Annotated in this window: 58 protein-coding genes and 1 tRNA gene (2 of these 59 cut by a window edge); 33 read left to right on the top strand and 26 right to left on the bottom strand. The window is 71.7% G+C overall.

Going from position 1 to position 55,597, the window contains the following annotated elements:
• From ACGF0J_RS12140 to ACGF0J_RS12125, 4 genes are all read right to left on the bottom strand, one after another.
• Positions 1-189 carry the start of a type II secretion system F family protein gene (locus tag ACGF0J_RS12140; protein ID WP_393144769.1) on the bottom strand. It extends 522 nt beyond the left edge of the window, so only the first 189 of its 711 coding nucleotides appear in the window; the start codon lies at positions 187-189; its stop codon lies off the left edge, out of view.
• Positions 190-355: 166 nt separating this feature from the next.
• Complete coding sequence (locus ACGF0J_RS12135) at positions 356-1,516, bottom strand: TadA family conjugal transfer-associated ATPase (RefSeq protein ID WP_393144767.1); 1,161 nt, start codon at positions 1,514-1,516, stop codon at positions 356-358.
• A gap of 392 nt (positions 1,517-1,908) precedes the next feature.
• Positions 1,909-2,952: a septum site-determining protein Ssd gene (ssd, locus tag ACGF0J_RS12130; RefSeq protein WP_393144765.1), complete on the bottom strand. Its 1,044-nt coding sequence runs from the start codon at positions 2,950-2,952 to the stop codon at positions 1,909-1,911.
• An 873-nt stretch (positions 2,953-3,825) separates the two neighbouring features.
• Entirely contained in the window at positions 3,826-4,605 is a 780-nt protein-coding gene (locus tag ACGF0J_RS12125) for an oxidoreductase (RefSeq protein WP_393144763.1), read from the bottom strand.
• 289 nt (positions 4,606-4,894) lie between these two features.
• Between ACGF0J_RS12125 and acs the strand changes: the two genes are divergently transcribed.
• From acs to ACGF0J_RS12090, 7 genes are all read left to right on the top strand, one after another.
• The gene (acs, locus tag ACGF0J_RS12120; protein ID WP_393144762.1) at positions 4,895-6,868 is read left to right on the top strand and encodes an acetate--CoA ligase; all 1,974 of its coding nucleotides are present in this window, start codon (positions 4,895-4,897) and stop codon (positions 6,866-6,868) included.
• A 296-nt stretch (positions 6,869-7,164) separates the two neighbouring features.
• The gene (locus ACGF0J_RS12115) at positions 7,165-7,605 is read left to right on the top strand and encodes a phage holin family protein (protein ID WP_393144761.1); all 441 of its coding nucleotides are present in this window, start codon (positions 7,165-7,167) and stop codon (positions 7,603-7,605) included.
• Entirely contained in the window at positions 7,595-8,515 is a 921-nt protein-coding gene (locus ACGF0J_RS12110; protein ID WP_393144760.1) for an alpha/beta fold hydrolase, read from the top strand. The genes ACGF0J_RS12115 and ACGF0J_RS12110 overlap by 11 nt, the downstream gene beginning before the upstream one ends.
• 67 nt (positions 8,516-8,582) lie before the next feature.
• Positions 8,583-9,044: a DUF309 domain-containing protein gene (locus tag ACGF0J_RS12105; protein WP_393144759.1), complete on the top strand. Its 462-nt coding sequence runs from the start codon at positions 8,583-8,585 to the stop codon at positions 9,042-9,044.
• A gap of 65 nt (positions 9,045-9,109) precedes the next feature.
• Positions 9,110-9,442 carry a YbaB/EbfC family nucleoid-associated protein gene (locus ACGF0J_RS12100; protein WP_393144758.1) on the top strand — a complete coding sequence of 111 codons (333 nt, stop codon included), beginning with the start codon at positions 9,110-9,112 and terminating at the stop codon, positions 9,440-9,442.
• Positions 9,439-9,753, top strand: coding sequence for a hypothetical protein (locus ACGF0J_RS12095; RefSeq protein WP_393144757.1), 315 nt, complete (start codon positions 9,439-9,441; stop codon positions 9,751-9,753). Before ACGF0J_RS12100 ends, ACGF0J_RS12095 begins: the two co-directional genes overlap by 4 nt.
• Positions 9,750-10,649 (top strand): hypothetical protein, encoded by a 900-nt coding sequence (locus ACGF0J_RS12090; RefSeq protein ID WP_393144755.1) that lies wholly within the window; start codon positions 9,750-9,752, stop codon positions 10,647-10,649. Before ACGF0J_RS12095 ends, ACGF0J_RS12090 begins: the two co-directional genes overlap by 4 nt.
• 93 nt (positions 10,650-10,742) lie before the next feature.
• On the opposite strand, the gene ACGF0J_RS12085 is transcribed toward ACGF0J_RS12090, so the two are convergent.
• Positions 10,743-11,933 (bottom strand): MarP family serine protease, encoded by a 1,191-nt coding sequence (locus ACGF0J_RS12085; protein WP_393144753.1) that lies wholly within the window; start codon positions 11,931-11,933, stop codon positions 10,743-10,745.
• A gap of 82 nt (positions 11,934-12,015) precedes the next feature.
• On the opposite strand from ACGF0J_RS12085, the gene ACGF0J_RS12080 reads away from it, so the two are divergent.
• On the top strand, positions 12,016-12,543 hold the full coding sequence (locus tag ACGF0J_RS12080) for a HEAT repeat domain-containing protein (protein WP_393144751.1): 528 nt from the start codon (positions 12,016-12,018) through the stop codon (positions 12,541-12,543).
• On the opposite strand, the gene ACGF0J_RS12075 is transcribed toward ACGF0J_RS12080, so the two are convergent.
• Together ACGF0J_RS12075 and nth are read right to left on the bottom strand one after the other, a co-directional pair.
• The gene (locus ACGF0J_RS12075) at positions 12,540-13,187 is read right to left on the bottom strand and encodes an NUDIX hydrolase (protein ID WP_393144749.1); all 648 of its coding nucleotides are present in this window, start codon (positions 13,185-13,187) and stop codon (positions 12,540-12,542) included. The two genes, ACGF0J_RS12080 and ACGF0J_RS12075, sit on opposite strands and share 4 nt — an antisense overlap.
• A gap of 38 nt (positions 13,188-13,225) precedes the next feature.
• Positions 13,226-13,927, bottom strand: coding sequence for an endonuclease III (gene nth / locus ACGF0J_RS12070; protein WP_393144747.1), 702 nt, complete (start codon positions 13,925-13,927; stop codon positions 13,226-13,228).
• A 62-nt stretch (positions 13,928-13,989) separates the two neighbouring features.
• On the opposite strand from nth, the gene ACGF0J_RS12065 reads away from it, so the two are divergent.
• A complete protein-coding gene (locus tag ACGF0J_RS12065; protein WP_393144745.1) occupies positions 13,990-14,670 on the top strand; it encodes a Crp/Fnr family transcriptional regulator in 681 nt (226 codons plus the stop codon).
• Here the strand turns inward: ACGF0J_RS12065 and ACGF0J_RS12060 are convergent.
• The 4 genes from ACGF0J_RS12060 to ACGF0J_RS12045 all read right to left on the bottom strand — a co-directional run bounded on the left by ACGF0J_RS12060 (position 14,652) and on the right by ACGF0J_RS12045 (position 16,929).
• Positions 14,652-15,443 (bottom strand): MBL fold metallo-hydrolase, encoded by a 792-nt coding sequence (locus tag ACGF0J_RS12060; RefSeq protein ID WP_393144743.1) that lies wholly within the window; start codon positions 15,441-15,443, stop codon positions 14,652-14,654. The genes ACGF0J_RS12065 and ACGF0J_RS12060 overlap by 19 nt on opposite strands.
• Entirely contained in the window at positions 15,440-16,255 is an 816-nt protein-coding gene (locus ACGF0J_RS12055) for an NUDIX hydrolase (RefSeq protein WP_393144741.1), read from the bottom strand. Before ACGF0J_RS12055 ends, ACGF0J_RS12060 begins: the two co-directional genes overlap by 4 nt.
• A gap of 63 nt (positions 16,256-16,318) precedes the next feature.
• A complete protein-coding gene (locus tag ACGF0J_RS12050; protein ID WP_393144739.1) occupies positions 16,319-16,777 on the bottom strand; it encodes a RidA family protein in 459 nt (152 codons plus the stop codon).
• Positions 16,774-16,929, bottom strand: coding sequence for a hypothetical protein (locus tag ACGF0J_RS12045; RefSeq protein WP_165959776.1), 156 nt, complete (start codon positions 16,927-16,929; stop codon positions 16,774-16,776). The genes ACGF0J_RS12050 and ACGF0J_RS12045 overlap by 4 nt, the downstream gene beginning before the upstream one ends.
• Before the next feature lie 78 nt (positions 16,930-17,007).
• On the opposite strand from ACGF0J_RS12045, the gene ACGF0J_RS12040 reads away from it, so the two are divergent.
• Positions 17,008-18,009, top strand: coding sequence for an ArsA-related P-loop ATPase (locus ACGF0J_RS12040; RefSeq protein ID WP_393144737.1), 1,002 nt, complete (start codon positions 17,008-17,010; stop codon positions 18,007-18,009).
• Positions 18,006-19,133 (top strand): ArsA family ATPase, encoded by a 1,128-nt coding sequence (locus ACGF0J_RS12035; protein ID WP_393144735.1) that lies wholly within the window; start codon positions 18,006-18,008, stop codon positions 19,131-19,133. Before ACGF0J_RS12040 ends, ACGF0J_RS12035 begins: the two co-directional genes overlap by 4 nt.
• 40 nt (positions 19,134-19,173) lie before the next feature.
• Here ACGF0J_RS12035 and ACGF0J_RS12030 read toward each other — a convergent pair whose 3' ends face one another.
• Positions 19,174-19,470 (bottom strand): WhiB family transcriptional regulator, encoded by a 297-nt coding sequence (locus tag ACGF0J_RS12030; RefSeq protein WP_036326687.1) that lies wholly within the window; start codon positions 19,468-19,470, stop codon positions 19,174-19,176.
• A gap of 278 nt (positions 19,471-19,748) precedes the next feature.
• On the opposite strand from ACGF0J_RS12030, the gene ACGF0J_RS12025 reads away from it, so the two are divergent.
• Entirely contained in the window at positions 19,749-22,034 is a 2,286-nt protein-coding gene (locus tag ACGF0J_RS12025) for a transglycosylase domain-containing protein (RefSeq protein ID WP_393144733.1), read from the top strand.
• Between the two features lie 215 nt (positions 22,035-22,249).
• On the opposite strand, the gene ACGF0J_RS12020 is transcribed toward ACGF0J_RS12025, so the two are convergent.
• The gene (locus tag ACGF0J_RS12020; protein WP_393144731.1) at positions 22,250-22,705 is read right to left on the bottom strand and encodes a GatB/YqeY domain-containing protein; all 456 of its coding nucleotides are present in this window, start codon (positions 22,703-22,705) and stop codon (positions 22,250-22,252) included.
• A gap of 89 nt (positions 22,706-22,794) precedes the next feature.
• Between ACGF0J_RS12020 and ACGF0J_RS12015 the strand changes: the two genes are divergently transcribed.
• Together ACGF0J_RS12015 and ACGF0J_RS12010 are read left to right on the top strand one after the other, a co-directional pair.
• Positions 22,795-23,658 (top strand): metallophosphoesterase, encoded by an 864-nt coding sequence (locus ACGF0J_RS12015; RefSeq protein ID WP_393144981.1) that lies wholly within the window; start codon positions 22,795-22,797, stop codon positions 23,656-23,658.
• A gap of 61 nt (positions 23,659-23,719) precedes the next feature.
• Positions 23,720-23,793: transfer RNA gene (locus ACGF0J_RS12010), tRNA-Pro, on the top strand.
• A 102-nt stretch (positions 23,794-23,895) separates the two neighbouring features.
• On the opposite strand, the gene ACGF0J_RS12005 is transcribed toward ACGF0J_RS12010, so the two are convergent.
• From ACGF0J_RS12005 to ACGF0J_RS11995, 3 genes are all read right to left on the bottom strand, one after another.
• Positions 23,896-24,078 carry a hypothetical protein gene (locus ACGF0J_RS12005; RefSeq protein ID WP_393144979.1) on the bottom strand — a complete coding sequence of 61 codons (183 nt, stop codon included), beginning with the start codon at positions 24,076-24,078 and terminating at the stop codon, positions 23,896-23,898.
• Positions 24,051-24,275: a hypothetical protein gene (locus ACGF0J_RS12000; protein WP_393144729.1), complete on the bottom strand. Its 225-nt coding sequence runs from the start codon at positions 24,273-24,275 to the stop codon at positions 24,051-24,053. Before ACGF0J_RS12000 ends, ACGF0J_RS12005 begins: the two co-directional genes overlap by 28 nt.
• A 96-nt stretch (positions 24,276-24,371) precedes the next feature.
• Positions 24,372-24,527 (bottom strand): hypothetical protein, encoded by a 156-nt coding sequence (locus tag ACGF0J_RS11995; RefSeq protein ID WP_393144727.1) that lies wholly within the window; start codon positions 24,525-24,527, stop codon positions 24,372-24,374.
• Between the two features lie 184 nt (positions 24,528-24,711).
• Between ACGF0J_RS11995 and ACGF0J_RS11990 the strand changes: the two genes are divergently transcribed.
• Positions 24,712-25,203: a hypothetical protein gene (locus ACGF0J_RS11990; protein WP_393144725.1), complete on the top strand. Its 492-nt coding sequence runs from the start codon at positions 24,712-24,714 to the stop codon at positions 25,201-25,203.
• A gap of 194 nt (positions 25,204-25,397) precedes the next feature.
• Entirely contained in the window at positions 25,398-25,736 is a 339-nt protein-coding gene (locus tag ACGF0J_RS11985; RefSeq protein ID WP_393144723.1) for a GNAT family N-acetyltransferase, read from the top strand.
• Here the strand turns inward: ACGF0J_RS11985 and ACGF0J_RS11980 are convergent.
• The 3 genes from ACGF0J_RS11980 to ACGF0J_RS11970 form a co-directional block, all read right to left on the bottom strand.
• On the bottom strand, positions 25,699-26,370 hold the full coding sequence (locus ACGF0J_RS11980; RefSeq protein ID WP_393144721.1) for a DUF6461 domain-containing protein: 672 nt from the start codon (positions 26,368-26,370) through the stop codon (positions 25,699-25,701). The genes ACGF0J_RS11985 and ACGF0J_RS11980 overlap by 38 nt on opposite strands.
• Positions 26,371-26,523: 153 nt before the next feature.
• The gene (locus ACGF0J_RS11975; protein ID WP_393144719.1) at positions 26,524-27,702 is read right to left on the bottom strand and encodes an acyltransferase family protein; all 1,179 of its coding nucleotides are present in this window, start codon (positions 27,700-27,702) and stop codon (positions 26,524-26,526) included.
• Between the two features lie 139 nt (positions 27,703-27,841).
• Positions 27,842-28,393, bottom strand: a complete 552-nt coding sequence (locus ACGF0J_RS11970; RefSeq protein WP_393144717.1) for a MarR family winged helix-turn-helix transcriptional regulator — start codon at positions 28,391-28,393, stop codon at positions 27,842-27,844.
• 47 nt (positions 28,394-28,440) lie between these two features.
• Between ACGF0J_RS11970 and ACGF0J_RS11965 the strand changes: the two genes are divergently transcribed.
• Positions 28,441-29,166: an SDR family NAD(P)-dependent oxidoreductase gene (locus ACGF0J_RS11965; RefSeq protein WP_393144715.1), complete on the top strand. Its 726-nt coding sequence runs from the start codon at positions 28,441-28,443 to the stop codon at positions 29,164-29,166.
• Between the two features lie 7 nt (positions 29,167-29,173).
• Here ACGF0J_RS11965 and ACGF0J_RS11960 read toward each other — a convergent pair whose 3' ends face one another.
• Complete coding sequence (locus tag ACGF0J_RS11960; protein ID WP_393144713.1) at positions 29,174-29,800, bottom strand: class I SAM-dependent methyltransferase; 627 nt, start codon at positions 29,798-29,800, stop codon at positions 29,174-29,176.
• An 87-nt stretch (positions 29,801-29,887) separates the two neighbouring features.
• Here ACGF0J_RS11960 and ACGF0J_RS11955 point away from each other — a divergent pair, with 87 nt between their 5' ends.
• On the top strand, positions 29,888-30,484 hold the full coding sequence (locus ACGF0J_RS11955) for a helix-turn-helix domain-containing protein (protein ID WP_393144711.1): 597 nt from the start codon (positions 29,888-29,890) through the stop codon (positions 30,482-30,484).
• 43 nt (positions 30,485-30,527) lie between these two features.
• Here ACGF0J_RS11955 and ACGF0J_RS11950 read toward each other — a convergent pair whose 3' ends face one another.
• Entirely contained in the window at positions 30,528-30,971 is a 444-nt protein-coding gene (locus ACGF0J_RS11950) for a winged helix-turn-helix transcriptional regulator (RefSeq protein ID WP_393144709.1), read from the bottom strand.
• A gap of 123 nt (positions 30,972-31,094) precedes the next feature.
• Here ACGF0J_RS11950 and ACGF0J_RS11945 point away from each other — a divergent pair, with 123 nt between their 5' ends.
• The 9 genes from ACGF0J_RS11945 to ACGF0J_RS11905 all read left to right on the top strand — a co-directional run bounded on the left by ACGF0J_RS11945 (position 31,095) and on the right by ACGF0J_RS11905 (position 41,033).
• Entirely contained in the window at positions 31,095-32,027 is a 933-nt protein-coding gene (locus tag ACGF0J_RS11945) for an NADP-dependent oxidoreductase (RefSeq protein ID WP_393144707.1), read from the top strand.
• Between the two features lie 208 nt (positions 32,028-32,235).
• The gene (locus ACGF0J_RS11940) at positions 32,236-33,027 is read left to right on the top strand and encodes an alpha/beta fold hydrolase (protein ID WP_393144705.1); all 792 of its coding nucleotides are present in this window, start codon (positions 32,236-32,238) and stop codon (positions 33,025-33,027) included.
• 4 nt (positions 33,028-33,031) lie between these two features.
• Positions 33,032-34,207 (top strand): PP2C family protein-serine/threonine phosphatase, encoded by a 1,176-nt coding sequence (locus tag ACGF0J_RS11935; protein WP_393144703.1) that lies wholly within the window; start codon positions 33,032-33,034, stop codon positions 34,205-34,207.
• A complete protein-coding gene (gene lysS / locus ACGF0J_RS11930) occupies positions 34,204-35,832 on the top strand; it encodes a lysine--tRNA ligase (protein ID WP_393144701.1) in 1,629 nt (542 codons plus the stop codon). The genes ACGF0J_RS11935 and lysS overlap by 4 nt, the downstream gene beginning before the upstream one ends.
• Before the next feature lie 3 nt (positions 35,833-35,835).
• Complete coding sequence (locus tag ACGF0J_RS11925) at positions 35,836-36,369, top strand: AAA family ATPase (protein ID WP_393144699.1); 534 nt, start codon at positions 35,836-35,838, stop codon at positions 36,367-36,369.
• A gap of 234 nt (positions 36,370-36,603) precedes the next feature.
• The gene (locus tag ACGF0J_RS11920) at positions 36,604-37,329 is read left to right on the top strand and encodes a glycosyltransferase family 2 protein (RefSeq protein WP_393144697.1); all 726 of its coding nucleotides are present in this window, start codon (positions 36,604-36,606) and stop codon (positions 37,327-37,329) included.
• 50 nt (positions 37,330-37,379) lie between these two features.
• A complete protein-coding gene (locus ACGF0J_RS11915) occupies positions 37,380-38,351 on the top strand; it encodes a ketopantoate reductase family protein (protein ID WP_393144695.1) in 972 nt (323 codons plus the stop codon).
• 159 nt (positions 38,352-38,510) lie between these two features.
• Entirely contained in the window at positions 38,511-38,987 is a 477-nt protein-coding gene (locus ACGF0J_RS11910) for a hypothetical protein (protein WP_393144693.1), read from the top strand.
• 144 nt (positions 38,988-39,131) lie between these two features.
• Positions 39,132-41,033 (top strand): nitrate- and nitrite sensing domain-containing protein, encoded by a 1,902-nt coding sequence (locus tag ACGF0J_RS11905; protein ID WP_393144691.1) that lies wholly within the window; start codon positions 39,132-39,134, stop codon positions 41,031-41,033.
• A gap of 15 nt (positions 41,034-41,048) precedes the next feature.
• Here ACGF0J_RS11905 and ACGF0J_RS11900 read toward each other — a convergent pair whose 3' ends face one another.
• Both ACGF0J_RS11900 and ACGF0J_RS11895 read right to left on the bottom strand, forming a co-directional pair.
• Positions 41,049-41,789 (bottom strand): MBL fold metallo-hydrolase, encoded by a 741-nt coding sequence (locus ACGF0J_RS11900; RefSeq protein WP_393144689.1) that lies wholly within the window; start codon positions 41,787-41,789, stop codon positions 41,049-41,051.
• A gap of 13 nt (positions 41,790-41,802) precedes the next feature.
• The gene (locus ACGF0J_RS11895; protein WP_393144687.1) at positions 41,803-41,946 is read right to left on the bottom strand and encodes a hypothetical protein; all 144 of its coding nucleotides are present in this window, start codon (positions 41,944-41,946) and stop codon (positions 41,803-41,805) included.
• A gap of 298 nt (positions 41,947-42,244) precedes the next feature.
• On the opposite strand from ACGF0J_RS11895, the gene ACGF0J_RS11890 reads away from it, so the two are divergent.
• Both ACGF0J_RS11890 and ACGF0J_RS11885 read left to right on the top strand, forming a co-directional pair.
• Positions 42,245-43,225 (top strand): putative RNA methyltransferase, encoded by a 981-nt coding sequence (locus ACGF0J_RS11890; RefSeq protein ID WP_393144685.1) that lies wholly within the window; start codon positions 42,245-42,247, stop codon positions 43,223-43,225.
• 159 nt (positions 43,226-43,384) lie between these two features.
• Positions 43,385-45,145: a prolyl oligopeptidase family serine peptidase gene (locus ACGF0J_RS11885; protein WP_393144683.1), complete on the top strand. Its 1,761-nt coding sequence runs from the start codon at positions 43,385-43,387 to the stop codon at positions 45,143-45,145.
• Between the two features lie 87 nt (positions 45,146-45,232).
• Here ACGF0J_RS11885 and ACGF0J_RS11880 read toward each other — a convergent pair whose 3' ends face one another.
• Complete coding sequence (locus ACGF0J_RS11880) at positions 45,233-46,777, bottom strand: PP2C family protein-serine/threonine phosphatase (protein ID WP_393144681.1); 1,545 nt, start codon at positions 46,775-46,777, stop codon at positions 45,233-45,235.
• 120 nt (positions 46,778-46,897) lie between these two features.
• On the opposite strand from ACGF0J_RS11880, the gene ACGF0J_RS11875 reads away from it, so the two are divergent.
• From ACGF0J_RS11875 to ACGF0J_RS11865, 3 genes are all read left to right on the top strand, one after another.
• A complete protein-coding gene (locus tag ACGF0J_RS11875; protein WP_393144679.1) occupies positions 46,898-51,073 on the top strand; it encodes a HAMP domain-containing protein in 4,176 nt (1,391 codons plus the stop codon).
• A 2-nt stretch (positions 51,074-51,075) separates the two neighbouring features.
• Complete coding sequence (locus ACGF0J_RS11870; protein ID WP_393144677.1) at positions 51,076-51,705, top strand: two-component system response regulator; 630 nt, start codon at positions 51,076-51,078, stop codon at positions 51,703-51,705.
• 93 nt (positions 51,706-51,798) lie between these two features.
• Positions 51,799-52,887, top strand: coding sequence for a hypothetical protein (locus tag ACGF0J_RS11865; protein WP_393144675.1), 1,089 nt, complete (start codon positions 51,799-51,801; stop codon positions 52,885-52,887).
• Positions 52,888-52,907: 20 nt separating this feature from the next.
• Here ACGF0J_RS11865 and ACGF0J_RS11860 read toward each other — a convergent pair whose 3' ends face one another.
• Both ACGF0J_RS11860 and ACGF0J_RS11855 read right to left on the bottom strand, forming a co-directional pair.
• Positions 52,908-54,371: an NYN domain-containing protein gene (locus ACGF0J_RS11860; protein WP_393144673.1), complete on the bottom strand. Its 1,464-nt coding sequence runs from the start codon at positions 54,369-54,371 to the stop codon at positions 52,908-52,910.
• 281 nt (positions 54,372-54,652) lie between these two features.
• Positions 54,653-55,159: a MarR family winged helix-turn-helix transcriptional regulator gene (locus ACGF0J_RS11855; RefSeq protein WP_393144671.1), complete on the bottom strand. Its 507-nt coding sequence runs from the start codon at positions 55,157-55,159 to the stop codon at positions 54,653-54,655.
• Positions 55,160-55,291: 132 nt separating this feature from the next.
• Between ACGF0J_RS11855 and ACGF0J_RS11850 the strand changes: the two genes are divergently transcribed.
• Positions 55,292-55,597 carry the beginning of an MFS transporter gene (locus ACGF0J_RS11850; RefSeq protein WP_393144669.1) on the top strand. Its footprint extends 1,161 nt past the window's final position, so only the first 306 of its 1,467 coding nucleotides appear in the window; it begins with the start codon at positions 55,292-55,294; its stop codon lies off the right edge, out of view.

Here is a 55,597-nt window from a genome sequence, read left to right as displayed (position 1 = left end):
CGTCGCGCGGCTCCAGGCGTCTGCTCTGCGGTGCGGGCGGGGGCGGGTCATCCGGTGCCGCAGGGCGCGCCGGCGGACGGGGTGCTCGGTGGAGGTCAGTCTGATCAGGCGTGCCGTCGCGGTGTTGGGGGTTGTCCACAGCCAGACGGCAACGGCTGTGGATATCGCTGCCGCGATCGCAGCCGTCATGGGGAGCTCCAGGCAGTCCGAGGAGGGCGTACCGAGGTGACCGGACCGGGCGTTCGTCGGGGACCCGGCTGCGGCTGGCGGGTCTGGCGCGGGGCCCGACGGGGGCACGCGGGCCCTGGACGACGGGTGGGCCGCCGGGCGGGACCGGAGATGGGGGAATGGGGGGTCATGTCGGGGTCCGCTCGGTGAGGGCTTCGTAGCCGGGGCCGTGGTGCGGGTGGTCGTCGGCGTCGAAGGTGAGGGCGGGGACGGCCCGGACGAGACCTGAGGAAGTGCGGGACAGCAGGCAGATCTCGGCGATCCGTCGTCGGCCGTCGAGGCGGCTCCGGGTCAGGTGCACCACCACGTTGAGAGCCGCCGCGAGCTGGCTGTGGACGGCCTCCCGGCTCAGGCCGGCCGCACAGCCGAGAGCCTCCAGCCGGGGCGGTACGTCAGCGGCCGTGTTCGCGTGCAGGGTGCCGCAGCCGCCTTCGTGGCCGGTGTTGAGCGCGGCTAGGAGGTCGACCACTTCCGCGCCTCTCACCTCCCCGACGACCACACGGTCCGGACGCATCCGCAGTGCCTGGCGCACGAGGTCTCGCAGTCCCACGCCACCCGCGCCTTCGAGGTTGGCGGGACGGGATTCGAGGCGTACGACGTGGGGGTGGAGGGGACGCAGTTCGGCGGAGTCCTCGACGAGGAGGAGGCGTTCGCCGGGGTCGGCCAGCGACAGCAGGGCGGACAGGAGCGTCGTCTTGCCCGTGCCGGTGCCGCCGGTGACGAGGAAGGCGAGCCTGCGGGCCACCATCGACGTCAGGACCGGGACCGCCGGCGGCGGGACGGTGCCCGCGGCGACCAGGTCGGGCAGGGAGAACGTGCGCCTGGGTGGAAGCCGCAGGGACACGCAGGTGCCGCCCGGGGCGATCGGCGGGAGGACGGCGTGCAGGCGGACGCCTCCAGTGAGCCTGGCGTCCACGTAGGGCGAGGCGTCGTCCAGTCGCCTGCCGGCCGCCGCGGCCAGGCGTTGGGCGAGCCTGCGTACCGCGCCGTCGTCGGTGAAGGCGGTCGACGTGCGGCGCAGACCCCGGCCGTCGTCCACCCACACCTCCCTCGGGCCGTTGACCAGGACGTCGGTGACGTCCGGCTCGGCCAGGAGCGGCTCCAGCGGACCCGCTCCGATCAGGTCAGCGCACAATGCCCTGGCGACGGCGAGGATCTCCGCGTCGCCGTACACGGACTTCTCCGCGCGGAGCGCGACGGCGACTTGGGCGGCGCTGGGCTCCACACCGGCGCGTGCCAGCCTGACGCGAACGGCTTCGACCAGTTCGGGGGACACGGTGGTGTTCACATGGACTCCTTGCCTGTCGTGGGTGGTGGGTCGCGACGTTTTCGCCGATCAGTCGGTCCGCCAGTCGGCCGGTCCGCCAGTCGGCCGTTCGGCCGTTCGGCCGGTCCGCCAGTCGGCCGGTCCGCCGGTCGGTCGAGTCCGCGGCCTGCGGTTCGCGGCCTGCAGGTCAGCGGTCTCGCGGGTCTGCGCTCTCCTGCGCTCTTGCGGGTCAGCGGTTTCTGCGGGTCAGCGGGCGGGTTCGCGGGTCCCTTGGTTCGCGGGTCTCTCGGGTCGCGGGTCCCTGGGTTCGCGGGTCTCTCGGTTCGGCGGGCGTCGCCTTGCGCCGGCGTGTTGTCGGCGCCGTTCCGGCTCTTCGGGGTGGGCTCCGGCTGTTCGTTCGTTGTCCGTGCTGGTCAACCGGGGGTCAGGGTGTCGCGGAGAAGGGCGGTGCACAGGGCGCCGAGGACGGTGCGGGGGCCGAGCCGGGGCAGCTCGCCGCGGTTGAGAGTGGCCGTGAGGCGGGGCTGGTCGGGGAGCTGGCCGGCCGCGGGGATGCCGAGTGACCTGGCGACGACGTCGTCGTCCAGGACTCCCGGCCGGATGACGGCGCGGACGTCGGAGGTGTGGCGGCCCGCCTCGGCGAGCACCTGGGCGGCGGCCAGCACGCCGCGGACGTCGGCGGCGGTCACGAGGAAGGTGCTGCTCGCCCGGCCGAGGGCTTCGGAGGCGGCCGGGTCGAGGTAGCGGGGCAGGTCGACGACGACCAGGTCGAAACCGCGGTGACCGGCTTCGAGGACCGAGCGCATGGCCTGGGCGGGGATGGGGTGCACCTCTCCGCGGTGGAACGACAGCACGCTGAGGTCTCCGAAGGCCGGGAGAGCGGCCTGCAGGGCCGCCGAGCCGACCCGCCCCTCGCGGGCCACGAGGTCTCCCCAGCGGGCGCCTCCGGTCTCCTCGTGGCCGAGCAGGGCGTCGATGCCGCCGCTCAGCGGGTCGGCGTCGACCAGCAGGGTGCGCAGGCGGTCGTGGGAGGCGCGCAGGGCCAGGCAGGCGGCCAGGACGCTGGCTCCGACGCCCCCTCTCCCCCCGATCACGCACAGCACGGCCCCCGCGCGGGGCTCGGGCTCCATCGCGTCGGCGAACTCGTCCACCAGGCGGCGCTCCGCCGCCGGGAGGGTCACGACGGCCTGCGCGCCCACGGCGACGCACCTGCGCCAGGACTCCGGATCGTCGGGCTCTCGGGTGACGAGGAGGACCCGGTCACGGGGCGGTGGCGCGGTGGCGGCCAGGGCGTCCGCCAGGTCGCCGCCGACCACCACCAGCGGCGCGAGGTTCCAGAACGGGCGGGCATGGGCCGGTGCGTGGGCCACGTCGAGCTGAGCCCCGGCCGCGGCGGCCACGCGGACCAGGTCGTCGAGCAGGTCACGATCCTCGGTGATGACCAGCGGGCGGTGCATCGGTCCTCCCTGGGAAGCTTGGGAGGTCCCACCTTGCTGCGCGGGGCGTAGGGGCGCTGAGGCGAACGGCGTTCTGGGGATTGTGGCGGCCTCGGACGGCGGCCTTGTGGATAACTGCGGGCCTGCCATGCGAGGACGAGCGTAAGCGCAGGGATCGGTCTGACGGCGGCGGCGTGCGCCGGTCCGACTGGCTGGGTGGCGGTCACGGACCGGCCGGTGCCTCGTGCCGCGGCGCTAACGAAAGACCCGCTGGAGGGCGGGCGAAAGGCCTGGGGGCTCGCCCGCAGCCGGGCCGCCGAGCGCGTACGGCCGGCGGAGGAAAAGGGGCGACCCCCGCCGGGGGGGAGAGCGGGGGTCGCCTAACCGGTCCGGCTCCGGGGGGGTAGAGCCGGTCCCGTTTCAGAAGAAAGCTTTCATCACTCGACCGGAGCATGGCAAGGGACTGGCAAAGCAATCCCGCGCGACATCACGCTTCTTTCACGAGATACCCCCGTATGCTGCCCGATGCACTCGAGTTCCGTCGAGGCGAAAACTCGTATTTTCGCCAAGTTTTTTCGCCACCCGATAACAATCGCATAAAGCCAGTAACAGTGCGTGATCATTACGCCGTCCCCCGCCCGGCCGGGCCGGATCTGGCAAAGGTCTTGCTCGCAGGGGTTCCCATCAGGGCGGATCGGACGTACAAAGGTGACACGGACCTCTTGTCCGGGTGCGCCAGCCGGGCACCCACGTGCGACCAGCCGCGGGAGGCGCGCCGAGGCGGGCTTGACCCGTCCGGCGAACACAGGTGCACGCCTGGTAACCCGGTGTGACGCATCGGCAGACGGCGTCTCATCCCCGAGACGCCGTCCGCTATGTCAGGACATGGGTGGTTCAGCCCCGCTGCAGCGCCTCACAGATGGCCGTCGCCTCGCGTACCCCCAGCGTCACCGCCGACGCGCACTGCCGGACCCACCGCGCGACCCCGTCGCCGGTTCCCGTCAGGTACGCCCGCAGCCCCTCCGCGTACGGCAGTTCCAGGTGTCCCACCTCGACGGCGGCCAGAGACTTGGGGTCCAGCCCGTACTCCACCAGCGTCAGCCGCTCCGCCGCCCGGGCCACCACTCCGTCGGCCGTGCCGAACGGACGCACCACGGCCAGCTCGGCATGGACCACGGCGGCCAGCACGAGGGCGGGCGCCTTCGTCGGCGCGGCCAGCAGCTCCACCAGAGCGTCCGTGCGCGCGGCCGCCTCCCTGGCGCCCGGCGCGGGCCCCAGCCCGAACGGGTCAGGAGCCGGGTCGCCGGCGCGCGGGCGGCCCAGCCCGGCCTGGTCGGCCAGGCCCGTGGCGGCGACGGTGTGCAGCCGGGCCAGCACCTGCCGCGGCGCCCGTCGCCAGGTGGCTCCGAGCCGGCCGGTCTCGGCGGACGCCCGCAGCGCGCCCTGGACGACCGGATCGTGCGCCTCGTCCCGCCGTAGCGCGTCGAGAGGCACGTCGGCGCCTTCGAGGGCGGCCGACGCCCGCGCCCCGCGCAGGGACGACTCGGCGGAGACCGCGGGGCTGTAGCGCCGTAGCACGCGGTGCCGGTACAGCCTGTCGACGGCCTGCCGGGCCTCCTCCACCGCCTCGGGTACGCCGGGGAGCCGCGCGATGACGGCCAAGGGGTCGCTCACGGAACCCGACCTTACCCGCCGGTACGGCCACAACTCGGCGCGGGTGGGAGAACAACTGGTACGGCTCGGTGCGCCATGAGCTCGCATAAAGACGACGCAATTGGCCCGTTCCATCTTTGTCGCATTTCAAAAAGACAACGGTTTCATAGCCGTGTCACGCCAATGCGATAAGAGGCCTGTCCCGTCCGGGGTTCATCGGTACAGACCTGTCTAGACCTCTTGTGTACGGAGCCTGTGAGCTGGTGAAGTGGGACACGACCCATCCAATCCGGCCAAGAAGGAGCACGAGGTGGCCCCGGAGACACCTGGCACCGAGCCTCAGGCGTTGTCGAACCTGCTGCAGGAGAACCGCCGGTTCGCGCCGCCGGCTGAGCTGGCCGCGGCCGCGAACGTGACCGAGGCGGCCTACGGCGAGGCGGCGGCCGACCGTCTCGCGTTCTGGGAGGGCGCCGCCGACCGGCTGACCTGGGCCGAACGGTGGCACACCCCGCTGGAGTGGAACCCTCCTTTCGCCAAGTGGTTCGTGGGTGGCCGGCTCAACGTGGCCTACAACTGCGTCGACCGCCATGTGGAGGCCGGCCGCGGCGACAAGGTCGCCTACCACTGGGAAGGCGAGCCCGAGGGCGACAGCCGCACGTTGACGTACGCCGACCTGCAGCGGGAGGTGTCGAAGGCCGCCAACGCGCTGCAGGAGCTGGGCGTGGGCAAGGGCGACCGGGTCGCGATCTACATGCCGATGATCCCCGAGCTGCCGATCGCGATGCTGGCGTGCGCCCGCGTCGGCGCGATCCACTCGGTGGTGTTCGGCGGCTTCTCGGCCACCGCGCTGAAGAGCCGCATCGACGACGCCGACGCCAAACTGGTCATCACGGCCGACGGCGGCTACCGCCGGGGAGCGCCGAGCGCGCTCAAGCCGACGGTGGACGAGGCCGTCGCCCAGTGCCCGCAGGTGGAGAAGGTCCTGGTCGTCCGGCGTACGGGCCAGGACGTCGCCGTCAACGGACGCGACATCTGGTGGCACGACCTGGTGGACGGCCAGAGCGACCAGCACACCGCCGAGCCGCACGACGCCGAGGACCCCCTCTACATCCTCTACACCAGCGGCACCACCGGCAAGCCGAAGGGCATCCTGCACACCACGGGCGGCTACCTGACGCAGACGGCGTGGACGCACCACGCGGTCTTCGACCTCAAGCCCGACACCGACATCTACTGGTGCACGGCCGACATCGGCTGGGTGACCGGGCACTCCTACATCGTGTACGGGCCGCTGGCCAACGGCGCGACCAGCGTCATCTACGAGGGCACGCCCGACACGCCGCACCGGGGCAGGTTCTGGGAGGTCGTCCAGAAGTACAAGGTGACGATCCTCTACACGGCCCCCACGGCGATCCGGACGTTCATGAAGTGGGGCGACGACATCCCCGCGAAGTTCGACATGTCGAGCCTGCGCGTCCTCGGGTCCGTCGGTGAGCCGATCAACCCCGAGGCGTACGTCTGGTACCGCGAGCACATCGGCGGCGACCGCTGCCCGGTCGTGGACACCTGGTGGCAGACCGAGACCGGGGCCATCATGATCAGTCCGCTCCCCGGCATCACGCACGCCAAGCCGGGCGCCGCCATGCGGCCCCTGCCGGGCGTCGTCGCCGACGTGGTGGACGACCAGGGCAACAGCGTCCCCAACGGGGGCGGCGGCTTCCTCGTCGTGCGCGAGCCGTGGCCGGCGATGCTGCGCACGATCTGGGGTGACGACCAGCGCTACATCGACACCTACTGGAGCCGGTTCGAGGCGATGTACTTCCCCGGCGACGGCGCCAAGAAGGACGAGGACGGCGACCTGTGGCTGCTCGGCCGCGTGGACGACGTCATGCTCGTCTCCGGGCACAACATCTCCACCACCGAGGTGGAGAGCGCGCTGGTCAGCCACCCCAAGGTGGCCGAGGCCGCCGTCGTGGGCGCGACCGACCCGGTGACCGGCCAGGCCATCGTGTCGTTCGTGATCCTGCGCGGCGGCGCCGACGAGGGCGAGGACATCGCGGCCGAGCTGCGCAACCACGTGGCCAGGACGCTCGGCCCGATCGCCAAGCCGCGCCAGATCCTGGTGGTGCCCGAGTTGCCGAAGACCCGGTCCGGCAAGATCATGCGCCGCCTGCTGCGCGACGTGGCGGAGAACCGGAGCATCGGCGACGTCACCACCCTGGCCGACAGCACGGTGATGAACCTCATCTCCGAGAAGCTCCCCAGCGCCAAGTCCGAAGACTGACCACGGGCGAACCCAGGGGCCGCGTCAACCCGAGGATCTCGGGGTTGAGCGGCCCTTGTGGTGGGGGCCTGACCTTGGTCGTTTGGCGGCGCTCCCGCTCGGGCAGTTCCCGGCATACCCTCTCCTGGGCGTCCTGGGTCCCCAGGTCATGGCGTTCCGGGTAGGCGCTCGCTCCTGGGGGCGGCACTCCAGGGGGCGGCACTCCAGGGCACACATACGGGCGCACGGGTACGCATTCGGCGCGAATGCGCAGGATGATGTTTGACAGGGCCACCGGGGCTCGATAGGAGACGTTCATGCCGCAGACTCCCGAGGAAGAATCTCTGGGCTCGCTGGTCGCCCAGGCGACCGATCAGATCTCGACCCTGGTCCGCTCGGAGATCGAGCTGGCCAAGGCCGAGTTCAGGTTCGACGCCAAGCGGGTGGGCACGGCCGGCGGGCTGTTCGCCGCCGCCGCGTTCATGGCGCACCTGTGCCTGATCCTCGCCTCGTTCGCCATCGCCTTCGTGCTGGCCCAGTGGCTGCCCACCTGGGCCGCCTTCCTCATCGTGACCGTCTTCTACCTCGTGGTGGCGGGCGTGCTCGTCCTCGTCGGGGTCCGCAAGCTCAAGGGGCTGGCCGGCATGCGGCGCACCACCCGGTCGATCAAAGGGCTGAAGGAGATCGCCACACCGGAGCCGCCCGGAGCGGGCCTGGTCGGGCGACACCGCGAACCGGTGGGCCGTGATGGCGCCTGACGAGTCGGTCGTCCAGATCGAGGGCCCGTGGCGGCACCGCCAGGTGCACGCGGGCGGCACCCGCTTCCACGTCGTGGAGGCCGGTGACGGCCCGCTGGTGCTGCTCCTGCACGGGTTCCCGCAGTTCTGGTGGACCTGGCGGCACCAGTTGGAGTCGCTGCCCACGGCCGGCTACCGGGCGGTGGCGGTCGACCTGCGCGGCTACGGCGGCAGCGACAAGCCGCCGCGCGGCTACGACCTGCCCACGCTGGCCGCCGACGCCACCGGGCTGATCCGCGCGCTCGGCGAGACCGGGGCCGTCGTGGTCGGCCACGACTGGGGCGGCCTGCTGGCCTGGACGATGGCGGTGCTCGACCCGAAGTGCGTGCGCCGCCTGGTCACGGTCTCCGCCCCCCATCCCGTACGGCTGCGCAGCGCGCTGCGCACCGACCCGTTCGGCCAGACCAGGGCCAGCATCCACCGGCTGGGGTTCCAGCTTCCGTGGCTGCCCGAGCATCGGCTGACCCGTAAGGGCGGCGCGATGGTCGGCAGGCTGCTCGACCAGTGGTCCGGTCCGGGCTGGCCCGACGCCGAGACGGCGCGCGTCTACCAGGAGGCGTTCCGCATCCCCACGGTGGCCCACTGCGCGCTGGAGTATCACCGCTGGCTCGGCCGCTCCCAGCTCCGGCCCGACGGGGCGCGTTACGCCAGGGTGATGCGCACCGAGATCGAGGCGCCGACCCTGCAGCTCCACGGCGCGCTCGACACCTGCATCCTGCCGCGCACCGCCCAGGGGTCGAGCCGTTACGTGGCCGCCCCCTACCGCTGGAAGCTGCTCGAAGGGGCCGGCCACTTCCCGCACGAGGAGCAGCCCGCCACGTTCGACGCCGAGCTGCTCGGCTGGCTGACCGACCCCGAACCCGACCGATGAGCGCCCCGGGCCAACGAGCCCGACCGACGGGCGTTCCCGAGCCGACGAGAGACCACGAGCCCGACCGATGAGCGCCTCCGACGCGATGAGAGACCGCGATCCCGAGGGCAGGCCGCGCAACGCCAGGCCCCGCGACGCCTACGGCAGGCCGCTGCCGTACGGTTCGCCGGGCATGCCCCGGGTCCCCGACGACTACGCCCCCACGACCGAGCAGGCGCTGGCCGACGCCCGCCGCTTCCTCGGCGAGGGCCTGCCGTTCAACGCCCACGAGGTGTTCGAGGGCCGCTGGAAGTGCGCGCCCGAGGACGAGCGGGAGCTGTGGCAGGGCCTCGCGCAGATCTGCGTCGGCCTGACCCACCTGCAGCGCGGCAACGGCCGTGGCGCGCTGACCCTCTTCAGCCGGGGTGCCGCCCGCGTGCAGGCGTACGGCGGCGTGTACGACGGTGTGGGCCGGGTGGCCTCGGCCCTGGGCCCCGACACCGACCCGGGCCAGGCCATCGAGCTGATCCTGACGGGGCTTCCGGGCTGACCTGCCGTACCGATCTTGCTTCGCGTATCCTGCGGAGCGACCCGTGATCGGAGTGGAGGTGTCGCATGGTTCTGGAGCGATCCTCCGCCGACTCGGCCGACGGGCTGGTGACCGCGACGCTCGGTGACGACGGCCTGCTGGAGACCCTGCGCCTCGACCCCCGCATGCTGCGGCATGGCGCGCAGGACCTCGCCGAGCACGTCGTCGCCGCCGTCCGGGCGGCCCAGCGGCACCATCTGAGCCGCACCGCCGACGCGCCGGACACGGCGTCGGGGCCCGACCCCGAGCCCCTGGTCCGGCGGCTGGACGAGATGGAGGTCCAGGCCGTGCGCGACTTCGACCGCCTGGTGTCGGCGCTGGACGAGACGCTGCGCCGGATCGAGGGGAGGGGCCGGTGAATCCGGACGAGGTGACGATCGACGCCGGCGGCCGGCGCGCCTCCGGGTGCCGCTTCGGGACGCTGGCGGACGAGTACGCCGCCTTCGGCGCCGGTCTGCGGACCGCGTGGACCGAGGTGAGCCCGCTGCCCTACGAGGAGTTCGCGGTGCCCTATCAGGATTTCCGGCGCGCCCTGCTGGAGGACTGCGACCGGCTCGGCGAGCACCTGCGTCACTCCGGCGACGGCCAGGTGGTCATGGCCGAGGTCAACACGCTGGCCGAGCAGGCCGCCGAGGCGGTCGTCGAGGGCGCGCGGGAGGGCCGGGCATGAGCCTGATGAGCGACCCGGTGGTCGTCACGGGGCTCGGCATCCTCGGCATCCCTCCGCTGCCCGACACCGCCCTGATCGGTGAGCACGCCGCCGTGCTCGCCGGGGCCGCGCGCCACCACCAGATGCTGTTGCAGGACGCCGGCCCCGCCATCCGGCTGGCAGGCGCCAACGAGGGCCCGGCCGCGGAGGCGGCGCACGTCTACCTCACAGGCGGCGGCGGGCCACAGCATCAGACAACCGATCTGGCCGACCGTTTCGCGGTGGCGGCCGCCGGGCTGGTCGTCTCCCAGCACCTCGTCGAGTGGATCGGCACGCTGCTCGCGGGCGCCGCGGTGGCCGCGGTGGTCGCCGTCGCCTTCGCGCCCCACCTGCTGCCCCGCGTGACCGCCCTGGCCCGGCGGTTCCTGACGTTCCTCCGCGACGCCCTGAGCCGGATCGGACGCGTCTTCGCGGCCCTGCTCAGGTCGCCGCAGGCCCGCCGGATCGACACCGTGGCCGGGCGCCTGCACGACACCTGGCGAGCCGCGCGCCGACTGCCCGACGGTGGCTACGAGCCGCGCATCAAGACGACCGTGGACCAGGCGTGGATCCGCCGTAACGGCACCGACCAGGTGGACATCGCCAACACCCGCTACCGTGACCTGCCCGTCGAGTGGCAGAAGGAGAACAAGGAGTCGGCGACCGTGGCCGTCCGGCTGGTGGCGGACGCGCGCAAGCGCGGCGACGACCTGACGAGCGACGAGTTCATGGAGCAGGCCAGCGAGCAGGTGCACATCGCCTGGCTGCGCCGCAACGGCGAGTGGGCCCCACCGGAGCAGAGGCTGCCCTACCGGGAGCTGTCGCACGTGGAGAAGGAGAAGGACCGCGTGGTCGTGCGCGAGGCCCTCGACGCCTGAGGGCCCCGACGGCGGTCGGCGGCCGGGGGTGCCGACGGCGGTCGCGGCTCGCGGCCGGGGTGGCCGCCGCCGGCGACGTCAGGCCGGCAGAGGCTAGTCGCAGCCCTGGGTGCTGGCCGGCGAGGTGTCGGTGCGGCCGTGGTCGGCGTCGGTCCTGACCTCGGCCGCGGTGAGCACGTAGCCGGTCTCCTCCTTGCTGATCGCCGCCGCGAAGATCACCCCGTAGACGCGCCCGTCGACGGTGAGCAGCGGTCCGCCGGAGTTGCCGGGCAGCACCTTGCCGCGGATGGCGTAGACCTGGCGGGTGACGTTGGTGCTGCGGTAGATGTCGGGACCCTCGGCGTCGAGCCGGCTGCTGATGCGGGCGGGCTCGGCGGTGAAGCCCTGGCCCTTGGGGAACCCGGCGACGATGGCGTTGTCGCCCTTCTCGCCGTCGTGCTGGAAGGTGAGCTGCGGCAGGTCGAGACCCGGCACGTAGAGGACGGCGATGTCTCGCTGCGGGTTGTAGCGGACGACCGTGGCCTTGTGGCGCCGGTTGCGCGAGTCGATGACCTGCAGGTCACGCGTCACGCCCGCGACCACGTGGGCATTGGTCATGATCCGCTCGCGGGCGTAGACGAAGCCGGTGCCCTCGATGTGCTTGTTGCAGCTTTCGGCGTTGCCCTGCACCTTGACGATGGCCCGCTGCGCGCGGCCCAGCTTGGCGCCCTGCAGGATGCTGCGCGGCGCCGGTTGCACGTCGACGAGCGTGCCCGCGCCGATGGCGTCGAAGACGGGCGGGAACTCCGAGCGGTCGATGAACTTCTTGAACGGCGTCTGCCAGTTGCGCGCCGCCTGCGGGACGGCCTCGTCGACCGTGGTGAGCAGCATGGAGTTCTTCACCTGCTCCACCAGCGGCGTGAACGACGTGGACACCACCAGCGAGCCGATCAGCCAGGCGATCACCAGCACCGACAGCGCGCTGGCGAACGTGCCGCCCACGGCGTCGGCGACCTTGGCCGGCTCCCAGGTGATGTGGCTGCGCACGACGGCGCCGATCGTCGAGGAGGCGAACTGGCCGATCGTCGCCGCCAGGAAGACGATCACGATGGCGAGCAGCGACTGCGGGGTGTCTCCGTCGACGACGGCCTTGGAGATGGGCGGCGCGATGAACACGCCGAGCACGGCCCCGCCCACGAACCCCACGAAGCTCATGACCCCGATGATGAACCCCTGCCGGTAACCCGAGATGCCGAAGGCGATCACGAGGCCGATCAGGATGAGGTCGAGCAGATCACCGCGCACGTCTCAAAGGTAACCAGGGATAGGGTCAAGTGTGCACGTCTTCGGCCAGGACGGCGTCACCCTGCTGGCTACCTTGGGCCGTATGCCGCCAGCCGAGGGATCAGCGCGCCGCCTCATCGAGGCGGCCCTGGCCGACACCGATCCCGACGGGCCGGTGCGGTGGCAGATGATCTCGCTGCTGCGCGAGCGTGGCGACCTGGAGACCTTCATCGAGGCGAGGCGGCTGTGCGCAGCCGACTCCGTCGAGGAACGCCTGCTGGGCGCCGACATCATGGGCATGCTGCGCGCCTTCGTGGACCGCTCGCTGCCCGTCCTGCGCTACCTCGCGGCCGGCGAGCACGACGCGATGGTGCTCTACTCGGTGCTCATCGCCTTCGGCCATCTCGGCGACCCGCGGGCGCTGCCGTCGGTGATCGACCTGGCCGCCCACGAGGACAGCCGGGTGAGGTACGGGGCGGCGTACGCGCTGCAGCACGTGCTCGGCGACCCGCCTGACCGGGCGGGGCTGGAGGCGCTGCGGCGGCTGGCCGCCGACAGCGACACCGACGTGGCCGACTGGGCCGCGCTGGGTCTGGCCCTGTCCACGGGCGGCCGCCTGGAGCCCAGCTAGCCGCGCGCCGCCAGGTCGAGAACGTCGGGCGGCATCTCCTGCACCCGGTCCTGGTCCCACGGCCGGTCGAGGCCGCCCTCGCTCAGCACCCGGTCGAGCAGCATCGCCGTGAACCCCCACACGAGCATCCCCCGCACCTGGAACGCGGGCCCGACGAAGCCGCCGGGATGGCGCAGCGTGAACCGGTTGGCCGGGTCGACCAGCTCGGAGACGGGCGCCCGTTCGACGGAGTCGACCTCGTCGGGCGAGGCGGCGTGGACGGCGCAGGGGGCGTGCCACCAGCCGATGACGGGGGTGACGCGGTTGTCGCTGTGGGAGACGTACAGCTCGGGCAGCGCGCTCAGCACGGTCACGCCGGCGGGGTCGAGGCCGGTCTCCTCGGCCGCCTCGCGCAGCGCCGCGCCGACCGGTCCGTCGTCGCCGGGGTCGACGCCGCCGCCGGGGAACGCGGGCTGGCCGGCGTGCCTGCGCCCGCGCGCGCTGCGCTGGATGAGCAGCACGTCGGGCCCGAGCGGCCCCTCTCCGAACAGCATCAGCACCGCCGCCTCCCGGCCGCGGCCGGTCGGCGGGCGCAGCACCGGGGGGACTGAGATGCGTGCGGCCTGCGCCGCGAGCCTGTCGAGCCAGTCGGGGACCACGATCATGCCATCTGCAACGCGCGGGCCCCGCCCCGGCTTCCCGGTCACGAGAACGGACCCGATCGCACCAGCTTGGCCGCCTCGGCCGGATCGGTGGGGCCGGTGCCGTAGGAGGGGCACAGGGCGGCGAGCGGGCAGGCGCCGCAGGCGGGCTTGCGCGCGATGCAGATGCGGCGGCCGTGCCAGATGACCCGGTGGGAGAAGACGGTCCACTCGCGCTTGGGGATCAGCTCGCCCACGAGGTGTTCGATCTTGACCGGGTCGGTCTCGTCGGTCCAGCCGAACCGTCGCACCAGGCGCTGGAAGTGGGTGTCGACGGTGAGCCCCGGCACGCCGAAGGCGTTGCCGAGCACGACGTTGGCGGTCTTGCGGCCCACGCCGGGCAGGGCGACCAGGTCCTTGAGCCTGCCGGGCACCTCTCCGCCGTGCCGCTCGGACACCGCCCGCGCCATGCCGATGATGCTGTTGGTCTTGGCCCGGAAGAAGCCGGTCGAGCGGATGATCTCCTCCATCTCGCGCGGGTCGGCGGCGGCGTAGTCGTCCACGGTGGGATACTTCGCAAACAGGACAGGAGTCACCATGTTGACCCGCTTGTCCGTGCACTGGGCCGAGAGGATGGTCGCGACGAGAAGTTCGAGAGGGGTACCGAAGTCGAGCTCGCAATGGGCGTCGGGATAGGTTTCGGCCAGGATGCGATTCATCCGGCGCGCGCGACGCACGAGGGCGAGCCTTGACTCTTGGGGCATTCCCCTAGCCTAAGTGCGCCGCCCGAAGTGCGGTGCGTCACAATGGCAGCAGAGGAGGCAGAGTGAACACCGACGATGTCCTGGGCAAGGCCCCCCTGTTCGCCGCGCTCGACCGCGAGAGCGCCGCGGCGCTGCGCACGAGCATCACGGAGGTGCAGCTGGCCAAGGGACAGACGCTCTTCCACGAGAACGAGACGGGCGACCGGCTCTACGTCGTGCTGGAAGGCAAGATCAAGCTTTCGCGCCAGTCCCCCGACGGCCGCGAGAACCTGCTCAGCGTCCTCGGCCCGAGTGAGATGTTCGGGGAGCTGTCGCTCTTCGACCCCCGGCCGCGCACGGCCAGCGCGACCGCGCTGACCGACGTCCGGCTGGCCGGGCTGGGGCACGACGACCTGCGTCCCTGGCTGACCGGCCGCCCCGAGGTGGCGCTGCACCTGCTGCGCGCGCTCGCCCAGCGGCTGCGCCGGACCAACGACGTGCTGGCCGACCTGGTCTTCACCGACGTCCCGGGCCGGGTCGCCAAGCAGCTGCTCGACCTGGCCGAGCGGTTCGGCACCAAGACCGAGGACGGCACGCGCGTCCACCACGACCTCACCCAGGAGGAGCTGGCGCAGCTCGTCGGCGCCTCCCGCGAGACGGTCAACAAGGCGCTGGCCGACTTCGCGCAGCGTGGCTGGCTGCGCATCGAGGCCAAGGCCGTGGTGATCCTCGACATGGACCGGCTCTACAACCGCTCCAGGTAGTCGAGCTGGGCCCGCACCGACATCTCGGCCGCGGGCCGGAGCGTCTCGTCCACGTCCGCGTACACGATCCGCACGATCTCCATGGGGGTGCGCGCGCCCTCCCGCAGGGCCGCCCTGATCTGGTCGAGCCGCTCGCGCCGGTGGGCGAGGTAGCCGTCGAGCGTGCCGATCGGGTCGGGCAGCACCGGCCCGTGGCCCGGCAACAGCGCCACGGCCGCCAGGCTCTCGGCCATGCTCCGCAGCCGGTCGAGACTGCGCAGGTAGTCGGCCAGGTGACCGTCGGGCGCGATCACCGTGGTGCCCCGGCCGAGCACGGTGTCTCCCGTCAGCATGGCGCGGTCGGCGGGCAGCCAGAAGCACAGCGAGTCGAACGAGTGCCCCGGCGTGGCGTGGACGTGGATCTCGATGCCGTCGACGGTCACCACGTCGCCGTCGCCCAGCCCCTCCGCGCCCAGCCGGTGACGCGGGTCGAGCGCCCGGACGGGCGCGCCGACCAGCTCGGCGAAGCGCCGGGCGCCGCCGCTGTGGTCGTGGTGGCCGTGGGTGAGCAGGATCTGGGTGACCCGCCGCCCGTCGAGGCGGCCGGCGAGCCTGCGCAGGTGGCGTTCGTCGTCGGGGCCGGGATCGACGACGACGGCGTCGTGGGTGCCGATGATCCAGGTGTTGGTGCCGTCGAGGGTCATCGGCGACGGGTTGGGGGCCAGGACGTTCTCGGCGTGCGCGGTGCGCGCGCCGTCGGGCCCGCCGCCGGCCGGGATCCGCAGGCCGCTCACGGGATCACCAGCCGCAGCTCGCCGGCGACCTCCACGACCGCGGGCATCGTCGCGACGATCTCCCGCCGGGCCGCGAGCACCGCGCCGACGTCGTCGTAGCCGGCCAGCTCGGCCAGCGTCCGGTAGGTGGGCGGCATGAGGAAGATCGAGCCCTCCCGGGCCAGCTCCAGCGCCTCGGCGGGCCGGCGCCAGACGACGTGGTCAGCCTCTCCGCCGACGTCACGGGTGCGCTGCCCCTCCGGCAGCACGGCGACGAAGAACCTCGTGTCGAAACGCCTCGTCTCGATCTCCGGGGTGATCCAGTGGGCCCACGGTTTGAGCAGGTCGGACCGGAGCACCAGCCCGCGCCGGGCCAGGAAGTCGGCGAAGGCCAGGCTGCGGTCGATGAGCGCGACCCGGTCGGCCTCCCAGTCGGCTCCGGTGGTGTCGGCGACGACCGAACCGGTGTCCGGCCCGGCGAGCAGCACCCCGCTCTCCTCGAACGTCTCCCGCACGGCCGCGCACACCAGCCCGCGGGCGACCGCCTCGCCGGCGCCGAGGACCTCGGCCCACTCCGCCGGCGACGGGCCGGCCCAGGCCACGGCCTGGTCGGCGTCGCGGGGGTCCACCGAGCCGCCGGGGAAGACGTACGCGCCCGCGGCGAAGGCCATGGTGGCGCTGCGCCGCAGCAGGTAGGCCTGCGTCCCGCCGGCCGGTCCCGCGCGCAGGATCACCACCGTGGCGGCGTCGCGCGCGGGCACCGGCTGAGCCCTGCCGTCGAGGACCCGCCTCGCGTGCTCCCCGAGCTCGCCCGGGAGCGGAAGACCAGTCACATGACCTCCGTCTGCGGATGGGAGCCGGTCAGGACCCGGCTGCGGTCGGGACCCGGCCGCCGGTCAGGACACCTCGACGATGAGCTCCACCTCGACCGGGGAGTCCAGCGGCAGGGCGGCCACGCCGACCGCGCTGCGCGCGTGCCTGCCCGCCTCGCCGAACACCTCGCCCAGCAGCTCGCTGGCGCCGTTGGCGACCTGCGGGTGCCCGGTGAAGTCGGGGGCGCTGGCGACGAACACGACGGCCTTGACGACCCGGACGACCCGCCCGAGGTCGCCGAGCTCCGACTTCAGCACCGCCAGCGCGTTCAGCGCGCAGATGCGGGCCATCTCCTTGCCCTCGTCGGCCGTCAGCTCCGCGCCGAGCTTGCCGGTGCGCGCCGGCTTGCCGTCCACCATGGGGACCTGGCCGGAGGTGTAGACGAGGTCGCCGGTGCGCACGGCCGGCACGTAGGCGGCCAGCGGCGGCACCACCTCGGGCAGGGTCAGGCCGAGGTCGGCGAGCTTCTGCTCGGGGGTCACTGCTTCTCCCTCTTGAAGTAGGCGACCAGCTGCTCGGGCGTGGCGCCCTGCAGGATCTGGACCAGCTCCCAGCCGTCGGCGCCGAAGTTGTCGAGAATCATCTTGGTGTTGTGGATCAACACCGGAGCCGTGAGGTACTCCCATTTCTTCATGGGGCTCAGCGTAGTGTGAGCAATGTCAAAGGGCAGGCGTCGGCCTGCCGCAAGTGACCGTTCGGTAGCCTCGAAAACGTGGAGTCTCGGGACACCGATTGGGACGGCGTGCGGTTGCACGTCGTCACCGGCAAGGGCGGCACCGGCAAGACCACGGTGGCCGCCGCGCTCGCCCTCGCGCTCGCCGCGGGCGGCCGCAAGGTGCTGCTGGTGGAGGTCGAGGGCAGGCAGGGCATCGCGCAGATCTTCGACCTGCCGCCCCTGCCGTACGAGGAGCGCAAGATCGCCGTGGCGCCGTCGGGGGGCGACGTCTACGCGCTGGCCGTCGATCCCGAGGAGGCCATGCTCGAGTACATGGAGATGTTCTACGGGATGCGCCGCGCCGGACGGGCGCTGACCAAGATGGGGGTCGTCGACTTCGCCACCACGGTCGCCCCCGGCTTCCGCGACGTGCTCGTCACGGGCAAGACGACCGAGGCCGTGCGCCGGCGCGGCAAGGACGGCAGGCGGGTCTACGACGCGGTCGTGCTCGACGCCCCGCCGACCGGCCGCATCACCCGCTTCCTCAACGTCACCCAGGAAGTGGCCGGCCTGGCCAAGGTCGGGCCGATCAAACACCATTCCGACCTGGTGAGCGGCGTGGTGAAGTCGCCGGAGACGGCGGTGCACTTCGTCACGGTGCTGGAGGAGATGCCGGTTCAGGAAACGATCGACGGCATCGCCGAATTGCGCGAGGCGGACCTGCCGCCCGGCGGCGTCTTCATCAACATGGTGCGCGAGTCGCAGCTCCCGCAGGCCGCTCTTGACTCCGCTGTCAAAGGCCGCTTCGACGTGGAGGAGCTGGCGCTCGGGCTGAAGGCGGCCGGGCTGGCCGACGGCGCCGACGCCGCCGCGGTGGCCGAGGCGCTGGCCGAGGAGGTCGTCGAGCACGCCCGCCGGACCGAGATCGAGCACGGCGAGCGCGAGGCGCTGGAGCAGGCGTCGCTGCCGCGCTACGAACTGCCGCTGCTGGCCGACGGCGTCGACCTGGCCGGCCTGTACGAGCTGGCCGAGAGCATCCGCACCCAGGGAGCAGCGTGAAAGAGCCCGCCCGCCTCGACCTCGACGCGATCATCGACGACAGGGGCACCCGGATCATCGTCTGCTGCGGCGCCGGCGGCGTGGGCAAGACCACGACGGCCGCCGCGCTCGGGCTGCGCGCCGCCGAACGCGGCAGGTGCGCGGTCGTGCTGACCGTGGACCCGGCCAGGCGGCTCGCGCAGTCGATGGGCCTGACGGAGCTGGACAACACGCCGCGCCTGGTCAGCTCGCACGAGAGCGGCGGACAGCTCTTCGCCATGATGCTCGACATGAAGCGCACGTTCGACGAGATCATCGAGGCGCACGCCGACCCCGAACGGGCCCGGCAGATCCTGTCGAACCCCTTCTACCAGTCGCTGTCGTCCAGCTTCGCCGGCACGCAGGAGTACATGGCCATGGAGAAGCTGGGCCAGCTCCGCCGCTCCGACGAGTGGGACCTCATCGTGGTCGACACGCCGCCGTCGCGGTCGGCGCTCGACTTCCTCGACGCGCCCGAACGGCTCGGCAGGTTTCTCGACGGCAAGTTCATCCGCCTGCTGACCGCTCCGGCCAAGGCGGGCGGGCGCAGCGCGTTCCGGCTGCTCAACGCCGGGTTCGGGCTGGTGGCGGGGGCGATGACGAAGCTGCTCGGCGCGCAGGTGCTCAAGGACCTGCAGACCTTCGTCTCCGCGCTGGACGCCGTCTTCGGCGGATTCAGGCAGCGCGCCGAGATGACGTACAAGCTGTTGCAGGCGCCCGGCACCGCGTTCGTCGTCGTGGCCGTGCCCGAACGCGACGCGATGCGCGAGGCGTCCTACTTCGTCGAGCGGCTGGCCGAGGAGCGGATGCCCCTCGCCGGCCTGGTGGTCAACCGGGTGCACGAGTCGCCCGCGCCGCGGCTGTCCGCGGCCCGGAGCGCCGCGGCGGCGGAGGACCTGGAGTCGCGGGGCGAGCACGAGCTGACCACTGCCGTGCTGCGGCTACACACCGGCAGGATGCAGCTCGCCGCTCGCGAGCACCGGGAGCAGGAGCACTTCGTCTCCGCGCACCCGACGGTCCCGGTCGTCCAGGTCCGCGCCATGTCCGAGGACGTCCACGACCTGACGGGTCTGCGCCGGATCGGGGAGCTCCTGGCGAGCGCATGAGTACGGCCGGCGTGGTACGCCGGCCGTACTCGCGGGCCGGTCAGCCCGCGATCAGCTCATTGGTGCGTTCGTACTCTTCCTTGGCGGACTCGAGCAGGTCGCGCCACGAGTCCACGTCCGGCCGCCGCCTCAGCAGCGCCCGGCGCTCGCGTTCGGTCATACCGCCCCACACCCCGAACTCGATGCGGTTGTCCAGCGCATCGGCGAGGCATTCGGTACGGACCGGGCATCCTCGGCAGATCAGCTTTGCCCTGTTCTGAGCGGCCCCCTGGACGAACAGTGCGTCTGGGTCCGCACCTCGACAGGCGGCACGGGAGGTCCAATCCGTGATCCACATTTTTCGACCCCACTCCCCTTAGGTGGTCAGTCGTCATTTGGGGCCGACGGGCGCGGGCGCCGAGCCTCCGTATTCAGTTGCCGCAGGGAGAACGTACGCAACGAGACGTTCGGGCCGACAGACCCCAGAGGACCAATTTCTCGCGCCAGTGTTGACCGGGAATGACTAGTCACCCCTACCAGTCAAGGCGAAATGGGGCCCGGTTACCGATAAGGCCACTCTTTCGACGTACCCTTGGTGCTGTGCAAGCTCAGGGTAAAGATCGTTCCTCTCCGTTCGTGAACGTCGTGCGCCTGATCGCCGCCGGAGCGGCGGCAGGCGTCCTCACGGCCGCCGTGGCGTTGCCCGCCGTCGGCGGCGCCGGCGTCGCCGCCAAGAGCGGGATGGAACAGCTCAATCTGAAGCCGGAGCCGCTCGACGAGCCGCCGCTCTCCGAGCGCACCCTGCTGCGCGACGCCAAGGGCAAGCAGATCGCGCGGTTCTACTACGAAAACCGCGAGTCCGTGGCGCTCGACAAGGTCGCGCCCATCATGCGCACGGCGCTGATCTCGATCGAGGACTTCCGCTTCTACGAGCACGGCCCGATCGACATCGAGGGCACGGCCCGCGCCCTGGTCAAGAACATGACCGCCGGCGGCGTGGCCCAGGGCGGCTCGTCGATCACGCAGCAGTACGTCAAGCAGGTGCTGATCAACGCCGCCGAGACCCCCGAGGAGGTGCAGGCGGCACAGGCGCCGACGGTGGCGCGCAAGCTCAAGGAGCTGCGCCACGCCATGGCGGTCGAGGACAAGTACTCCAAGGACCAGATCCTGGAGAAGTATCTCAACATCGCCTACTTCGGCGCCGGCGCCCACGGCATCCAGGCCGCGGCCAAGCGTTTCTTCGGCAAGCCCGCCGCCGAGCTCAACCTCGTGCAGGCCGCCACCCTCGCCGGAGCCGTCCAGAACCCCGACCGGACCGACCCCAACCGCGGCAGGAAGGCCCAGCAGGCCCTGGTCGAACGGCGCAACACCGTGCTCGACCGGATGGCCGAACTGGGCAAGATCACCCCGCAGGAGGCGGCCGAGGCCAAGACCAAGAAGCTCGGCTGGAAGGACACGGAGGTCCGCGGCGGCTGCGAGGAGAGCGACTACCCGTACTTCTGCCTCTACGTCCAGCACGAGATCCTCAACAACGAGAGCTTCGGCAAGACCCCGAAGGAACGGCAGAGGCTCCTGCAGCGCGGCGGCCTGGACATCAAGACCACGATCGACCCCAAGATGCAGGCGGCCGCCGAGAAGGCGATCAGGAAGTACGTCAGCACCAAGGACAAGCCCGTCGCCGCCCAGGCCATGGTCGTGCCGGGCACCGGCGAGATCAAGGCGATGGCCGCCTCCCGCGAGTTCGGCCGCAGCAAGAAGAAGAACGAGATGAGCTACAACATCGTCGCCGACGCCAAGCACGGCGGCGGCGTCGGTTTCCAGCAGGGCTCGACCGCCAAGGCCTACACCCTGGCCGCGGCGCTGGAGAACGGCTTCAAGCTGGGCGACGGCCTCTCGACCGGCTCCACCTACTACGCGCCCAGCTACAACGCCTTCCGCGACTGCAAGGGCAACCGGGTCGGTGACCCCAAGCACCCGGTGCGCAACTCCAGCGAGGGCGGCGGCGGCTTCAAGACGCTGCAGACGGGCACCTGGGGCTCGGTCAACACGTTCTTCATGAAGCTGGAGGAGCGCGTCGGGCTGTGCAAGGTCGTGGAGCTGACCAAGCGGCTCGGCGTCAAGCGGGCCGACGGCAAGCCGCTCGGCGAGTACGAGACGTTCACGCTCGGCATCAACGAGGTCGACCCGGTCACCGTGGCCAACTCCTACGCCGTCTTCGCCTCGCGCGGCCAGTACTGCAAGCCCATGGCGATCACCCAGTACACCGACCGCGACGGCAAGGCCAAGCAGTTCAAGCCCCAGTGCTCGAAGGCCATGGACCCCGAGGTGGCCGACGCGGTCAGCGCCATCCTGTCCGGCGTGTTCACCAAGGGCACGATGCGGGAGGTCGGCGGCATCGGCCGCGACGCCGCGGGCAAGACCGGCACCACCGACGACTACACGGCCGCCTGGTTCGCCGGCTACACGCCCAACCTGGCCAGCGCGGTCAGCCTGGGCGACCCGCGCGGCGCGTTCAGCCACAAGCTGATCGGCGTCACGATCGGCGGGCGCTACTACGGCTACGTGTACGGCGCGTCGATCTCCGGCCGCATCTGGAAGGACGCCATGCTGGGGGCGCTGAAGGGCGTCGAGGCGGCCGAGTTCACGCCGGTCGACCAGTCGCGGTTCGGCGGCTGCGGCTCGGGCTGCGCCCCCAAGCGCAAGCAGGAGGAGCCCAGGGGCGACGGTGAGCCGGAGATCGTGGACCAGCTCGACCAGTTCGACGACCAGTTCGACCGGCCGGAGGACGTCGAACGGCCGCGTGACGGTGGGCGTGACGGCGGGCGTGACGGTGGGCGTGACGGTGGGCGTGACGGTGGGCGTGACGGCGGGCGCGGTGCCGACCGGCCCGGCCAGGACAACCCGTGGGACCGCCGCGACTGACCCGTCGCGAGCCCTGACCGGCTCCCGCGGGTCGTGACCGGCTCACCGAGAGAGGCCTCCGCCACCGGCGGAGGCCTCCTGCGTTTCAGGCCCACCGGCGGTGGGCTCCACCGGCCCGGCGGCTACAGGCTCAGCCCGGAGAGGCTCACAGAGGCTCAGCCCGGGGAAGCTCAGCCCGGGGAAGCTCAGCCCGGAGAGGCTCAGCGCGGAGAGGCTCAGCCCGACAGGCGCGCACGGACGGCCGCCGCCACCCGGCCGCCCTCGGCCCGCCCGGCGACCTTCGGGTTGACCGCCTTCATCACCTGGCCCATCGCCTGCGGGCCCGAGGCGCCCGTCTCGGCGACGGCCTCGTCCACCAGCCTGCCCAGCTCCTCGTCCGAGAGCTGGGCCGGGAGGTACTCCTCCAGCACGGCCTGCTCGGCCAGCTCGGCCTCGGCCTGCTCGGTGCGGCCCGCGCCACGGAACGCCTCGGCGGCCTCGCGCCGCTTCTTGGCCTCCTTGGTCAGCACCTTGACGATCTCGTCGTCGGAGAGCTCCCTGGCCTCCTTGCCGGCGACCTCCTCGACGTTCACCGCCGCCAGGGCCATCCGAATCGTCCGCAGACGTAGCTCGTCGCGGCTCTTCAGCGAGGCCGTGAGGTCGGCCTTCAGCTTGTCCTTCAATGCGCTCATGCCGTCCATCTTGCCGTCTGGGCGGGCCGCCCGTGTCCACGGTCGGGCATCATGAGTACGTGAGGAAAGCCGTCGCAGTGCCACTGTCCATGCTGGGCCTGGGTCTCGCCGGGCTCGGTTACGCCTCGGTCGTCGAGCGCAACTGGTTCCGGCTGCGCCGGTTCGACGTGCCGGTCCTGCCGCGCGGCAGACGCCCCGTACGCATCCTCCACCTGTCCGACCTGCATCTGACACCGCGCCGCAGCATGCTGATCAACTGGGTGCGCTCGCTCGGCTCGCTGGAGCCCGACCTGGTCGTCAACACCGGCGACTCGATCGCCCACCCCGAGGCGGTCCCGGCGCTGCTGCACGCGCTGGAGCCGCTGCTGTCGCGCCCCGGCCTGTTCGTCTACGGCTCCAACGACCTCTACGCCCCCAAGCCGAAGAACCCCGTCCGCTACCTGTGGCGCACGTCCAAGAACGACCGGCGCCAGCACGTCCCCTCCCTGCCCTGGGAGGAGCTGGGCGCGGGCATGGCGGCCGAGGGGTGGCTCGACATGAACAACACCACGGCCCGGATCAAGGTCGGCGACCTCGACGTGGCGGTGGCGGGCATCCACGACTCCCACATCGACCGCGACCGCTACGACCTGGTGGCCGGCCCCGCTCCGGCCGAGGCCGACCTGCGGCTCGGGGTGATGCACTCGCCGGAGCCGCGCAACATGACCCGATTCGCGGCCGACGGCTACGAACTGCTGCTCGCCGGCCACACCCACGGCGGCCAGCTCTGCGTCCCCTTCTACGGCGCCCTGGTGACCAACTGCGGCATCGACCGGGCCCGCGTCAAGGGCCTGAGCCGCCACGACTCGGCCTGGCTGCACGTCTCCGCCGGCCTCGGCACCTCGCCGTACGCCCCGGCCCGCTTCGCCTGTTTCCCCGAAGCCTCACTGCTGACCCTCGTTCCGCGGCGCTGAGGGGTACGAGCACGCCCGAAGTCCGCTAGACTTTCCCAAGCACGAGCAAGACGGCGTGCACCGGGGTGTAGCGCAGCTTGGCAGCGCGCTTCGTTCGGGACGAAGAGGTCGTGGGTTCAAATCCCGCCACCCCGACACAGTTTGGCCAGGTAGAGGGCTTGATCCGCTCAGCGGGTCGGGCCCTTTTCCGTTTCTGGAAGTTGACGGGAGCCAATCGGGGAGCCATCTCACTCGGACTCAACCCGTCGGCTTGTCGCCGAAGATCGGGTTCATGGTGTGGGCGCCCTTGGTGATCACCGGCTTGAGCTGGTGCCGGTAGACCGCTTCCGTGACGCTGGTGCCCGCGTGCCCGACGAGATCGGCGATCGTCTCGATGGGTACGCCCTGGTCACTCACGATGGAGACAAACGAGTGACGCAGTTCGCGGGGCGTCCAGTCGGTTCCGATCCCACGTTCTTGGTGATCTGCCGGAACGCCCGTCGTGCGTTCGCCGCGTCCAGCGGGGTGCCGACGCTCGCGCAGAACACCAGGTTGTGATCTTGCCTTGCCTTGCCGACCTTGAGCATCTGGGCGGCTTGGCGTGCGTGGTGCTGCTTGAGGCTGTGAGCGGCGAGCATGGGCAGTTCCAGCGTGCGCCGTGACTTACGGGTCTTGGTGTCACCTCCTACTCGGTCGGCGCGCCACACGTAGATGGCGAACCTCTTGTGCTTGAATCACACCTCGGTCACCGGCTGCCACTTCTTGAGGCTCGGGATCCAGATGACGACGTGATCCCAGCGAAGCGTCCGGGCTTCCTCGGTGCGGACACCCGCGGTGAGGCCGATCACCACGTACGCGTGGAGTTCGGACGGCCCTGCGGCCTGAAGCACTGCTTCTGCCTGTTGTCGGGTGTAGCGGCCGCCAGGGGGACTGCGGCACCTGAGCTTTCTCCGTTCAGGTGCCGTCCTCGTTCGCCAGAGGCTCAATCGGCAGTGATCAAACTGTCGGCCCCGCGCGCGATGCTGTGAAGCAGCAACTGCCTTGATCTCATCGCAGCCTACGAGAGCGGGGACGATGCCCGGACGATTCACTCGCGGATTCGACGCCCAGAAGCCGCGCAACCCCGAGAAGGAACAGTTCACCCCCTACCGGAGCTACTCCGACGACCCAGACCTCTGCCCGCACAACTCGCTGCCCTCCATCGTCGAGGGCGAGCGCCGGCGCGGCGCTTGCTACCACGACAGCCCCGCCTGCGAAGTCCTCAAGGCCACGCTGGACCTGGCTGAGCTGTGCGGTCACCCGACAATCCCCACCCCGATTCCGGTCAGTTCAACACAGCGCTTCTCCCCGTGCCCCTGCTGCGTGGCAGAGGCCGTCCCAGTCTTCGGCTGGGAAGTCCGGACCAAGAACGGCTGGCGTCCGGGTGACCTGCTGGAGAGGTGGCAGCATCCGGCCGGCTCGTGGGCTGGAGTGATCTACGTCCTCGGCGATACACAGCCGTTCGCTGGCGTCTACTCGCTTGACGAAGTCCGCCGCCCAGCCAAGCCCAATGACACTGCCCGCTAGTCTCGACTGGACCGACTCCGCCTTTCTCTTGTCAAGAAGGTAGGCACCGGTCAGCAGCCGGCTCCTTCTGGGAGCCGGCTCCACCAGCCGGGATACCCAGTTGCAGGAGCCCCGGCAGCCCACCACACTCAGCCCCATAATGTGTCAACGTCGCGACCTCACCCAACCCGACACCTTCCTTGAGGATCACGACCTTGTCCTACGTCGTCCGCGCCTGCAGCGCCGCCGCTGAACCCTCGTGGTTCCGCTGCAGGGCCCTGTCCTTCCTGAGCACCGCCTATTTCGACGACGTCCGTACGGCCGAGCCGGACATCTCCAGGCTCGAACTCGTAGCTGACCACCACGGCCACATCATCGCCATCATGGACGTTGAGGTAGGCCACGACCTGGCCACCATTGACACAATCGCGGTCCACCCCGACCACCAGCGGCGCGGCCTCGGCCGGGCCATGCTGCACCTTCCCCACCCTCAGCACAGAGTTTTGTACCTGTTTGCTACCTCTGTCTATTCTGGTCTTTTCGCCCGCCTATAGGCCCACCCATGCGGGAGACGGGATAGTCGCCGTTCCAGGGATCGGGGCAGTCGTAGGAGTGAGGCTTGGGGATCACGCCCCACAGATAGGAAGCCCCGGTGACCACTTCCTTGGTCAGCCGAATCCCGGTCAGCTGTTCCGACAGAACGAACGAGGGGCCTTCTCCGGGGTAGGTCATCGGAGGATAGAGCGAGTCGATCAGGGTCAGCGTCTCTGCGAGCTCATCTGGCCACTCCTTCTGCTCCGGATACCCCTCCTGCGCTATGAAATAGAACCGGATCTCCCGGTTCTCGATCCAGAAAAAGTAATCGATGGCCTTGATCCCGAGGAGTGTTTGGGAGATCACCCGGGTGCCGTCGGACAGCGGCATGAGGATATCGGCTGTGTGGCCGAACCGTCCGTCACCGATGACGAACGTCCAGTCGCCGATCGTCGTTACACCGATACGCATGCCGGGTTCGCTGCGGATTCCGGAAGGTGGACCGTAATGATCACCCCGGACGAACGTCTCCGGCCGCCCACCGAGCCGGGTGATCAGCTGGGCTGGGGTGAGGCCGCGAACGTAGGTGAAGTCGAATCCGCCATCCTCATAGCTATCACAAATCCAGGACAGGTCGGCCATGAACGTGGTCATAGCCGACATCGTGGCAGAGCCCTCTGACACAGGCGTCCCGCCGACAATGACCCATGCGGACCGAGAACGCTACCCATCGTCAAGGGATGCTCGCAACAGAGTGAGAACCCGGCTGGCTTCGACGGTGACGTGGCCGCTCCCACCGGCCGGAGCTCAACTCCTGCCGGCCAGGCGCCGGCCGAGCGCGTGCGTCGGCCGTTCGATGAAGCGATAGGTGAGCCAGCTCACCGGCAGGACCACGAGCAGGACGGCCACGCTGGTGCCGATCTGGTGAGGCAGCGGCGACCAGCGGCGCTCGCCCAGCACCTGCATCATCACCAGGAGGATCGGCAGGTGCACGAGATAGAGCGAGTAGCTGATCCGCCCGAGCCAGGTGAGGGGAGGCGGCACGCGCCGGTCGCGCAGGGCCATGCCGGCGGCGAAGGTTGCGGCCGCGAGGACGATCGTGCTGATCCACACGGCGGGCTGCACCCACCACCAGCCCGCGCTGATCGCCCACACCGGAGCGAGCGCCACGAGCAGTCCGGTGAGAGCCACGGGCCACAAGGAGCCGGAGCCTCGCTCCCACCGGTGGATCGCGGTCCCGGCGAACATCACCGCCGACATCGCCAGCCCGAACCACGGCACCCGGCTGCTCAGGAAGAGCAACGCGAGCGCCATCACACCCAGCACGAAGCAGGCGAGCGTACGCGACCATCCCGCGAGCACGCAGGCCAGACCGGCGGCGAGCACCACGAGCGAGACCCACGCCGGCCACCCGCCCGACAGCGGCGCCGAGGACAGGGTGACGCCGGCGACGAGGGCGGCCAGGCCGAACAGCACCGCGATCAGGCCGCGGCCCGCCCGGACGCCGCCGGCGAACAGGGCGGCGACCATCAGGTAGAAGGTCATCTCGTACGACAGCGTCCACATGGTGTTGAGGACGCCGCCGACGCCGACCACGTCCAGCAGCATCGTGGCGTGCGCCGCCGCCGCGTACGGGTCCCGAGGCACCTCCTGACGTACGGGGATCCACCAGGACAAGGCCAGGACCAACGCCAGGACGGCGAGATAGAGCGGGTAGAGCCGGAAGAACCGGCCGATCCAGAACGCCCGCACGTCGCCGCCGCGCTCCAGCGAGGTGGGGATGATGTATCCGCTCACGAGGAAGAACACGAGCACGCCGGCCATGCCGAGGTTGACCTGCGTGGGCCTGAGCCAGGGCATGGCCCAGGTGAACAGGTGCTCGCCCACGACGGCGAGCGCGCCGACGCCGCGTAGCGCGTCCAGCCAGGCGAGCCTGCGGCTGCCCGGCAGGCTCGTCCCGGGCGCTGCGGTGTTGGCGAGCGACATGCGGCCAAACGTACCGAAGCGCCCAAAGGAACGCGCCGTTCATGCTCCTGCTGCCCCGTCCGGCCTCTGGCCGACGGTGGGAGGTGGTGCCTGGCCGGGACCATGGGCGGCCCGTGGTGCTGTGACCGGCGGCGCGCCGTCAGCCGTGGTCTTCGTCGCCCACCTGGCCGGGGCGTTCCTCGGCGCCGAGCCGTTCGACCAGGCCGTCCAGCAGTTTGCGGAGCAGGGCGGTCAGTTCCTCGCGTTCGCGCTCGCCGAGGTGGTCGACGAGGGAGTTCTCGTAGGTCAGCAGGGCGTCGACGGTGTCCTCGACGAGCCGGTGCCCGGCTTCGGACAGGGACACCGTTCGGGTGCGTCCGCGCGGCCCTCGCGTGGTGCTCACCAGCCCCGCCTGCTCGGCGCGGGCGACGCGCTGGCTGATGGCACCCGCCGTCACCAGGCACGACGCGCGCAGCTCGGCCGGCGTCATGGTGTACGGGCGGCCGTTGCGCCGCAGCGTGGACAGCAGGTCGAGGGTGGCGCCGTCGATGGCGAGCCGCGCCAGCGTGCGACGGCGTTCGTCGCCGAGCAGCTTGGCGGCCCGCCACACCCGCGTGATGATCCCGATCGACTCGGCGGGGGTGCCGGGGCGCTCGCGAGCCCAGGCCAGTTGGATCTCGTCAACGGCATCCGGTTTGCCATGGTTTGTCACAGTACCTAGTCTACGAAGAGATGTTGAGGCCTAAACAAGGAGGCAACATGACGCGCACGGCTGTGGTCACCGGCGGCGGAACCGGGATCGGACGGGCCACCGCGGCCGCCCTGGCCGCCGACGGCCTGGAGGTGGTCATCACCGGCCGCCGCAAGGACGTCCTGGACGCCGCGGCGGCCGATCTGGGACCGCAGGTCCGCGCCGTCCCGTTCGACGCCACGGACCCCGACGAGATCGAGGCCGCGCTGGCGAGTCTCCCCGAACGGGTCGACGTCCTGGTCAACAACGCGGGAGGCAACCCCGATCTCACCGGTCCCCCTCCCCAGACCCTGACCGGGGTCCGGGACGCGTGGCTGGCGAACCTGGAGGCCAACCTGGTCAGCGCCGTACTGGTGACGACGGCGCTCACGCCGCGGTTCGCCGACGGCGGACGGGTCATCACGCTCGGGTCGATCGCCGCCGCCACGGGCGCCGCGGGCTACGGCGCCGCCAAGGCGGGGGTCGTCGCGTGGAACGCCGAACTGGCGTTCCAGGTGGGCGGACGCGGCGTCACCGCCAACGTGGTGGCGCCCGGGCTGGTCGAGGAGACCGAGTTCTTCGGCGACGCGCTCACCTCGGAGCGCCGCGCCACGCTGATCAGCCAGACCGCCACGGGACGCGCCGGGCGGGTGACCGACGTCGCCGCCACCATCGCGTTCCTGGCCTCCCCCGAAGCCGGGCACATCACCGGCCAGGTCGTCCACGTCAACGGCGGCGCGCACCTGGGCGGCTGAGCACCGGTCAGGCGGTGCGCCGGATGAGGAGGACGTGGTCGGTGACCTCGGCGGTGCGCCCGCCCGGCCCGGTCGCGTTCCGGCGGGGCGTGTCGGCCCGCTCGACCGTCCAGGCCGCCGGGTCCAGGTCGATTCCCGTGGCGACCTCCCGTGGGCTCGGATACCGGACGCCGGGGTCCTGGTTCCACGACCACGGCGCGGTCGAGCCGTGGTCCACGACCAGCAGCCGCCCGCCCGGGCGCAGTGCGCGCGCGGCGGAGCGCAGGACGGCTGTCCTGTCCAGGTCGTGGGGGGTGTGCAGGTAGTGGGCGCAGATCAGGTCGAACATGCCCTGCGGGAAGGACTCGTGCAGGTCGTGGCGCACGGCGACGACGCGGTCGTCCAGGCCGCGTGACCGGGCGAGGGCGGCGAGCCGCCCGACCGCCACGGCCGAGATGTCGACGGCGGTGACGTGCCACCCCTGGCCGGCGAGCCACAGCGCGTCGCCGCCGTCGCCGCATCCGAGGTCCAACGCGTGGCCGGGCGGCAGGCTCGTCGTCGTCTCGGTGAGGCGCGCGTTCGGCTGCGGGTCGATGGTCGCCGGTCGGGCCGCGTAGACGTCGTCCCAGAACGTGACCGCATCAGTGGTGCTCATCGGGGCTCCTTCTGCCGGTGTGCGCCCAGTCTTGCCAGCGGCCGCACAATCTGGCACAGAATCTTGCTGTTCTGGCAAGATGGACGTGTGGATCGCGAAACGGACGACGTGCTCGACGCGGTGGGGCCACGACTTCGCGCGCTGCGCCGCGACCGCGGCATCACCCTCGCCGCGCTCGCGGCGACGACCGGCGTGTCGGAGAGCACCCTGTCCCGGCTGGAGAGCGGGCAGCGCCGGGCGACCCTGGAGCTGCTGCTGCCGCTGGCCCGCACCTACGACGTGCCGCTGGACGATCTCGTCGGAGCGCCGCGCACCGGCGACCCCCGCATACACCTCAAGCCGATCGAACGGTTCGGGATGACCTTCATACCCCTGTCCCGGCGGCCGGGCGGGGTGCACGCGTTCAAGATGATCATCCCCGCCCGGCCGCAACCGCTCGAACCGACCCCGCAGACGCACGAAGGCTTCGAATGGCTGTACGTGCTCAACGGCCGGTTGCGACTCGTACTCGGCGAGCGTGACCTGACGTTGCCGCCCGGTGAGGCGGCCGAGTTCGACACGTCCCTGCCGCACTGGCTGGGCAGCGCCGATGGCGGCGCGGTCGAGCTTCTCATCCTGTTCGGCCTGCAGGGGTTGCGTCTGCACGTACGCGCCGACCCTCGTCCGCCGCACGGCGGGAGTTGAGAGGCGGGTCGGGTTTTCCCGGGCCGGCGCTGGTCGCCGGTGTTCAGGCGGTGCGGGTGTCGTACTCCTCGCGGTTGGCGAGCACTTCGTTCATGTGCGTCTCGGCCCACTCCTTGACGCCGCGCATCAGGTGGTGGAGCGAGAGACCGAGGTCTGTCAGCTCGTAGCTGACGGTGACGGGCACGGTCGGCGTCACGGTGCGGGTGACCAGGCCGTCGCGTTCGAGGGAGCGCAGCGTCTGGGTGAGCATCTTCTGGCTGACCCCGGCCAGCCGGCGGGACAACTCGGAGTAGCGCATCGCCCGCGGCTCGACGGCGCTCTCGGCCCCGGAGGGATGCGGGCCGTCGCCGCCGAGGGCGGCCAGGATCAGCGCGATCCACTTGTCGGAGATCCGGGCGAGTAGCTGCCGGCTGGGGCAGCCCGCCAGGAACGCGTCGTAATCCGCCCGCGCCTGTGCCCGCTTCTGGGCCGCCGTCGTCGTCGGCATCGACCGCTCCTTCCTACCGAGAGGTTACCTACGCACTCCGAAGTGCCTACTTCCTGTTGGGGAGTTACCGGTCCCACAGTGGTGCAAGGCAACCGCCGAGCACAAGCCCCAAGGAGCGAAACCGTGAACGTCGCCACCTCCCGTCCCGCCACCTTCCGAACGGCCGTTGTCCGCACCCCGAGCGGGCCTGACTCGATCGAGGTCATCGAGGTTCCCGTCGTCGAGCCCGGGCCCGGCGAGGTCCGGGTCGGGATCGCCGCCGCACCGGTCAATCCCGTCGACCTCGGGGTCGCGGGCGGCTTCTTCCACGCCGCGGGGTTGATCGACCAGCCGGAGCGCACCGGCCTGGGCTGGGAGTTCGCCGGCACCGTCCTCGCCGCCGGCCCCGGCGTGCCCATGACGGTCGGCACCCGGGTTGCCGGCGTGGTGGTGGGCTTCGACCGCGACTTCGGCACCTACGCCGAGCAGCTCGTCGTGCCGGCCGCAGATCTCTCCGTCGTTCCTGACGGACTGGACCTGGCGGCGGCCTCGACGGTGCCGCTCAACGGGCTGGCCGCCGCCCAGTTGCTCGACCTGCTCGGCGATGCGCCGACCGGCGGCAACCGGCTCCTGGTGACGGGCGCGGCGGGCGCGGTCGGGGGCTACGTCGCCGCGCTCGCGCCCGACCGCGGCTGGCAGGTGACCGGCCTGGCCAGGGCCGAGGACGAGGAGTTCGTCCGCGGGCTCGGCGTCGGCTTCACCGCTCACGCCGAGCCGGGTTGGGACGCGGTCGCCGACTGTGCGGCACTGCAGGAGCGGGGTCTCGCCCTGGTACGCGACGGCGGCGCGTTCGTCGGCGTCCGGCCGAACGCCGTGCCGGCCGCTGAGCGGGGGATCACTGTGGCCGTCGTGGAGACCCACTCCGACGGCCCCCGGCTGAGCGGCTTGCTCGCCCGCGCCGCGTCTGGTGAACTGCCGGCCAGGGTGCACGCGGTCGTGCCGCTGGACCAGGTCGCCGACGCCCACCGGGCCATGGCCAAGGGCGGCGTGCGCGGTCGCTACGTGCTCAAGCCCTGACCCCGGCGACGGCGCGCCGCGCCGGTGACCTCCGGGCGGTGCCGGTGCCCTCCGGGCGGTGCCGGTGGCCTTGTGGGCGCCGGCCGTCGCCGTGGCCTCCTGCGGCTGTGCTGCCGGCGCGTCGGCCCTTGCCCGACTTCGGCGTATTGCGGACGCTTGCCCGTTGTTTGAGGCGGCTGAGGGGAAGTGCCCGGATATCCTCAAGGGGATGACTGTGAGGGTGCGCAACCACGTCAACGTCTCCGGACGACCGGGCGGCAGGCCGATGATGTTCGCCCACGGATTCGGTTGCGACCAGAACATGTGGCGCCTGGTCGCTCCGGCCTTCGAGGAGGACCATCAGGTCGTGCTCTTCGACTACGTCGGCGCGGGCCGCTCCGACCTGTCGGCCTACTCCCCCGAGCGCTACTCCCGGCTCGACGGCTACACGCAGGACGTCCTGGACATCTGCCACGAACTGGACCTCACCGACGTCGTCTTCGTCGGCCACTCCGTGAGCGCGCTGATCGGCGTGCTGGCCGCCAACGCCGAACCGGACAGGTTCGGCAAGCTGGTGCTCGTCGGGCCGTCACCGCGCTACATCGACGACGACGGCTACACGGGCGGATTCAGCGCCCAGGACATCGACGAACTGCTCGAATCCCTCGACAGCAACTACCTCGGCTGGTCCAGCGAGATGGCGCCGGCCATCATGGGCAACCCCGACCGGCCGGAGCTCGGCGAGGAGCTGACCAACAGCTTCTGCCGCACCGACCCACAGATCGCCCGACGGTTCGCCCAGGTGACGTTCCTGTCCGACAACCGGGCCGACCTGGCGAAATGCCAGACCCCCGCGCTGATCCTGCAGTGCGCGAACGATGTGATCGCGCCCGAGCCGGTCGGCCGCTACGTCCACGCGGCGATGCCCGGCAGCGAGCTGGTGATGATGCGCGCCACCGGCCACTGTCCCAACCTCAGCGCCCCCGAGGAGACGATCGCGGCGATCCGGGCGTTCCTGTGATCCCATGGACCTGACCGGCGAGTTCGAGGAGCTGTTCGAGGACGCGCCGTGCGGTTTCCTGGTCACCGGGTCCGACGGCACGCTGCGGCGGGCCAACCGCACCTTCTGCGAGCTGACCGGGCACCGTGCCGAAGACCTGGTCGGTCGCGTACGGGTCCAGGACCTGCTCGTCGTGGGTGACCGGATCTTCTACGAGACGCACTTCGCCCCGCTGCTCGCCCTGCAGTCCACCGCGCGGGAGATCGCGGTGGACTTCCGCCGCCCGGCCGGCGGCCGGCTGCCCGCGCTGCTGAACGCCGTGACGAAGGGCGACGCTGTGTGGATCTGCGTCTTCGCGGCGACGGACCGGCGCGGCTACGAACGCGAGCTGCTGCGGGCGCGGCAGGAGGCCGAGCAGTCGCGGCAGGAGGCCCACGAGCTGGCCCGGGTGCTGCAGACGAGCTTCGTCCCGCCCGCCATGCCCGACATCGCGGGCATCGACCTGGCCGGCGTCTACCGGCCCGCCGGACGCGGCGACGAGGTCGGCGGCGACTTCTACGACGTGTACGAGACGGCCGGCGGCTGGGCCGTGGTCCTCGGCGACGTGGAGGGCAAGGGCGTGCAGGCAGCCGTGGTGACGAGCCTGGCCCGCTACACCCTGCGCGCCGCCTCGGCGCGCGCGAACACCCCGTCGGCGCTGCTGGCCGTGCTGAACCAGGCCGTCATCGACCAGCGCTCCGAGCGCTTCCTCACGGCCGTCCAGGCGCAGGTGGCGATCTCCGCCGACGGCTGCCGGGTGACGCTCGCGCTGGGCGGCCACCCGCCGCCGGTGCACCTCACCCCCTCGGGCCCGCGCCGGATCGGCGTCCCCGGGACGCTGCTGGGCGTGCTGCCGAAGCCGCACCTGGTCGACGCCGCCGTGGACGTCCTGCCGGGCGAGGCGGTCGTCTTCTACACCGACGGCGTGATCGAGGCGCAGCGCGGCCGGGAGCTGTTCGGCGAGCGGCGGATGGAACGGGTGCTGCTCGCCGCCCGCGAGGAGAACGCGGCCGGCATCGCCGCGCGTCTCGTCGCGGAGGTCTCGGCCTTCCAGTCGGACGTCCTCAGCGACGACGTGGCCGTCGTCGTCGTCAAGGCCGGGCCGGCCGATGGGGCGTCACGTTCGCCCGAGCGCTCCGGAACCGCCACAATGGCGCGATGAGGGCAGCAGACAGTGTGGATTCGGACTGGGTCGCCAGGTTCGCCGACGACGTGATCGCCGACGCGGAACGCCGGGCTCCGGGCAAACCCATCGTCTGCGCGTCCGGGCTGAGCCCGTCCGGGCCGATCCACCTGGGCAACCTGCGCGAGGTGCTGACCCCGCACCTGGTGGCCGACGAGATCCGGCGGCGCGGCCTCGACTGCGTGCACCTGCTGTCGTGGGACGACTACGACCGGTTCCGCAAGGTGCCCGCCGGGGTGGACCCGTCGTGGGCGGAGCACATCGGCAAGCCGCTGACGTCCGTGCCCGCGCCGCCCGGCAGCGCCCATCGCACCTGGGCCGAGCACTTCAAGGCCCCGATGACCGCCGCGCTGCGGGAGCTGGGCGTCGCCTACCGCGCCATCAGCCAGACCGAGCAGTACACCTCCGGCGCCTACCGGCAGCAGATCCTGCTGGCCATGCGCGAACGCGAGCGGATCGACGCCGTCCTCGCGCAGTACCGCACCAAGCAGGCCGGCGACGCCCCGCAGGCGAAGCCGTACTTCCCCTACCGGCCCTACTGCGAGCTGTGCGAGCGCGACTCGACCACGGTCACCGCCTACGACGACGACACCACCGAGCTGGCCTACACCTGCGCCTGCGGCTTCGGCGAGACCGTGCGGCTGGCCGAGCACGACCGCGGCAAGCTGGTGTGGAAGGTCGACTGGCCGATGCGCTGGGCGTACGAGGGGGTGGTGTTCGAGCCGTCGGGCGTGGACCACCACTCGCCGGGCTCGGCGTGGGTGGTCGGCGAGCGGATCGTGCGCGAGGTGTTCGGCGGCGAGCAGCCGATCGGCCCCATGTACGCCTTCGTCGGCATCACCGGGATGGCCAAGATGAGCAGCTCCAAGGGCGACGTGCCGACCCCGGCCGACGCCCTGGAGATCATGGAGGCGCCGGTGCTGCGCTGGCTGTACGCCAGGCGCAAGCCGTCCCAGTCGTTCAAGGTGGCCTTCGACCAGGAGATCCACCGGCTCTACGACGAGTGGGACGCGCTGGGCCGCAAGGTCGCCGGGGGCACGGCCCAGCCGGCCGAGCTGGCCGCCTACGAGCGGGCGACCCGTACGGCCGACGGGCCGCTCGCCGGCACGGAGCGGGCGCTGCCGTACCGGACGCTGGCCTCGATCGTGGACGTCACGACCGGCGACGCCGAGCAGACGCTGCGCATCCTGGGCGATCTCGACGCGGTCGCCTCGCTGGAGGAGGCGCGGCCGAGGCTCGACCGTGCGCAGCGCTGGGTGGACACGCAGCTTCCCGCCGACCAGCGCACCCGCGTGCGCGATGCGCCCGACGACGAGCTGCTCGGCTCGCTCGGCGAGGACGAGCGCGAGGCGCTGCGGCTGCTGGCCGACGGCCTCGACGAGCACTGGTCGCTCGACGGCCTGACCACGCTGGTGTACGGGGTGCCGAAGCTGCGGGCCGGGCTGGCCGCCGACGCCCGGCCGACGCCCGAGGTGAAGGCGGCGCAGCGGGCCTTCTTCGCGCTGCTCTACCGGCTGCTCGTGGGGCGCGAGACCGGGCCGCGGCTGCCGACGCTGCTGCTGGCCGTCGGCGCCGACCGGGTGCGCAAGCTGGTGGGCCGGTAGGTCGTGCGCGCTGTCTTCCTCGTCACCGGGATCATGGCGGCGGGCAAGTCGACGGTCGCCCAGGCGCTGGCCGAGCGGCTGCCCCGGTCCGCGCACGTCCGGGGCGACGCGTTCCGCCGCATGATCGTCAACGGCGGCGCGGCCATGACGCCGGAGGGCGAGCAGGAGGCTCTCCGGCAGCTCCGGCTGCGCCATCGCATCGCGGCGATGACCGCCGACCTCTACTTCGCGGAGGGGTTCACCCCGGTCGTGCAGGACGTGGTGCTCGGCGCGGAGCTGGAGAGGTTCGCCGGGCTGGTCCGCAGCCGCCCGCTGCTGGTCGTCGTGCTCGCGCCGGACGCCGCCACGGTGGAGCGGCGCGAGCGGGAGCGGCCGAAGAGCGGCTACGGCGCCTGGACGGTGGCCGAGCTGGACCGGGCACTCAGGCGGAACACCCCGCGTCTCGGCCTCTGGCTCGACACGTCCGCGCAGACGCCCGCCGAGACGGTGGACGAGATCCTGGCCCGCGCCGACGAGGCGCGGGTGACGACCGGCTGACGGGCCCGGGGTCCGACGCCGTGAGCCTGCTCGGCCCGCGCGCGGCCGTGGAGCGGGTCACCGGCCGGCTGCCGCCGCTGCGCCAGGACCCCATATTCACCGCGCCGGGTCAAGGAGTCTTGCTCACGCCCGAAACCTTCGCTGACCAGGTGCTTCGGCCGGCCGGATATAGATCATCGATCTCTGCAAGACGAAGTCAAGTCAGTTGCAGGTGCGGCAGGTCATCTTCTGAGCATGAACATGGAGCCGTTCGCCGCCAGCGTCACTGTCGTCGTCCCCGCGATGAACGAAGCCGACAACCTGCCGCACGTCTTCGCCACGTTGCCCGCGTGGATCGACGAGGTCGTCCTCGTCGACGGCAACTCCACCGATGACACCGTGGCCGTCGCCCGCAGGCTGCGGCCCGACCTCCGGGTCGTCACGCAGACCGGGCGCGGCAAGGGCAACGCGCTGATCGAGGGTTTCGCCGCGGCCCGCGGCGACATCATCGTCATGATCGACGCCGACGGCTCCACCGACGGCCGGGAGATCCACTCCTTCGTCCGAGCCCTGCTGGAGGGCGCCGACTTCGCCAAGGGCTCCCGCTACGCCCCGGGCGGCGGCTCCGACGACATCAGCCGGGTGCGCTCCCTCGGCAACGTGGTCCTGACCGGGCTGACCAACCTGCTCTACGGCACCCGGTACACCGACCTGTGCTACGGCTACAACGCCTTCTGGGCCCGCCACCTCGACGCGATGGCGCTCGACTGCGACGGTTTCGAGATCGAGACGCTGATGAACGTCCGCGCCGCCCAGGCCGGGCTCGCCATCAGCGAGGTGCCCAGCCACGAGCGCACCCGCATCCACGGCGAGAGCAACCTGCACGCGGTGCGCGACGGCTGGCGGGTGCTGAAGACGATCTTCCGCGAGCGCTTCCGCGGAGCCGCCACCCCGCAGACGCAGGTGGCACTCGCCAAGTAGGGCGCCACCCGGCATCGTGCCCGGGCGGCCGTCGGTGACATCCTCAGGTCATGCGCTACATCGTGATCGGGGCCGGAGCGGTCGGCGGCACCATCGGGGCCCGCCTCTTCCAAGGGGGACACGAGGTGCTGCTGATCGCCCGCGGCGCCCACTACGAGGCGTTGCGGGCCGGCGGCCTCCGGCTCGTCACCCCGCACGCCACCGAGACCCTCCCCGTCCCCGTCGCCGACGGCCCCGTCACGCCCGGCGACGACGACGTGCTGATCCTGGCCACCAAGTCGCAGGACACGATCACGGCGCTCGATCCCTGGCCCGGCCACCTGCCCGTCGTGTGCGCGCAGAACGGCGTCGACAACGAACGGACCGCGCTGCGCAGGTTCGCCGAGGTGTACGGCATGTGCGTGTGGCTGCCCGCCCTGCACCTGGAGCCCGGCACGGTAGCCGCCTACGGCCATCCACACTCCGGGATGCTGCACGTCGGCCGCTATCCCCAGGGTGTGGACGACCGTGCCCGGCAGATTGCCGCCGACCTGACCAAGAGCGGGCTCGTCGCACCGGCCGTCCCCGACGTGATGCGGTGGAAGTACGGCAAGCTGCTCGGCAACCTCGGCAACGCGATCGAGGCGCTCTGCGAGCGCGCCCCCGGCTTCGAAACCCTCCACGAGCGGGCCAGGGCCGAGGGCACCGCCGTGCTGGAGGAGGCAGGCATCCCCTACTCGTCCCCGCAGGAGGAGCGCGACGCCCGGGGCCACCAGGTCGACGTCCTGCCGATCGACGGCGTCTCGCGCGGCGGCGGCTCGTCGTGGCAGAGCCTGGCCCGGGGCAGCGGCTCCATCGAGGCTGACTACCTCAACGGCGAGATCGTCCTGCTCGGCCGCGAGTACGGCATCCCCACCCCGGTGAACGAGGTGCTTCAGCGTGAGGCCGGCCGGTTCGCCCGCGAGAAGCTGCCGCCCGGGTCGATGCCGGTGGAGCGGCTGGCCACGCTGATCGACGAGCGGTCCGCGGCGCTGTCCCGCTGAGGCCGAGCGCACCGGCGGTGATCGCGGCGCCGGACAGCGGGCTCGGCCGGCGCGCGGCGCCGGGATGACCTGGAACCCCTACCGGATAGGCGTCGTGGCGGCATACCGGCCCGGAGCGTGGGCAGTGGAGTGACGCACTGACGACAAGGGGTGAGTTGGATGATCTTCTTAGGACTACTGCTGGTCCTGCTCGCCGGCGGAGCCATCGCCTGGGTCGCCGCCGAGGACAGCACCACGTACAACGTGTTCGGCTACCTGTTCACGCCCAACCACGTCGAGATGTTCGCGGCCGGCGCCGTCACGGCGGCGGTGCTGTTCGCCGGCATCGCCCTGATGGTCGCGGGCTCGCGCCACGCGGCCCGGCGACGCCGCCGGCTGCTCAGCGCCAAGGCCGAGGCGTCGCACAAGGTCGCCCGGCTGGAGGACGAGAAGCGCGAGCTGGAGCGCCGCCTCGAACGCGAGCGGGCCGCCGAGCAGCAGGCCCAGCAGCAGGCCGAGGAGCGCCGGCGGACCGCCGCCGAGGAGCGCGCCGAGCGTGAGCGCGCCTCACAGCGGACCACGGCCCCGCACGCCGTCCCCCGGCAGGCCACGGGCGACCGGCTGGTCTCCCGCGGCTCCGAGGACACCAGGCGGTAGCGGCGGCCCCATGCGGCGCAGGCCAGACCGACGCGGAACGATCCGGCGCGAGGGCGGCAGTCCCGGTCCTCGCGCCGGATCATGAAGTCCTGGACCCATGGGGTGTACTCTGCGAGGCGATCTCATCATGCCTCCGGAGGTCGCATGCCCCCCACACGTGGCCGTCCCATCGCGCTCAAGCTGCTGGTCCTGCTGCTCGTGCCGCTCACGTCCCTCGTCGGGCTGTGGGTGTTCGCCGCGAGCCTGACCGCGGGCGACGGCCTGCGCCTCCTCCAGATCAACGAGCTGGTACGCAACCTGTCCAACCCGGCCGAGCAGATGGACGTGCAGCTGCAGAGCGAGCGGCTGATCTCCGTCGAGTTCCTCACCAACGGCCGGGGCCGCGACCGGCTCACCACCCAGCGCGCGCTCACCGACCGGACCGTGGCCACGTTCCGGCAGCTCGCGGCCCAGCAGCGCGACGTGTCACCGCAGATGGCCGCCCAGCTCACCGCCCTGTACGGCAAGCTCGACGAGCTGCCCCGGATCCGCCGCGAGGTCGACGGGCCGAGCCCCGCCCCGCTTGAGGTGATCGACGGCTACAGCCAGATCGTGGACGCGACGTTCCGCATGCGCGACGCCATGGTGCTGGTGCCCGACACGTCCCTCTACCGCAAGGCGCGGGCCGTCACCATGCTCGGCGAGGCCAAGGACTTCCTGTCGCGCGAACGGGCCGTCATCACCGTCGTGCTGGCCAGGGGCCGGGCGACCGAGACCGAGCGTGAGGCGTTCATCGGCATGGTGGCCACCCGGCGGCTGCTCTACACGCAGGCGCTGCCGCACCTCGACGCCGGACTGCGGGCGCCGTACGAGCAGCTGGTCGGCTCGCCCGCCTACCGGGAGTTCCTGACCGTCGAGAACTCCCTGCGCGGCGAGGCGGTCCTCACCGGGCTGCCCGCCGCGGCGGCCACCTGGCCCGTCGACGCGGGCAACCTGTGGGCGGCGGTCGAACGCAACCAGTTCGAGGCGGTGCAGGCCGTCGTGCAGCGGGTGGACCCGGCCGCCGACAACATCCTCACCAAGATCGGCGTGGCGGGGGGCCTGGGCCTGGTCGCGGTGGTCGCCTCGGTGCTGCTGTCGCTGCGTTTCCGCCGCCGCCTGGGCGACGAGCTGGCCGGTCTGCGCGACGCCGCCACCGAACTCGCCGAGATGCGGCTGGCCGGCCTGGTCAGGCGGCTGCGCGCCGGCGGGCAGACTCCCTCGCCCGAAGAGGTGGCGCCGCTGGAGGTCAAGGCCGACACCACGGAGGTGCGCGACATCGTCGCGGCGTTCAACCACGTCCAGGCCACGGCGGTGGAGGCCGCGGTGGACCAGGCCCGGCTGCGCCACGGGGTCAGCCAGGTCTTCGTCAACCTGGCCAGGCGCAACCAGTCGCTGCTGCACCGCCAGCTCCTCCAGCTCGACGCCATGGAGCACAAGACGGAGGAGCCAGAGGTCCTGGAGGACCTGTTCCGGCTCGACCACCTCACGACCCGCATGCGCCGGCACGCCGAGAGCCTGCTCATCCTGTCGGACCAGGCGCCGGGACGAGGCTGGCGCAACCCCGTGCCCGTCCACGACGTGCTGCGCGCCGCCGTCGCGGAGGTCGAGGAGTATCAGCGGGTGGAGGTGCTGCAACCGCCGCCCGTCGCGGTGCTGGGCAGCGCCGTCACCGACGTGGCCCACCTGGTGGCCGAGCTGGTGGAGAACGCCACGCTGTTCTCGCCTCCGGAGACCCGGGTGGACCTGCGGACCACGAGCACCCGCGGCGGGATCATCGTCGAGGTGGAGGACCGCGGGCTCGGGCTGACGCGGGCCGAACTGGACGAGCTGAACGCGCGGCTGGCGGAGGCGCCGGAGTTCGACCTGGCGCGGAGCGACCGGCTCGGACTGTTCGTGGTGAGCAGGCTGGCAGCCCGGCACGGCATCAAGGTCAGGCTCGGGCCGTCGCCGTACGGGGGGCTTACGGCGAGCGTGGCGCTGCCGTCGTCGCTGCTGGCCGGCCGGCCGGCCGTCGCCGGTCGCTGACGCGCGGCCCGGCGGTCAGAGCGGCAGGAACGGTTCGGGGAAGTGGGCGGTGGCGAGGATCGCGCGCTCGGCCCGCAGCCCGGCGAGCACCTCGGCCCGGGTGGCGGCGGCGCGGTCCTGGTCGTCGTCGTAGACGTAGGGGATGGCCGGATCGGTCAGTTGCACCGGGTGGAGCACCAGGTCGCCGGTGATGGCCAGCTCGCCGACCCGGACGATCTGGTGGCCGGGGGTGTGGCCCGCCGTCAGGTGCACGCGCACGCCCGGCGCGACCTCCTGGTCGCCCTCGACCACCTGGAGCCGGTCCTTGATCGGGGTGACCACCCGGTCGAGCACCTCGCCGCGCACGGCGTCGAGGTCGGCCCGCTGCAGCACGTAGCGGGCGTTGCCGAACCTCGGCCCGCCGTCGGCGACCGCGCCGCCGGCGTGGTCACTGTGCAGGTGGGTGAGGATGACGACGTCCACGTCGTCGGGCGTGACACCGGCGGCGGCCAGCTCATCCTCCAGCGCGCCGGGCACCGGCGCCCAACTGGACGCCGGCGAGTCGGTGGCGCCGATGCCCGTGTCCACGAGCGTGACGCGGCCCGCCGGGTCACGGATGAGGTAGCAGTGGAAGTGCAGGATCCACGGCTCCTCGGCGAGCGCGGCTCCGGGGAACGTCTCGGCCATCGGGCGGCGGATCGCATGGCCCAGGGGGCCGACGGCGTCACAGAGGGGTGTCACCTCGGCGCCGGCGACGGTGCGTGGCGGGTGCGGCATCCGCCCAGCGTAGTCAGGCGGCGACGGGCGTGCGCGGCACGTACTCGTTCTCGAGGTCGGCGGCGTAGACGGCGCGACGGCAGTGGGAGCACCGGTACATGATCGGGCCCTCGTCGAGCTCGTGGTGGCAGCGCGGGCAGCGGGTGCTGGTGTTCATGGGAGTCCCCCTCGTGTACGTGCTTCCATGGAAGCCTCATCGCATTGCAGGAGCCCTGCATCACGCTTGACACGATGTCGCGACGTCGATGGGCGTTCCATGCCGTCGTCCGCACCCGGCGCGGGTGGTTCGACGGCCCCGGAGAAGAACATTGTTACGGCTGCGCAGGTCACTCCGCGCGTACGGCGCGCAGAACAGCCCTCGAATAGTCCAGGAGGGCTAGGCGGCCCATGGCACGCCCGGTGTGGTGGGCCTCCTCCGGTCACGGGCGCGGCCGTGGGCGGCGGAGAATGGGGGGATGCTCGCCGACATCGTCGAATACCTCGCCTGTCCCGTCTGCCACGAGCCGGTGGAACTCGGGGAAGGGGCCGTGCGGTGCGCTCGCGGCCACGTTTTCGACGTCGCCAGGCAGGGATATGTGAGCCTGCTCGTCGGGTCGCGCGCCCCGGGGACGGCCGACAGCGCGGAAATGGTCGCGGCCCGTGCCGGATTCTTGGCTGCCGGGCATTTCGCCCCGCTCAGTGCGGCCCTGTCCGAAAGCGTGGCGGCCCTCGTTCGCGGGGCGAACGAGATTCGTACGGAAAGCTTCGCCGAGCCGCCGGACGGCGGGGCGGCGAAGGCGTACGGTGGTCCCCGTCCATGTCACGGCACGGCGCCGGCGGGGCAGGTCGCCTCGGCCGCGTCACGGCCGGTCGTCGTGGACGCCGGGGCGGGCACCGGGCACTACCTGGCGGCGGTCCTCGACGTGGTGGACCGCGGCGTGGGCGTGGCGTTCGACGTCTCGAAGCACGCCGTGCGCCGGGCGGCCCGGGCGCATCCGCGAGCGGGCGCGTTCGTGGCCGACGTGTGGCGGCCGCTGCCGCTGCGCAGCGGGGTGGCCGACGTGGTGATGGACGTGTTCGCGCCGAGGAACGGTCCCGAGTTCCGGCGGGTGCTGCGGCCGGGAGGTGCGGTGGTGGTGGTCACTCCGGCGCCTGCGCATCTGAGCCCGTTGGTGCGGGAGCTGGGCCTGCTCTCGGTGGACGAGGCCAAGGATCGGCGGGTGGCGCGGAGCATGGAGGGGTTCGCCGAAACGGAACGCCGAACCATCGAATTCGACATGCAACTGTCGCGGCAGGACATCGCCGAGGTGGTCAGGATGGGGCCGAGTGCGTGGCACACTGAGGCAGCCGAACTTCAGGCACGAATCTCCGCATTTATGGGGCGGAGAGCGGAAAACCACGAAAAAGTAGCAACACAGGCTGCATTTCAGCTGTCCGTCTTCGAGACGACACCATGATCAAGGGCCGTCGCTTGACCGGCGAGTGGGGCTGGTGTTACTGATGAGGCGTTTAGTACGGAATTCCCCCACATACGTTGAGTATTTCCGCCACTCGATCGCAGGACTGCACGGCAACATGCGGCGGGAGGCGGGGAGGCGAGGGAGGGGGCGCGCCGGATGAAGGCCGAGGAACGCTGGCAGGCCAGGTTCCGCGCATCGCGCACGACGCTACCGGTCTGGGCGCGCCGGGCTCCGCACCGCTCGATCTACCGTTCCAACGCCACGGGCACCTGGGAGGTCTACGCCTGGGACCGTGCCACCGCCCACACCCGGCAGGTCACCGACCGGCCCCGAGGCACCGCGCATGCCGCCGTCGACCCCACCGGCCAGTGGGTCTACTGGTTCGCCGACACCGAGGGCGACGAGTTCGGCGTGTGGTGGCGGCAGCCGTTCACCGGCGGCCCCGACGAGCCGGTCGCCCCCGACCTGCCGCCCGGCCAGCCGGGCGGCATCGCGCTGGCCGCCACCGGCGTGGCAGCCATCAGCCTCGCCGCCGACGGCGCCTTCCGGACCCACCTCGTCCACCCCGGCGAGCCGTCCCGGCTGCTCCACGAGCACGCCGAAGCCGCCTGGGTGGCCGACATGTCACTCGACGGCCAGCTCATCGCCATCAACCACGGCGAGTACGGCGACTTCCGGCATCCCGCCCTGCGCGTGCTGCGTCCGTCCGGCCAGACCGTCGGCGAGCTGTACGACGGCGAGGGCAAAGGCGTGCTCGGGCTCAGGTTCGCCCCCGTGACCGGCGACCGGCGGCTGCTCGCCCTGCACGAACGCCGCCAACGCCAGGAACCGCTGGTGTGGGACCCCGTGACCGGCGAGCAGCGCGAGATCTGGCTGCGCGACTCCGGCGACCTCGCGGCCGAGTGGTACGACGACGGCCGCGGCCTGCTCATCGTGCGCGACACCCGCGCCCGCAGCCACCTGCACCGCTACGACCTCGCGGGCGGCGGGCTCACCCTCATCGACACCCCGCACGGCGTGATCGACGACGCCGCGCCACGGCCCGGCGGCCACGTCGAGTACTCCTGGTCCAGCGCCTCCCGGCCGCCCGTCATCCGGTCGAGCAACGGCCAGGTGGTGCTGAACGCGAGCGGCCCGCCGGCGCCGCCGAGCGTGCCCGCCGAGGACCTCGACGTGCCCGGCCCCGGCGGCCGCGTCCACGCGCTGGTCTCCCGGCCCGAGCACGGCGCACCTCCCCACCCCACCGTCTTCATGCTGCACGGCGGCCCGACGACGCACGACCGCGACGCCTTCTCGCCGGAGGTGGCCGCCTGGGTCGACTCCGGGTTCGCGGTGGTGCGGGTCAACTACCGGGGCTCGACCGGGTACGGCTCGGCCTGGCGCGACGCGCTGCACGGCGAGGTCGGCCACATCGAGTTGTCGGACGTCGCCGCCGTGCGCGACGCGGTGGTCCAGCGCGGCATCGCCGACCCGGCCAGGATCGTGCTGTCGGGCACCGCCTGGGGCGGCTACCTCACCCTGCTCGGGCTCGGCACCCAGCCGGGGCTCTGGGCGGCCGGCATCGCCGCCGTGCCCATCGCCTGCCACCAGACCTCGTACGAGGACGAGGCGGAGAGCCTGCGCGCCTACCATCGGGCGCTGCTCGGCGGCTCGCCCGACGAGCAGCCCGAGCGCTACGCCGCCAGCTCCCCCATCACCTACGTGGACCGGGTGGAGAGCCCGGTGCTGATCCTCGCGGGCGAGAACGACACTCGCTGCCCGCTGCGCCAGATCGAGAAGTACGTGGCCAAGCTGGCCGAGCACGGACGGGACCACCAGGTCCACACCTACGACGCCGCACGCGGGACGCTGGTGGTGGCCGAGCGGATCGCGCAGATGAGCCTGCAACTGGAGTTCGCCCGCAAACACGTCGGCTGACCCGGCCGCCGGCGGGCGGCCGTGCTACCCGCGGCCGTGCTACCCGCGGCCGTGCTACCCGCGGCCGTGCTACCCGCGGCCGTGCTCTCAGCGGGCGCGCAGCACGACGATGGCCATGTCGTCGGCGCTCGGCTCGACGGCGAAGTCGGCGACGCCGCGCCGGATGCGTTCGGCCACCGCGCGCGCCGACAGGCCCGCGCACTCGCCCAGCAGCCTGGCCAGGCCGCCCCCGTCATCGAGCAGGCGGTCGCCGTTGCGGCGCTCCGTCACGCCGTCGGTGACCGCCAGGAGCACGTCGCCGTGGTCGAGGTGCACGGTGTCGGCCTCGAACACCACCTCGGGGAACACGCCGAGCAGCGACTGCGGGGTGGTCACCGACTGGACCTCGCCGCCCGCCTTCAGCAGCAGCGCCTCGGGATGGCCGGCGGACACCATGCGGATCTCCAGCCCGGTCTCCACCGGCGTGATGTCGCCGTGCAGCAGCGTCAGGAACCTGGCGCGCTCGCCCTCCTCCAGGATCGCCTGGTTGAGCCGGCCGAGGACGGCGGCCACGCCGTAGCCCTCACGGGCGAGCAGCCGCAGGGTGTGGCGGGCCAGGCCCGTCACGGCCGCGGCCTCCGGGCCGGTGCCGCACACGTCGCCGATCGCGAACCGCCAGGAGTCGTCACCGGCCTTGAACAGGTCGTAGAAGTCGCCGCCGACCTCGTTGGCCTCGCCGGCGGGCTCGTAGACGACGCCGTAGTCGAGCCCGGGCACCTCGGGCTCGTTCGGCGGCAGGAGGCTGCGCTGCAGCGCGCGGTTGGCGGCGGCCTGCTGCGCGTAGAGGCGGGCGTTGTCCATGGCCAGCGCGGCACGCCGGCCGATGTCGTCGGCGAACTGGATGACCTCGTCGGGGAAGCGGTCGGCCCGGCCCAGGCACATCATGCCGAGGGCACGGCCGCGCGCGGTCAGCGGCACCGCGAGGACCTGGTGGTCGCCGGCGGTGATGGCGGAGGTGCCCTGCCCCCCGGCCGCGTTCACGTCCATCTCGGCGAGCTCCTGGCGCAGCCCGTCGATGCGGGCCTCGTCGGCGTGCCACAGGTAGGCCAGGCGCAGCGGCCCGGAGCCGCCGTCGGAGGTGTAGACGGCGCACCAGCCGCACAGCCGCGGCACCACGATCTGGGCGATGATGGCGGGCACCATGTCGGGGTTGAGGGTGCCGGCCAGCAGATCGCTCGCGTCGGCGAGGAATCCCAGCCAGTGGGGGCCTCGGGAGGTGTCGGCGAGCCATTCGGATGCGACATTGTCCGCTGAGCCGGGTAGCGTGAGTCGTGCCCAATGGACCCGGGAGTCACCGGCGAAGGTGATGCCCCACTCCTCGACCGCGACAGAGGGAGCCTTCGGATCGCCCTGGGGAATGTTCCGCTGCCTCAGCTCGACCTGCACGGCATCGCCGAAATGTTTCCACACGACCTCGAACGGCTCGTCGACCACCTGCTCGGTCAGGTCGCCGGCCACCTGCTCGGCGACGTGCGACACGCCGCCCACAGCCCACGCGGTCATCACCTCGCGGGTGAACCTCATGGCGGCCGGCACGCCGGACTCGCCGGGCGCGAACGTGGCCGCGAGCACGGCATGGGGAGAAGCAGTCATCCCACCGTGCCTACCACAATTCACGTTGACGTGGGGTAAATCCAAGGGCAGGACTGTGAGCTACCGAACGTGACAGACTTGAACCACTCGCCGCTGCGCGCCAGGAGTGAAGGAGGCCCTATGCCCACGGTCAAGACCGCCCCTGGACCTGATGAGAAGATCTACAGCGAGGCTGATCTGGCCCCGATCCTGGAGACTCTTTTCTCCTGGCGTGACGGCGACTTCCGGCGACGCGTGCCCCATGCCCCACCCGGTGCCCTGAGCGAGGTGCAGCTCCTGCTCAACGAGGTGGCCGACCGCCGCGAGCACTTGGCCAACGAGCTGACGCGGGTGCGCAAGGAGGTCGTCAAGGAGGGCCGGTTCGGCGAGCGGCTGACGCCGGGGCCCGGCGTCGGCGCCTGGGCGGAGAGCGTCGAGTCGGTCAACATGCTGATCGACTCCCTGGTGAGCCCCGTGAGCGGCGCCGCCGACGTGATCGACGCCGTGGCCAAGGGCGACCTGTCGCGGCGCATCGACCTCGACCGGTCCGCCCGCGGTGAGGTGCGCCGCCTGGGCAAGGCCATCAACGGCATGGTGGAGCAGCTCGCGCTGTTCAACTCCGAGGTGACCAGGGTGGCCCGCGAGGCGGGCACCGAGGGCCGGCTGGGCGGCAGCGCCAACCTGCGCGGCATGTCGGGGAGCTGGCGCGACCTCACCGAGGCCGTCAACACGATGTCGTCGCGGGTGGCGGCGCAGGTGCGCGACATCGCCGTGGTGACGACCGCCGTGGCCAAGGGTGACCTGAGCCGCAAGGTGACGGTCGACGCCGTGGGCGAGATGTTCGAGCTGAAGAACACCGTCAACACGATGGTGGACCAGCTCTCGGCGTTCGCCGAGGAGGTCACCCGCGTGGCCCGCGAGGTCGGCACCGAGGGCCAGCTCGGCGGCCAGGCCCAGGTGACGGGCGTGTCCGGGGTCTGGAAGGACCTCACCGACAACGTCAACTTCATGGCCAACAATCTCACCAGCCAGGTGCGCAGCATCGCGACCGTGGCGACGGCGGTGGCGCAGGGCAACCTGTCCAAGAAGATCACCGTGGATGCGCAGGGCGAGATCCTGCAGCTCAAGGACACCCTCAACACGATGGTGGACCAGCTCTCCTCGTTCGCCGACGAGGTGACCCGGGTGGCCCGCGAGGTCGGCACCGAGGGCAAGCTGGGCGGCCGGGCCGAGGTGAAGGGCGTGTCGGGCGTCTGGAAGGACCTCACCGACAACGTCAACTCGATGGCCAACAACCTCACCTACCAGGTGCGCAACATCGCCCAGGTGACCACGGCGGTGGCCAACGGCGACCTCACCCGCAAGATCGACGTCGATGCCCAGGGCGAGATCCTGGAGCTGAAGTCGACGATGAACACGATGGTCGACCAGCTCTCGTCGTTCGCCTCCGAGGTGACCCGGGTGGCCCGCGAGGTCGGCACCGAGGGGCAGCTCGGCGGCCAGGCCCAGGTGCGGGGCGTGTCGGGCGTCTGGAAGGACCTCACCGACAACGTCAACTCGATGGCCAACAACCTCACCTCCCAGGTGCGGCAGATCGCCGCAGTGTCCTCGGCGGTGGCGCAGGGCAACCTGTCCAAGAAGATCACCGTGGATGCGCAGGGCGAGATCCTGCAGCTCAAGGACACCCTCAACACGATGGTGGACCAGCTCTCCTCGTTCGCCGACGAGGTGACCCGGGTGGCCCGCGAGGTCGGCACGCAGGGGCAGCTCGGCGGCCAGGCCCGGGTGCAGGGCGTGTCGGGCGTCTGGAAGGACCTCACCGACAACGTCAACTTCATGGCCAACAACCTCACCTACCAGGTGCGCAACATCGCCGAGGTGACCACGGCGGTGGCCAACGGCGACCTCACCCGCAAGATCGACGTAGACGCCCAGGGCGAGATCCTCGCGCTCAAGACGACCATCAACCGGATGGTCGACCAGCTCTCGTCGTTCGCCTCCGAGGTGACCCGGGTGGCCCGCGAGGTCGGCTCGGAAGGCCGGCTGGGCGGGCAGGCCCGGGTCGAGGGCGTCGAGGGCACCTGGAAGCGGCTCACCGAGAGCGTGAACGAGCTGGCCGGCAACCTCACCACCCAGGTGCGCGCCATCGCGACCGTGACCAGCGCCGTGGCGCGGGGCGACCTGACCCGCTCGATCGCCGTCGAGGCGCAGGGCGAGCTGGCCGAGCTCAAGGACAACATCAACTCCATGGTGGCCAACCTGCGTGAGACCACGCAGGCCAACCAGGAGCAGGACTGGCTGAAGTCCAACCTCGCCCGCATCTCGCGGCTCATGCAGGGGCACCGCGACCTGCTGGAGGTGGCCAAGCTGACGATGAGCGAGCTGACGCCGCTGGTGTCGGCCCGCTACGGCGCCTTCTACAGCGTCGATCCCGAGGGCGACCACGAGCTGCTGCTGATCGGCGGCTACGGCGTGCGGCCCGACCGGGGGCCGCGCCAGCGCTTCGCGATCGGCGAGGGCATCGTCGGCCAGGCGGCGGCGGAGGGCCGGCACATCGTGCTCGACGACGTGCCGCCCGGCTACATCACCATCGACAGCGGGCTCAGCTCCTCGACGCCCGCGCAGATCGTGGTGCTGCCGATCCTGTTCGAGAACCGGGTGCTGGGCGTGCTGGAGCTGGCCTCGTTCACCCGGTTCGGGGAGGTGCACCTCGACTTCCTGACGCAGCTCGTCGAGACCATCGGCGTCACGATGAACTCCATCATCGCCAACTCCCGGACCGAGGACCTGCTGACCGAGTCGCAGCGGCTCACCCGCGAGTTGCAGGAGCGCTCCGACGAGTTGCAGCGCCAGCAGGAGGAGCTGCGCAGGTCCAACGCCGAGCTGGAGGACAAGGCGGCGCTGCTGGCCAAGCAGAACCGCGCGATCGAGATCCAGAACTTCCAGATCGAGCAGGCGCGCCGCACGCTGGAGGAGCGCGCCGAACAGCTCGCGGTGTCGTCGCGGTACAAGTCGGAGTTCCTGGCCAACATGTCGCACGAGCTGCGCACGCCGCTCAACAGCCTGCTCGTGCTGGCCAAGCTGCTGACCGAGAACGCCGAGGGCAACCTGACCTCGCAGCAGGTGGAGTTCGCCCGGACGATCCACGGCGCGGGCTCGGCGCTGCTCCAGCTCATCAACGACATGCTCGACCTGTCCAAGGTGGAGGCCGGTCGGATGGACATCCACCCGATCCAGGTCTCGCTGCCCAAGATGGTCGACCTGCTGGAGGCCGCTTTCGCGCCGCTGGCCGCGGACAAGGGGCTGGAGTTCACCGTGGAGGTCGCTGACGACGTGCCGCGGGAGCTGCGCGCCGACGAGCAGCGCCTGCAGCAGGTGCTGCGCAACCTGCTGTCCAACGCGGTGAAGTTCACCCCGAAGGGCGATGTCAGGCTGCGGGTCGCGCAGGCGCCGGCGGGGGTGGTCTACGACGACGACTCGCTGCGCGACGCGGCCGACCTGCTGGCGTTCCAGGTCATCGACACCGGCATCGGCATCGCGCCCGACAAGCGCGAGCTGATCTTCGAGGCGTTCCGGCAGGCCGACGGCACCACGAGCCGCAAGTACGGCGGCACGGGCCTGGGTCTGGCCATCTGCCGCGACATCGCCCGGCTGCTGGGCGGCGAGATCCACGTGGAGAGCGAGCTGGGCAAGGGCAGCACGTTCACCCTCTACCTGCCCGCCTCCTACACCGGTCCGCTGGCGGCGCCCGAGGAGGGCACCGCCACCCGCAGGCAGCTCATGACCTCGCAGGTGGAGGAGCCGGTTGCGCCGGAGCCGCCGATGCCGCCCATGCCGCTCGACCTGCCGATGCCCGAGCTGACCGAGTCGCCGGGCGAGGTGGCCCAGTGGCAGGGTGACGACCCGCTCAACGACGCCAAGATCCTCATCGTCGACGACGACATCCGCAACGTGTTCGCGCTGACCAGCGTGCTCGAACGGCACGGCGCGACGGTCGTCTACGCCGAGAACGGGCGCGAGGGGATCGAGCAGTTGGAGCGCAACGAGGACGTGGCGCTGGTGCTGATGGACATCATGATGCCGGAGATGGACGGATGGGCGACGACCTCGGCCATCCGGCGCATGCCGCAGTTCGCCGATCTGCCGATCATCGCGTTGACCGCTAAGGTCATGCGGGGAGATCGTGAGAAGAGCATCGCCTCGGGCGCGTCCGACTACGTGCCCAAGCCGGTCGACGTGGACCGGCTGCTCGAACGACTGCGTGGTTGGCTCAGCCGTGGTCGGGTGTCCACCACGGACTCAGCCGAAGGATCGTGATCGTGACGGATCGTGCCAAGATCCTCCTCGTCGATGACCGCGAGGAGAACTTGATAGCCCTGGAGGCCATCCTCAGCTCGCTCGACCTGGTGCCGGTGCGTGCCCGGTCGGGTGAGGAGGCGCTCAAGGCCCTGCTCAACACGGAGTTCGCGCTCATCCTGCTGGACGTCCGGATGCCCGGCATGGACGGGTTCGAGACGGCTGCCCACATCAAGCGGCGGGAGCGCACCCGCAACATCCCGATCATCTTCCTGACGGTGGTCGACAGCGCCCCCGACTACGCCTTCCGCAGCTACGCGGCGGGCGCCGTCGACTATCTCACCAAGCCGTTCGACCCGTGGGTGCTGCGGGCGAAGGTGTCGGTGTTCGCCGAGCTCTACAACATGAACAAGCGGCTTGCCGAGCAGGCCGCGATGCTGCGTGAGCGGGTGTCGGCCGAGCTGCCGCCCGGCGCGGGCGACCAGGCGTCGGTGCTGCCGGAGCTGTCGCGGCGGCTGACCGCGGTCGAGGAGGAGCTCCAGCGGGTACGCGAGCTGGCCCGCAAGTCGCAGGACCAGGCGCTGGCGTCGCCGCTGGCCGATCTGGCCGACCGGGTGGCGAGCCTGCGCGCCGGGTTCGACACGCTGACCTGACGTAAAACCGCAGACAACATCCCCCAATAGATCGATTTGTACGAATTTCGGGTCTCTAGAGTCATAGTGGTGCCGTGACAGAGGAGAACCGACGTGGTGCACGATCTTTCGTTCCTGCGTGAGCTCGTGGCGATGAAGGATGAGATGGGCGTCGTCTCGCTCTACGCCACCGCCGAGCCGGGAGGCGGCGCCCCGGCGCTGCTCGCGGAGCTGCGGGCCGTACGGGAGCGGGTCTCCGGGTGGCCCGAGCGCATCCGGCGCGCCACCGTGCTGGAGCATCTCGACGCGCTGGAGCCGGAGGTCGCCGGGCTCGCCGACCCGGCCGCGCCGGGGCTCGGGCGGGCGCTGTTCGCACCGGTGTGCACGGGCGAGATCCGCCGGGCCGCCCTGCAGGTGCCGGTCGGCACCAGCGCCGTGCTGGAGCCGACCCCGTACGTCCGGCCGATGCTCACGGCGATGGCCGCCAGCGCCCCCGCCGGCGTCGCGGTGGTACGGCGGGAGGGCGTGCGGCTCATCGACTACCGGTACGGGCTGGTCGAGGACATCCACCGGTCGGCGTTCGACCTCGACTGCGACGACGGGTGCGGCCCACGCGAGCCGCACCGGCTGGAGGAGTGCCTGACCCGCTGTCTCCACTCGGCCGCCCCCGAGATCAGCAACCGGGTCGGCGCGCTGCGCTGGAGCGACGTGCTGCTGGTCGGCGACCCGAAGCTGACCGGAGTCGTGGCGGAGGCGCTGCGCCCCCTGGACGCCGTCCAGATCGGTGTGACCGTCGAGATGGGGCTGCCGGCCGGCGAGGTGGTCGCCCGCGTCGCCGGCGAACTGGCCGGGGTGCGGGTGCGCCGGGACGCCGAGCTGGTCCGGCGGGTCGCCGACCTCGCGCTCGCGGGCGGGCGCGGCTCGCTCGGCCTGACCCGGACACTCGGGCTGCTCAACGAGGGGCGGGTGGACTGCCTGCTCCTCGACGAGAACGGGCGCTGGCGGGGCGGGCGGGGCCGCGACGGCTTCCTGTACCCGGCGGGTCTGGCGCCGCACGGCATGGAGACGGTGGAGGAGCCCGATCTGGGCGAGCGGATGATCGAGCGGGCGCTGGAGAGCCGCGCCGAGGTGATGATGGTGCACGGCGAGGCGGTGGGCGCGCTGGCCGCCCACGACGGCGTCGGCGCGTTGCTGCGCTGGTAGCCGCTCCCTCCGCCGGAGGGTTACTGCCTGGCCCGTTCCAGCGCGTCCCAGAAGCCGCGGCGCAGCGCGTGGCGCACCTCGTCGTGCAGCAGGAAGTCGATCGGCAGCGACGAGCCCTGGAGGAGCCGGGCTTCGAGATCGGACGGCATGCGCGGCTTCCGGGCGAGCACGGCCTCCAGCCAGAGGGCGGGGGCGTCGCGGGCGACGGATTCGCCGAAGTCGTGGCCTTCGCGGTGGGCGGCCTTGACGGCGTCGGCGAGCGTGGTGGCGCCGCTCGTCGCGGCCGGCGGGACGGGCGACGGCTGGGGACCGGTGTAGGCGCCGAGCTGCGCGGGCTGGTAGGTGCCGTTGGCCGACGGCATCGTGAACTGGCCGGTGGTCGGCGCCTGCGGCTGCTGCTGGATCGACCCGGTCGCCGGGGGCGACTCCTGCTGGTAGTAGCTGGGCAGCGCCGACGGGGAGGAGCCCGGCCCCTGGCCGGCGGGCGGCCGGCTGTCACCGGACGGGGCGGCGGGCGCGGCCGAGCCGTGCACGGGAGTGTGCGCCGACGAGCTGTGGCCCGAGGAGCTGTGACCGGACGGGCTGTGACCGGGCGGGCTGTGGCCGGACGGGCTGTGGCCGGACGGGCTGTGGGCGGGCGAATCATGCGCGGGCGAGCTGTGGCCGGGCGAGCTGTGGCCGGGCGAGCTGCCGGCGGGGAGGGAGCCGTGCGCCGGCGCGGAGGGCTCGTGCGCCGGAGAGCCGTGCGCGGCGGAGCGGGGCGGAGCGGCGTGGCTGCCGGTGCTCTGCGGGGGAGTCGGCAGCGAGGCGGGCAGCGAGCCGGGCGCCGACGACGTCGACGGGGGCGGCGGGGCGGGCGGCAGCGCGTGGGTGGCGGCGTGAGAGGCGGCGTGGGAGGCGGCATGGCCGTTGCTGAGCGGCTGGTGGTGGCCGTTGGACTCGCTGAAGCCGGTCACCAGGCTGACGTACGGTCGCAGGTGGGTCGCGCCGAGCTCGATGAGGTCGTCGCCCTCCTGCCGCAGGGTGCGCGAGACGGCCCAGCCGCCCTCGGTGGCGACATGCACCACGGTCACCCGGATGCCGAGGTCCTGCGCGTCGCAGACGACCTGGGTGAGGTCCTCGTCGCCGCTGACCACGACGGCGTCGCAGATGGCGTTGTTGCGGGCGAGCGTCATCAGGTCGCGGTGGACCTGGGCGTCGACGCCCTCCCGGCGGCCCGGCCGGATGCGGGAGAGGCGTAGCTTGAGCCCCGGGATGTCGGCCAGCGCGTCGTGCTCGGGCGTGCGGCGGCCCTCGACGGTCGCCTCGTACCAGTAGCACCGCAGCAGCGGCAGCCCGGTGCGCTCGCGCGACAGGCCGGTCATGAGCTGCAGCAGACCCGGGTAGTCCCAGGAGACGGCCTCGCGATGGCGGGTCCCATGCACGGCCATCGCGCCGTCGGCCAGCAGATAGCCAGCGTCCACGAACAGCGCGCAGCGATCCACTGAAACCGCCCCTTTCCTGGTGGTCCGACCTCACTGGCTCTGCACCGTCAGAGCCGGACGTGGCGGCCCTTTCTCAGGGTAGTGAAAGCAGGTGATCGCGCGAGGTTAATCCCGGCGATTCGCCCCCCGCCCGCGACGGGCCGGCTGATCCAGGGAGACCGTACCAGTTTGTCCAGAATGCGGTCAGTGGCGGACGCGCACGCCCGCGACCACCCCGAACAGCGGCGCATCCCGTTCGGCCGCGATCGGCGACACCGCCCCTCCTGCCGGGTACGGGTGGACTACGCGCGGGTGCCGGGCGGGCTCGCGGGGTCCGGCGTGGTCTGGAGCCGGTGGATCTCGGCGGCGGTGCTGCGCTCGGCCGTTCTCACGAAGCGGATGATGGTGTCGAGCTCCGCGTCGTCGAAGTCACCGAGGTCGTCGCGCGTCCGCGCGACCAGCCCCGCGTAGGCGGCGGTGACGCGGTCGAGGCCGTCGCGCGTGGGCTCGATGAGCACCCGCCGGCGGTCGTGCGGGTCGGCCACCCTCCGGACGCAGTCCGCGGCGACGAGCCGGTCGATCATGCGTGACGCCGATCCGGTGGTCAGTTTCACGTACTTGGCCAGGGCGCCCGGTGTCGCGGGGCCGTGGCGGCCCAGCACGTGCAGGCATTGCACGTCGGTCTCGGTGACACCCAGCCGCTCGGCGACCAGGCGGTTGAGCTGTACGACCAGGATCGCCCAGCCGGGCACCGCGTCATCGGTGACCTCGGCGAGGAGCCTCTCCCTGTCCGCGTCCGGCTTCGTCATCGCGACACCGCCTCCCTCCCATATTGCTGCATGACGCAGTAAATGTGTTGTAGAGTCTCTGCGTGACGCAGCTACTGTGCTGTGCAGTAAGAGTATGACATCGCCTCACCATCCCCGGGAGCGCAGCTCGACATGACCACGCCCACCCACCTCCAGGGCGGCACAGCGCCGCCCACCCCCCTGTCCGGGCGCACGGCCGCCGTCGTCCTGACCGCGATCCTCGCCGCATCGTTCATGGAGCTCCTCGACGCCACGATCGTCAGCGTGGCCGCGCCGGCCATCGCCCACGACCTGGGCGCCGGCGAAGCGGCGATCCAGTGGATGATGGCCGGCTACACCCTCGCCGTCGGAGCGGGCCTGATCACCGGTGGCCGTCTCGGCGACTCGTACGGGCGCCGCCGGGTGTTCCTGCTCGGCCTCGCGGCGTTCATGCTGGCG

Source organism: Nonomuraea sp. NPDC047897, from assembly GCF_043204415.1.
GTDB lineage: Bacteria > Actinomycetota > Actinomycetes > Streptosporangiales > Streptosporangiaceae > Nonomuraea.
Note: the sequence above shows the minus strand (reverse complement) of the source record. Positions and strands in the feature narration are given on the sequence as shown.

Coding starts and splice junctions, on each gene's coding strand:
- ACGF0J_RS12080 (WP_393144751.1), top strand. CDS start 12,016: ATGCCGCCAGCCGAGGGATCAGCGCGCCGCCTCATCGAGGCGGCCCTG.
- ACGF0J_RS11920 (WP_393144697.1), top strand. CDS start 36,604: ATGAACATGGAGCCGTTCGCCGCCAGCGTCACTGTCGTCGTCCCCGCG.
- ACGF0J_RS11855 (WP_393144671.1), bottom strand. CDS start 55,159: ATGACGAAGCCGGACGCGGACAGGGAGAGGCTCCTCGCCGAGGTCACC.
- ACGF0J_RS12100 (WP_393144758.1), top strand. CDS start 9,110: ATGGTTCTGGAGCGATCCTCCGCCGACTCGGCCGACGGGCTGGTGACC.
- ACGF0J_RS11915 (WP_393144695.1), top strand. CDS start 37,380: ATGCGCTACATCGTGATCGGGGCCGGAGCGGTCGGCGGCACCATCGGG.
- ACGF0J_RS11880 (WP_393144681.1), bottom strand. CDS start 46,777: ATGACTGCTTCTCCCCATGCCGTGCTCGCGGCCACGTTCGCGCCCGGC.
- ACGF0J_RS11910 (WP_393144693.1), top strand. CDS start 38,511: ATGATCTTCTTAGGACTACTGCTGGTCCTGCTCGCCGGCGGAGCCATC.
- ACGF0J_RS11885 (WP_393144683.1), top strand. CDS start 43,385: ATGAAGGCCGAGGAACGCTGGCAGGCCAGGTTCCGCGCATCGCGCACG.
- nth (WP_393144747.1), bottom strand. CDS start 13,927: ATGCCCCAAGAGTCAAGGCTCGCCCTCGTGCGTCGCGCGCGCCGGATG.
- ACGF0J_RS11990 (WP_393144725.1), top strand. CDS start 24,712: ATGCCCGGACGATTCACTCGCGGATTCGACGCCCAGAAGCCGCGCAAC.
- ACGF0J_RS11975 (WP_393144719.1), bottom strand. CDS start 27,702: ATGTCGCTCGCCAACACCGCAGCGCCCGGGACGAGCCTGCCGGGCAGC.
- ACGF0J_RS12000 (WP_393144729.1), bottom strand. CDS start 24,275: ATGCTCGCCGCTCACAGCCTCAAGCAGCACCACGCACGCCAAGCCGCC.
- ACGF0J_RS11900 (WP_393144689.1), bottom strand. CDS start 41,789: ATGCCGCACCCGCCACGCACCGTCGCCGGCGCCGAGGTGACACCCCTC.
- ACGF0J_RS11905 (WP_393144691.1), top strand. CDS start 39,132: ATGCCCCCCACACGTGGCCGTCCCATCGCGCTCAAGCTGCTGGTCCTG.
- ACGF0J_RS11960 (WP_393144713.1), bottom strand. CDS start 29,800: ATGAGCACCACTGATGCGGTCACGTTCTGGGACGACGTCTACGCGGCC.
- ACGF0J_RS12090 (WP_393144755.1), top strand. CDS start 9,750: ATGAGCCTGATGAGCGACCCGGTGGTCGTCACGGGGCTCGGCATCCTC.
- ACGF0J_RS11965 (WP_393144715.1), top strand. CDS start 28,441: ATGACGCGCACGGCTGTGGTCACCGGCGGCGGAACCGGGATCGGACGG.
- ACGF0J_RS11950 (WP_393144709.1), bottom strand. CDS start 30,971: ATGCCGACGACGACGGCGGCCCAGAAGCGGGCACAGGCGCGGGCGGAT.
- ssd (WP_393144765.1), bottom strand. CDS start 2,952: ATGCACCGCCCGCTGGTCATCACCGAGGATCGTGACCTGCTCGACGAC.
- ACGF0J_RS12115 (WP_393144761.1), top strand. CDS start 7,165: ATGCCGCAGACTCCCGAGGAAGAATCTCTGGGCTCGCTGGTCGCCCAG.
- ACGF0J_RS11980 (WP_393144721.1), bottom strand. CDS start 26,370: ATGACCACGTTCATGGCCGACCTGTCCTGGATTTGTGATAGCTATGAG.
- ACGF0J_RS11895 (WP_393144687.1), bottom strand. CDS start 41,946: ATGAACACCAGCACCCGCTGCCCGCGCTGCCACCACGAGCTCGACGAG.
- ACGF0J_RS11940 (WP_393144705.1), top strand. CDS start 32,236: ATGACTGTGAGGGTGCGCAACCACGTCAACGTCTCCGGACGACCGGGC.
- ACGF0J_RS12105 (WP_393144759.1), top strand. CDS start 8,583: ATGAGCGCCTCCGACGCGATGAGAGACCGCGATCCCGAGGGCAGGCCG.
- ACGF0J_RS12075 (WP_393144749.1), bottom strand. CDS start 13,187: ATGATCGTGGTCCCCGACTGGCTCGACAGGCTCGCGGCGCAGGCCGCA.
- ACGF0J_RS12030 (WP_036326687.1), bottom strand. CDS start 19,470: ATGTGGATCACGGATTGGACCTCCCGTGCCGCCTGTCGAGGTGCGGAC.
- ACGF0J_RS12020 (WP_393144731.1), bottom strand. CDS start 22,705: ATGAGCGCATTGAAGGACAAGCTGAAGGCCGACCTCACGGCCTCGCTG.
- ACGF0J_RS11890 (WP_393144685.1), top strand. CDS start 42,245: ATGCTCGCCGACATCGTCGAATACCTCGCCTGTCCCGTCTGCCACGAG.
- ACGF0J_RS12015 (WP_393144981.1), top strand. CDS start 22,795: ATGCTGGGCCTGGGTCTCGCCGGGCTCGGTTACGCCTCGGTCGTCGAG.
- ACGF0J_RS11875 (WP_393144679.1), top strand. CDS start 46,898: ATGCCCACGGTCAAGACCGCCCCTGGACCTGATGAGAAGATCTACAGC.
- ACGF0J_RS12110 (WP_393144760.1), top strand. CDS start 7,595: ATGGCGCCTGACGAGTCGGTCGTCCAGATCGAGGGCCCGTGGCGGCAC.
- ACGF0J_RS12045 (WP_165959776.1), bottom strand. CDS start 16,929: ATGAAGAAATGGGAGTACCTCACGGCTCCGGTGTTGATCCACAACACC.
- lysS (WP_393144701.1), top strand. CDS start 34,204: ATGAGGGCAGCAGACAGTGTGGATTCGGACTGGGTCGCCAGGTTCGCC.
- ACGF0J_RS11935 (WP_393144703.1), top strand. CDS start 33,032: ATGGACCTGACCGGCGAGTTCGAGGAGCTGTTCGAGGACGCGCCGTGC.